Annotated in this window: 56 protein-coding genes, 1 tRNA gene and 1 pseudogene (1 of these 58 cut by a window edge); 13 read left to right on the forward strand and 45 right to left on the reverse strand. The window is 54.6% G+C overall.

What is annotated here, in order from left to right; translation table 11 throughout:
- The 12 genes and pseudogenes from KHU29_RS14110 to KHU29_RS14165 all read right to left on the reverse strand — a co-directional run.
- Positions 1 to 751 (reverse strand): annotated as a pseudogene (locus KHU29_RS14110) (phospholipase D-like domain-containing protein); the annotation flags it as partial.
- A 43-nt stretch (positions 752 to 794) separates the two neighbouring features.
- Positions 795 to 3,653: a type VI secretion system Vgr family protein gene (locus KHU29_RS14115; protein WP_211453424.1), complete on the reverse strand. Its 2,859-nt coding sequence runs from the start codon at positions 3,651 to 3,653 to the stop codon at positions 795 to 797.
- 149 nt (positions 3,654 to 3,802) lie between these two features.
- Entirely contained in the window at positions 3,803 to 4,741 is a 939-nt protein-coding gene (locus KHU29_RS14120; protein ID WP_211453425.1) for a hypothetical protein, read from the reverse strand.
- 9 nt (positions 4,742 to 4,750) lie between these two features.
- The gene (tssK, locus tag KHU29_RS14125; RefSeq protein WP_211453426.1) at positions 4,751 to 6,100 is read right to left on the reverse strand and encodes a type VI secretion system baseplate subunit TssK; all 1,350 of its coding nucleotides are present in this window, start codon (positions 6,098 to 6,100) and stop codon (positions 4,751 to 4,753) included.
- Positions 6,101 to 6,114: 14 nt separating this feature from the next.
- The gene (tssJ, locus tag KHU29_RS14130; protein WP_211453427.1) at positions 6,115 to 6,639 is read right to left on the reverse strand and encodes a type VI secretion system lipoprotein TssJ; all 525 of its coding nucleotides are present in this window, start codon (positions 6,637 to 6,639) and stop codon (positions 6,115 to 6,117) included.
- Positions 6,640 to 6,755: 116 nt separating this feature from the next.
- Positions 6,756 to 7,238, reverse strand: coding sequence for an Hcp family type VI secretion system effector (locus KHU29_RS14135; RefSeq protein ID WP_211453428.1), 483 nt, complete (start codon positions 7,236 to 7,238; stop codon positions 6,756 to 6,758).
- Positions 7,239 to 7,348: 110 nt separating this feature from the next.
- On the reverse strand, positions 7,349 to 7,822 hold the full coding sequence (locus tag KHU29_RS14140; protein ID WP_211453429.1) for a hypothetical protein: 474 nt from the start codon (positions 7,820 to 7,822) through the stop codon (positions 7,349 to 7,351).
- Positions 7,816 to 8,421, reverse strand: coding sequence for a peptidoglycan recognition protein family protein (locus KHU29_RS14145; RefSeq protein WP_211453430.1), 606 nt, complete (start codon positions 8,419 to 8,421; stop codon positions 7,816 to 7,818). The genes KHU29_RS14140 and KHU29_RS14145 overlap by 7 nt, the downstream gene beginning before the upstream one ends.
- 71 nt (positions 8,422 to 8,492) lie before the next feature.
- Entirely contained in the window at positions 8,493 to 10,004 is a 1,512-nt protein-coding gene (gene tssC / locus KHU29_RS14150; RefSeq protein WP_211453431.1) for a type VI secretion system contractile sheath large subunit, read from the reverse strand.
- Between the two features lie 15 nt (positions 10,005 to 10,019).
- A complete protein-coding gene (gene tssB, locus KHU29_RS14155) occupies positions 10,020 to 10,547 on the reverse strand; it encodes a type VI secretion system contractile sheath small subunit (RefSeq protein ID WP_211453432.1) in 528 nt (175 codons plus the stop codon).
- Between the two features lie 50 nt (positions 10,548 to 10,597).
- Positions 10,598 to 13,291, reverse strand: coding sequence for a type VI secretion system ATPase TssH (gene tssH, locus KHU29_RS14160; RefSeq protein WP_211453433.1), 2,694 nt, complete (start codon positions 13,289 to 13,291; stop codon positions 10,598 to 10,600).
- Between the two features lie 475 nt (positions 13,292 to 13,766).
- Entirely contained in the window at positions 13,767 to 15,032 is a 1,266-nt protein-coding gene (locus KHU29_RS14165; RefSeq protein ID WP_211453434.1) for a dicarboxylate/amino acid:cation symporter, read from the reverse strand.
- 722 nt (positions 15,033 to 15,754) lie between these two features.
- On the opposite strand from KHU29_RS14165, the gene KHU29_RS14170 reads away from it, so the two are divergent.
- Positions 15,755 to 15,970: an ABC transporter substrate-binding protein gene (locus tag KHU29_RS14170; RefSeq protein WP_246542049.1), complete on the forward strand. Its 216-nt coding sequence runs from the start codon at positions 15,755 to 15,757 to the stop codon at positions 15,968 to 15,970.
- A gap of 46 nt (positions 15,971 to 16,016) precedes the next feature.
- On the opposite strand, the gene KHU29_RS14175 is transcribed toward KHU29_RS14170, so the two are convergent.
- On the reverse strand, positions 16,017 to 16,370 hold the full coding sequence (locus tag KHU29_RS14175) for a DUF6404 family protein (protein WP_211453435.1): 354 nt from the start codon (positions 16,368 to 16,370) through the stop codon (positions 16,017 to 16,019).
- A 306-nt stretch (positions 16,371 to 16,676) separates the two neighbouring features.
- Between KHU29_RS14175 and KHU29_RS14180 the strand changes: the two genes are divergently transcribed.
- Positions 16,677 to 16,982, forward strand: coding sequence for an NIPSNAP family protein (locus KHU29_RS14180; protein ID WP_211453436.1), 306 nt, complete (start codon positions 16,677 to 16,679; stop codon positions 16,980 to 16,982).
- A 67-nt stretch (positions 16,983 to 17,049) separates the two neighbouring features.
- Positions 17,050 to 17,277 (forward strand): hypothetical protein, encoded by a 228-nt coding sequence (locus KHU29_RS14185; RefSeq protein ID WP_211453437.1) that lies wholly within the window; start codon positions 17,050 to 17,052, stop codon positions 17,275 to 17,277.
- Positions 17,278 to 17,349: 72 nt separating this feature from the next.
- Here the strand turns inward: KHU29_RS14185 and KHU29_RS14190 are convergent, their stop codons facing one another.
- Entirely contained in the window at positions 17,350 to 18,213 is an 864-nt protein-coding gene (locus KHU29_RS14190; RefSeq protein ID WP_246542051.1) for an alpha/beta hydrolase, read from the reverse strand.
- Between the two features lie 910 nt (positions 18,214 to 19,123).
- On the opposite strand from KHU29_RS14190, the gene KHU29_RS14195 reads away from it, so the two are divergent.
- Together KHU29_RS14195 and KHU29_RS14200 are read left to right on the forward strand one after the other, a co-directional pair.
- Positions 19,124 to 19,555, forward strand: a complete 432-nt coding sequence (locus tag KHU29_RS14195) for a hypothetical protein (protein WP_211453438.1) — start codon at positions 19,124 to 19,126, stop codon at positions 19,553 to 19,555.
- A 137-nt stretch (positions 19,556 to 19,692) separates the two neighbouring features.
- Positions 19,693 to 20,223, forward strand: coding sequence for a GNAT family N-acetyltransferase (locus KHU29_RS14200; RefSeq protein ID WP_211453439.1), 531 nt, complete (start codon positions 19,693 to 19,695; stop codon positions 20,221 to 20,223).
- Here KHU29_RS14200 and KHU29_RS14205 read toward each other — a convergent pair whose 3' ends face one another.
- Together KHU29_RS14205 and KHU29_RS14210 are read right to left on the reverse strand one after the other, a co-directional pair.
- A complete protein-coding gene (locus KHU29_RS14205) occupies positions 20,224 to 20,445 on the reverse strand; it encodes a hypothetical protein (RefSeq protein ID WP_211453440.1) in 222 nt (73 codons plus the stop codon).
- Between the two features lie 31 nt (positions 20,446 to 20,476).
- On the reverse strand, positions 20,477 to 21,247 hold the full coding sequence (locus KHU29_RS14210; protein WP_211453441.1) for a hypothetical protein: 771 nt from the start codon (positions 21,245 to 21,247) through the stop codon (positions 20,477 to 20,479).
- Between the two features lie 269 nt (positions 21,248 to 21,516).
- Here KHU29_RS14210 and KHU29_RS14215 point away from each other — a divergent pair, with 269 nt between their 5' ends.
- On the forward strand, positions 21,517 to 21,825 hold the full coding sequence (locus KHU29_RS14215; RefSeq protein WP_211453442.1) for a panthothenate synthetase: 309 nt from the start codon (positions 21,517 to 21,519) through the stop codon (positions 21,823 to 21,825).
- A 79-nt stretch (positions 21,826 to 21,904) separates the two neighbouring features.
- Here KHU29_RS14215 and KHU29_RS14220 read toward each other — a convergent pair.
- The 6 genes from KHU29_RS14220 to petA form a co-directional block, all read right to left on the reverse strand.
- Positions 21,905 to 21,980, reverse strand: a tRNA-Thr gene (locus KHU29_RS14220).
- A gap of 25 nt (positions 21,981 to 22,005) precedes the next feature.
- A complete protein-coding gene (locus KHU29_RS14225; RefSeq protein WP_211453443.1) occupies positions 22,006 to 22,515 on the reverse strand; it encodes a ClpXP protease specificity-enhancing factor in 510 nt (169 codons plus the stop codon).
- 93 nt (positions 22,516 to 22,608) lie between these two features.
- On the reverse strand, positions 22,609 to 23,220 hold the full coding sequence (locus tag KHU29_RS14230; RefSeq protein ID WP_092417069.1) for a glutathione S-transferase N-terminal domain-containing protein: 612 nt from the start codon (positions 23,218 to 23,220) through the stop codon (positions 22,609 to 22,611).
- 84 nt (positions 23,221 to 23,304) lie between these two features.
- Positions 23,305 to 24,072: a cytochrome c1 gene (locus KHU29_RS14235; protein WP_211453444.1), complete on the reverse strand. Its 768-nt coding sequence runs from the start codon at positions 24,070 to 24,072 to the stop codon at positions 23,305 to 23,307.
- Between the two features lie 30 nt (positions 24,073 to 24,102).
- Positions 24,103 to 25,509 (reverse strand): cytochrome b, encoded by a 1,407-nt coding sequence (locus tag KHU29_RS14240; protein ID WP_211453506.1) that lies wholly within the window; start codon positions 25,507 to 25,509, stop codon positions 24,103 to 24,105.
- Positions 25,509 to 26,129 (reverse strand): ubiquinol-cytochrome c reductase iron-sulfur subunit, encoded by a 621-nt coding sequence (gene petA, locus KHU29_RS14245; RefSeq protein WP_211453445.1) that lies wholly within the window; start codon positions 26,127 to 26,129, stop codon positions 25,509 to 25,511. Before petA ends, KHU29_RS14240 begins: the two co-directional genes overlap by 1 nt.
- 292 nt (positions 26,130 to 26,421) lie before the next feature.
- On the opposite strand from petA, the gene mscL reads away from it, so the two are divergent.
- The 3 genes from mscL to KHU29_RS14260 all read left to right on the forward strand — a co-directional run bounded on the left by mscL (position 26,422) and on the right by KHU29_RS14260 (position 28,361).
- Positions 26,422 to 26,832, forward strand: a complete 411-nt coding sequence (gene mscL / locus KHU29_RS14250) for a large conductance mechanosensitive channel protein MscL (RefSeq protein ID WP_211453446.1) — start codon at positions 26,422 to 26,424, stop codon at positions 26,830 to 26,832.
- A gap of 222 nt (positions 26,833 to 27,054) precedes the next feature.
- On the forward strand, positions 27,055 to 27,639 hold the full coding sequence (locus KHU29_RS14255) for an RNA polymerase sigma factor (RefSeq protein WP_211453447.1): 585 nt from the start codon (positions 27,055 to 27,057) through the stop codon (positions 27,637 to 27,639).
- Positions 27,639 to 28,361 (forward strand): anti-sigma factor, encoded by a 723-nt coding sequence (locus KHU29_RS14260; protein WP_211453448.1) that lies wholly within the window; start codon positions 27,639 to 27,641, stop codon positions 28,359 to 28,361. Before KHU29_RS14255 ends, KHU29_RS14260 begins: the two co-directional genes overlap by 1 nt.
- Before the next feature lie 59 nt (positions 28,362 to 28,420).
- Here KHU29_RS14260 and clsB read toward each other — a convergent pair whose 3' ends face one another.
- The 19 genes from clsB to KHU29_RS14355 all read right to left on the reverse strand — a co-directional run bounded on the left by clsB (position 28,421) and on the right by KHU29_RS14355 (position 47,064).
- The gene (clsB, locus tag KHU29_RS14265; RefSeq protein WP_211453449.1) at positions 28,421 to 29,587 is read right to left on the reverse strand and encodes a cardiolipin synthase ClsB; all 1,167 of its coding nucleotides are present in this window, start codon (positions 29,585 to 29,587) and stop codon (positions 28,421 to 28,423) included.
- A 90-nt stretch (positions 29,588 to 29,677) separates the two neighbouring features.
- Positions 29,678 to 30,484, reverse strand: coding sequence for an endonuclease/exonuclease/phosphatase family protein (locus tag KHU29_RS14270; RefSeq protein ID WP_211453450.1), 807 nt, complete (start codon positions 30,482 to 30,484; stop codon positions 29,678 to 29,680).
- A 21-nt stretch (positions 30,485 to 30,505) separates the two neighbouring features.
- Positions 30,506 to 30,970, reverse strand: a complete 465-nt coding sequence (gene nudB, locus KHU29_RS14275; RefSeq protein ID WP_211453451.1) for a dihydroneopterin triphosphate diphosphatase — start codon at positions 30,968 to 30,970, stop codon at positions 30,506 to 30,508.
- Between the two features lie 206 nt (positions 30,971 to 31,176).
- Positions 31,177 to 32,979: an aspartate--tRNA ligase gene (gene aspS / locus KHU29_RS14280; protein WP_211453452.1), complete on the reverse strand. Its 1,803-nt coding sequence runs from the start codon at positions 32,977 to 32,979 to the stop codon at positions 31,177 to 31,179.
- Positions 32,980 to 33,070: 91 nt separating this feature from the next.
- Positions 33,071 to 33,721, reverse strand: a complete 651-nt coding sequence (locus tag KHU29_RS14285) for a DUF502 domain-containing protein (protein ID WP_211453453.1) — start codon at positions 33,719 to 33,721, stop codon at positions 33,071 to 33,073.
- A gap of 114 nt (positions 33,722 to 33,835) precedes the next feature.
- Positions 33,836 to 34,174, reverse strand: a complete 339-nt coding sequence (locus KHU29_RS14290; RefSeq protein ID WP_211453454.1) for an FmdB family zinc ribbon protein — start codon at positions 34,172 to 34,174, stop codon at positions 33,836 to 33,838.
- A 160-nt stretch (positions 34,175 to 34,334) separates the two neighbouring features.
- Positions 34,335 to 35,396: an ABC transporter substrate-binding protein gene (locus tag KHU29_RS14295; RefSeq protein WP_211453455.1), complete on the reverse strand. Its 1,062-nt coding sequence runs from the start codon at positions 35,394 to 35,396 to the stop codon at positions 34,335 to 34,337.
- Between the two features lie 24 nt (positions 35,397 to 35,420).
- Positions 35,421 to 36,203, reverse strand: a complete 783-nt coding sequence (locus KHU29_RS14300) for an ABC transporter permease (protein WP_092417082.1) — start codon at positions 36,201 to 36,203, stop codon at positions 35,421 to 35,423.
- Positions 36,200 to 37,138 (reverse strand): ABC transporter permease, encoded by a 939-nt coding sequence (locus KHU29_RS14305; RefSeq protein ID WP_211453456.1) that lies wholly within the window; start codon positions 37,136 to 37,138, stop codon positions 36,200 to 36,202. The genes KHU29_RS14300 and KHU29_RS14305 overlap by 4 nt, the downstream gene beginning before the upstream one ends.
- A complete protein-coding gene (locus KHU29_RS14310) occupies positions 37,131 to 38,216 on the reverse strand; it encodes an ABC transporter ATP-binding protein (protein ID WP_211453457.1) in 1,086 nt (361 codons plus the stop codon). The genes KHU29_RS14305 and KHU29_RS14310 overlap by 8 nt, the downstream gene beginning before the upstream one ends.
- 97 nt (positions 38,217 to 38,313) lie before the next feature.
- Positions 38,314 to 38,952, reverse strand: a complete 639-nt coding sequence (locus KHU29_RS14315; RefSeq protein WP_211453458.1) for a methyltransferase — start codon at positions 38,950 to 38,952, stop codon at positions 38,314 to 38,316.
- 2 nt (positions 38,953 to 38,954) lie between these two features.
- Complete coding sequence (gene ubiB, locus KHU29_RS14320; protein WP_211453459.1) at positions 38,955 to 40,532, reverse strand: ubiquinone biosynthesis regulatory protein kinase UbiB; 1,578 nt, start codon at positions 40,530 to 40,532, stop codon at positions 38,955 to 38,957.
- Positions 40,529 to 41,113: a ubiquinone biosynthesis accessory factor UbiJ gene (locus tag KHU29_RS14325; RefSeq protein WP_211453460.1), complete on the reverse strand. Its 585-nt coding sequence runs from the start codon at positions 41,111 to 41,113 to the stop codon at positions 40,529 to 40,531. The genes ubiB and KHU29_RS14325 overlap by 4 nt, the downstream gene beginning before the upstream one ends.
- A 100-nt stretch (positions 41,114 to 41,213) precedes the next feature.
- Positions 41,214 to 42,176: a Tim44 domain-containing protein gene (locus tag KHU29_RS14330; protein ID WP_211453461.1), complete on the reverse strand. Its 963-nt coding sequence runs from the start codon at positions 42,174 to 42,176 to the stop codon at positions 41,214 to 41,216.
- A gap of 8 nt (positions 42,177 to 42,184) precedes the next feature.
- Positions 42,185 to 42,919 carry a bifunctional demethylmenaquinone methyltransferase/2-methoxy-6-polyprenyl-1,4-benzoquinol methylase UbiE gene (ubiE, locus tag KHU29_RS14335; protein ID WP_211453462.1) on the reverse strand — a complete coding sequence of 245 codons (735 nt, stop codon included), beginning with the start codon at positions 42,917 to 42,919 and terminating at the stop codon, positions 42,185 to 42,187.
- A 122-nt stretch (positions 42,920 to 43,041) separates the two neighbouring features.
- Complete coding sequence (locus KHU29_RS14340) at positions 43,042 to 44,430, reverse strand: FAD-dependent oxidoreductase (RefSeq protein WP_211453463.1); 1,389 nt, start codon at positions 44,428 to 44,430, stop codon at positions 43,042 to 43,044.
- Positions 44,431 to 44,479: 49 nt separating this feature from the next.
- Entirely contained in the window at positions 44,480 to 45,031 is a 552-nt protein-coding gene (locus tag KHU29_RS14345; protein WP_211453464.1) for a phosphonate degradation HD-domain oxygenase, read from the reverse strand.
- 49 nt (positions 45,032 to 45,080) lie between these two features.
- Complete coding sequence (gene phnA / locus KHU29_RS14350; RefSeq protein ID WP_211453465.1) at positions 45,081 to 46,313, reverse strand: phosphonoacetate hydrolase; 1,233 nt, start codon at positions 46,311 to 46,313, stop codon at positions 45,081 to 45,083.
- A 37-nt stretch (positions 46,314 to 46,350) separates the two neighbouring features.
- A complete protein-coding gene (locus KHU29_RS14355) occupies positions 46,351 to 47,064 on the reverse strand; it encodes a phosphonate utilization associated transcriptional regulator (protein WP_211453466.1) in 714 nt (237 codons plus the stop codon).
- A 217-nt stretch (positions 47,065 to 47,281) separates the two neighbouring features.
- Between KHU29_RS14355 and KHU29_RS14360 the strand changes: the two genes are divergently transcribed.
- The 4 genes from KHU29_RS14360 (at position 47,282) to KHU29_RS14375 (ending at position 52,448) form a co-directional block, all read left to right on the forward strand.
- The gene (locus KHU29_RS14360) at positions 47,282 to 48,346 is read left to right on the forward strand and encodes a putative 2-aminoethylphosphonate ABC transporter substrate-binding protein (RefSeq protein WP_211453467.1); all 1,065 of its coding nucleotides are present in this window, start codon (positions 47,282 to 47,284) and stop codon (positions 48,344 to 48,346) included.
- Between the two features lie 37 nt (positions 48,347 to 48,383).
- Entirely contained in the window at positions 48,384 to 49,523 is a 1,140-nt protein-coding gene (locus KHU29_RS14365) for a putative 2-aminoethylphosphonate ABC transporter ATP-binding protein (protein ID WP_211453468.1), read from the forward strand.
- Positions 49,520 to 51,253: a putative 2-aminoethylphosphonate ABC transporter permease subunit gene (locus tag KHU29_RS14370; protein WP_211453469.1), complete on the forward strand. Its 1,734-nt coding sequence runs from the start codon at positions 49,520 to 49,522 to the stop codon at positions 51,251 to 51,253. The genes KHU29_RS14365 and KHU29_RS14370 overlap by 4 nt, the downstream gene beginning before the upstream one ends.
- Before the next feature lie 64 nt (positions 51,254 to 51,317).
- Positions 51,318 to 52,448 (forward strand): 2-aminoethylphosphonate--pyruvate transaminase, encoded by a 1,131-nt coding sequence (locus tag KHU29_RS14375; protein ID WP_211453470.1) that lies wholly within the window; start codon positions 51,318 to 51,320, stop codon positions 52,446 to 52,448.
- Between the two features lie 104 nt (positions 52,449 to 52,552).
- Here KHU29_RS14375 and KHU29_RS14380 read toward each other — a convergent pair whose 3' ends face one another.
- The 4 genes from KHU29_RS14380 to KHU29_RS14395 all read right to left on the reverse strand — a co-directional run.
- Positions 52,553 to 53,833, reverse strand: a complete 1,281-nt coding sequence (locus tag KHU29_RS14380) for an MFS transporter (protein ID WP_211453507.1) — start codon at positions 53,831 to 53,833, stop codon at positions 52,553 to 52,555.
- A 115-nt stretch (positions 53,834 to 53,948) separates the two neighbouring features.
- Positions 53,949 to 54,194, reverse strand: a complete 246-nt coding sequence (locus KHU29_RS14385; RefSeq protein ID WP_211453471.1) for a DUF2783 domain-containing protein — start codon at positions 54,192 to 54,194, stop codon at positions 53,949 to 53,951.
- A gap of 48 nt (positions 54,195 to 54,242) precedes the next feature.
- Complete coding sequence (locus KHU29_RS14390) at positions 54,243 to 56,006, reverse strand: FAD-dependent oxidoreductase (protein WP_211453472.1); 1,764 nt, start codon at positions 56,004 to 56,006, stop codon at positions 54,243 to 54,245.
- A gap of 285 nt (positions 56,007 to 56,291) precedes the next feature.
- Positions 56,292 to 57,214: the 3' portion of an MBL fold metallo-hydrolase gene (locus tag KHU29_RS14395; RefSeq protein ID WP_211453473.1), read on the reverse strand. 46 nt of this gene lie beyond the right edge of the window; only the last 923 of its 969 coding nucleotides appear in the window; the start codon falls outside the window, past its right edge; it ends in the stop codon at positions 56,292 to 56,294.

Consider the following 57,214-nt stretch of genomic DNA (forward strand, 5'->3'; position numbering starts at 1 on the left):
TCAAGCCCATCACGTAACCAACCGATTGGGGACCGGGAAGATCGAAATCGATCAGGATCGGCTTTTGATGATGCGTAGCCACCTCCTTCAACCCGCCAATTTCCGTCGGCGTAAAACCAGCGGTCTCTCCTTGCAAATGGCGCCCAACGTCTTGCGCGCCTGGACAACGATGCCGTATGTGCAAATTGGGAAACTGTCCCGCCATGGCCTTTTTCCACCAATCCAGGCAGTATCTGGCGCGATCAGGTGTCTGATGGAACGCCGCGTAGTAATTGGCAAGATCCGGATTCTTTTTATCCGCGAAGGCCGTCACAACCCGCTGGAGCGCATCCCTGTTCGTATACCCCGGCAGGTTATTGGCCATCAACCCGAGACGCTTGCCTATGCCGGCCGGATACCAGACCAATAACCGGACAGTAATTCCTTTGGCCGCAACCCGGGACAACAGATCGCCGTAGGTCAATCCGCGCGGCCACTTGCCGCCCTGCCGCTCGCCAATCTCCATGCCAGGATCGAAACCCCAGCAAATCAGGTCAACGCTCTTTTGCGCAGCTTCAATGTCTTTGACGATCTTTGGAAATGCATTCGACCCACAGATGAAAAATTCCAGATGATTATCGGCCGAGATCGGGTGATCGCCAGCGACGTTGCTATTCTCCAGCAGCCATTGCTTGCTGACGTTGGCTTCGCGGGACAATTCATCAATATGAAAGGTCCCGGTACGTAATAATTTATTGATGTCTGGCGGCATAAGTCTGCTTTCCTCAAATGACTGACGGCAAATAGTGCTCTACTCAGGAGCTTGCTTTTTTCCGGACTTGCGATATCAACCCGCTCGTTTCGTCCCCCAAATCGCGGAGCCCTTGATTCGACAGTTGCTGTTGTTGTTCGCTGTTTTCTTCATTAACCGGCAAGGTGATTTGACTTCCCTCGCTCAGCTTCACATCGTAGTGGCTGCTCCGAATGTGATCTTTGACGACAACGCGTCCCCATACATCGGTTATCCCGCGCTCAATCAGCACCCCATCGCGATACAGTTCGTACGGTTCTGGCGTACTGTGCTGCAGTCCGGCCAGGGTATTCAGGTTAAACACCATTTGCTCCGGCCCTCGCACTGGATCCGGCAATGTCGGTGTGGACAAATTCGCCGGCCCGGTCAGGTTTTTGCTGGCCGAGTGGACCGCCCAGTTACCATTTGTTCCTGTCTCAACGCCCTTGGCCTGCCAACTGGTATAGCTACCGCCGCCATTAATCAACACCTCTTCCTTGGCGGTGATCGTGATGCGACTGGCAGTGTGCGTGATGTTCAGTTTCGCCAGCACGTTGATGCTGTCCTTCAGGGCCTTGATATCGATATCACCGGCGGCGGCGATCAATTTCATGCCTGCGTTGTAGCAAAACAACCGGATCCCGTTCTTGGCGCTGGCCATTAATCGCCGGCCGACCGAAAAACTCAAATGCTGACCGCTGGTCAGCGCAATATGTTCGCCGCTGGCCATGTGCGTCGATTGCGGCGTGCTTGTTTCGATGCCTGCCGGACTGGCAAGCACTAGATGTGGCTCTGCCAGCTCCGGGAAACCGGTTTCCCCGCTGCCGTCGCCCTTTCCTTTGATCGCATCGTTCTGCGCCTTGATTACCTTGACAACATCGTTCTGGTCGCCGTCCGGCTCCTGCGCCTGATTCTGTTGCGCCAGACTGGCGAGACTTTCATGCTGATCGCTCGCCTGCGTCAACCGTTGCACTGTCTCGTCCATGTCCAAGATAGGGTTCCGGGCCTTGTCGCGGGCTTCGGTGGAAATCAACATTCCTTTGCCCGAACGGATGCTACCGTGGCCATCTGAGCGCAATTCGAAGCCTTGACCGCGTTCGTCCTTGCGACCCTGGTTATCTTCGATACGGGTGATATATCCCAAACTCAATTGGCTATGCTGATGATCAGACTTAAGCTGGGCCTGAATCTTCGCTTCAGTATCGTCAAAGATCAGGTGATTACTGCGTCCACCCGCAGCATTACCTCCATCCGGCGTCGCCTCTCTGCTACGAATTCCTGACAAAGCCTGTTGACTGGGCAACTGCCACGGCGACAAATTATTCTGGTTATGCACGCTTGAGCTGCATACCGGCAAATCCGGATTACCGCTGACGAAGGCGATCAAAACCTCTTGACCCACGCGGGGTATGAAAACACTACCCAGCTGATTTCCCGCCCAAGGAGTGGCAACCCGCACCCAGCAAGAGCTGTTCTGGTTGCGTTTTCCGATGCGATCCCACGGGAACTGGATTTTGATGCGACCGTATTTATCGGTCCAAATATCGGGGTTGGCCTTGTCGCGGATACCGGTGTTGTCGTCGGTATTGTCCGGCCCCACCACCAAGGCATATTCCAGGCCAGCCATTTTAGGTACCGGTGTCACATATGCCGGGCGGTATTGCCCACCACGCAGCGGTTGAACCATGAAATCCACATCGACGCGGTAGTTTTGGCCAACGCCTGGAGTTTGCGTTTCCTGAGCAATTTCTTCTATCGCAAGAGTGGCCCCGAGAATCAAATAATCGACATTTGCCGCTTCTTGCGGGTACCCGATGAGAGTAAATATGTGACCGGTAACCATGCCACGCAACGCACCTTTGCCGTGGGCGCGATGGCCGTGACATCGTATTTCCTCCATTCTGATGCGCGCTAAAAACTGACCTTCTGTCTTGGCGTCGTTGCTATTGCCGGTGCCAGCGTTGGGTTGCGAGAAGTGGGCGGCAGCACTGCTGGCATGGTGCCATTCATAGATCTCGCCATCGTTTAAGGCTGTGGCTCTCGGGTCGCTAACGCTGCTGCGCAGATCTGCGCGTGGACTCGTATACTGATAATCGGTGGTGCTGTAGCTGCCGGAGGTCAGTTTCTGGACCGGTGAAAAAGTGTGGATGAACTCTTCATCGATCTTGCTCTGGGTGGAGTGAAAACGCACATTCTGATAGGCCGCGCTGGGATTGGCCCGGTACGCAGCCATGCTGTCGGAGATGACCATCCGATGTTTATTTTCGCTGTGTTCGAAGTGAAACGCTATGCCCCATGTCTGTAAAAGCCTGGAGATAAACGCATAATCCGTTTCGTTTATCTGCGTGATCGTATCTCTGGGTGGATAATCGTCTATGAGACGCTTTTCCAGCGGATAGCCGTAATCTTTCAACACCGTATCGATCACATCGATCACTGTCATGTTTTGAAATACCCGGCAATCGCTGATCCGGTTGGCCATATCGAGCCATGGCCGCAACGTCAGTTCAAAATAGACATGCCGGTTTTCCGAGCGCAACCGCTGGACGGCACTGACAATGCCGCTTATTTCCCTGTAACCGGCACCAATGTTACCCATCCCGGACAGGCCTGGTTGGCCGGCGACAAATCTGCCACTGCCTTCCAGTTGTATCGATACCGTGGCTTCTTTTCCAAGAAAATCTGCATCCGCCATCTCATTGGCCGGATGGAAAAACAATGCATCGGACTTGATCGTGACTTTGTATTCAAATAAGGAATCCAGACGCTCATGTCCGGCGATCCTGGTGGCGACAAAGGCTGGTGCGCCGCCCATTTCGGGTATTGCTGGCCCGTTGATTCCGAGAGTTCTGCTGTGGCTAAATTTGTCGGTTACTGTTGTCATTTTTTTCTCTCATACTTCAATGTTGAGCGTCTTTGCATCTAGTCTCATCCTTAGATGAGAATTGTCGTATTTACAACAAACCACATATTTCAAAACCTGGCACAGGGCATGCGCATCCGTTGCCTCATCAATACCGCACGTTTTGTCTGTTAACTGTCTGTTGCCATTGACTTCTCTTGTTTGGCAGACGACGCCATGTCGCACGAATGATGGAATGACGCCAGATATTTGCGCGCGCCCTTAAAACCACTTCTTTCAATAGTCGTGCATTGCCGACACCATGTCCCTTTTTTAACATTGGAGGCGGTAGCCTGCCATGAATGTCCGCGGTGACAGAGCCAGGTTAATTTATGAGCAACGCTGAGGAAATGCGTCGAGAGCAGTTCACCCCCGCGATCCTTTGCCAGTTGAGTAAGCCGAGCGAATTGCTCCTCTTTTGTGTATCGACCGACGCATGTCGGACACCAGGTCCCGTTGATTTTTATGCTACTGGGGTTCGCTTCCCAGAAATGCCCTTGCTCGCACGACCACAACAGCGGCGTCACAGCATTTACATAGATTGGCGATAAAAGTTGACCGCCACGTTCCTTTGCCAGCTTTGCGAGTAGCGCATGATGCTCCTCCGCCGGCATTAACCCGCGACATCTCGGACACCATTTCCCGTTCAGAATATTGCATGGCGTCGCTAACCAGGCCAGGCCTTCGGCGCACTGCCATTGCAGATGGGTCTGCACATTCACGTATGTTGACGACAGACACTGCCCACCGCGTTTCTCGGCCGCAGCTTGCATGTCTTCCATGGTATTACGCCTCGGTTGCGGGGCACAGATGAGACACCATGTGCCGCGTAACAAGTGCGAGATACCGCACTCCCACTCGTGACCGTGCTTGCAGCGCAGCCGACATTTCTGCAAGGTGCCGTCAAAGGTGGTGGCCATGCATACCCCACCGCGTAGCTTGGCGATAGCTCGAATCAAGCGCACCCCGTTTTTTTGCCGTTGCTCAACCGACGCTGTTCGAATCGGATACCTGGCACGCAAATCCGCGATGTTTTTGGCCAGTTCGGCTGGCAATTTTCGCGTTGACATGGTTTCCCCCTATTTTTCCCGTACACCCCAAAGCTCCAGCCGCAACCCGGGAAAATCCTCTGCGAGATGCATAGCTAACCCGCCGTGTTTAAGAATGTGTTCCCACATAGGTCCGATATTGCCAAGTTCGTAGTACACGAAGCCAGCATTGAACGGAATCTGCCGCGGCGGCACCGGCAATGCCGACAAGTTAATGCCAGGCAAGTGCGCACGAATCATTTCAGGTAAATGATCGGATGGTCCGATCTTGCTTTGTGCTGCGAATTGATTGACCAGCAGATCCGGCGGCATTTGCGCAGCGACCGCGAGCACGACGTTGCCGAAGCTTTGCAGCGTGGCAGGGTCGATCGACGCCTGATACATGCCGTGCGGACGTACTTCGAAATCGATTCGTTGTGCGCTGCGTACCAGCACCTCGTTCAACATCGCGTGCACATCGTCGGTCAGCTCCTTGAAGGTGACATATGGATTGATGTGCTGGTAAACCGGCCACTTCTTGGGACGGCGCGTGGCCGTACGAACGAAGGTGGATAATTCGCCACCGAAGCTACATAACAATGTGTAGAGGGTTTCCGGCGATGTTTCCTGCACCGTGAGCAAATGATTGAGCAAAGGCTCATAGCGATTCAGAATTTGCAGCAACAGATAGTCGGAGACTTCCGCAGCGTCTGACGCCTTGCCGTCGGCGCCGGTCAAACGCGATGCCAGGGTATTGCCACGCAGATATGTGAGGCCGCTGATTTTGGTGACCCAACTCGCCAGCAAAGGATTGGCGCCGATGCCGGTGACTGGCGGAATCAGATTGAAATCCAGTTCGGCGCTGCCGTCCGAATGCAAGGCGGTTACCTTGGAGATCGGCAGGCCTATCCAGGCATCGGTCAATTCTTTAGCCGGTAGCAAGCGCAGGCGCAGTTGCGCCAGTTGTACCACCTTGGGACCTTGTCCGATGGAGTTGGCATCGCGCAGCTCTGCGTCTATCGCGGCATAACGGGCCAGCGATCCCGCGCCGCCATCGTCGAAGGTGGTTTCCTCCGCATTCGGTGTACGAATCGGAACGGCCAGATAAATCAGCTGATCGATATGCTCGGGCAAAATCGTCAAAGGCGGTGGCGGCGGCGTCTGCGCCGGCATTTGAAACGGCGTGCCGTCAGTAAATACACCTGCGGCGCTGGCGACGACAAGCTTGCCAAGCGACAGCGAACCGATATCGATCGCATAACGATGAAACCCCCAATAAAACGGGGTCGACGACGCGGCACGCTGGTGCGCGTAATTTTCCAGATAGCGCTCCTGCTGTTGGAATAGTTGGGGCCTTAGAAATAAACCTTCGGTCCAGATGACTTTGTTGTGCCAGCTCATGGAATACGCGCTTTCTACTTGGTATCGGTGATATTGATGTCTTTGGTCCGCAGCTCTATGTCCAGCGTGGTCTTGAGCGAAGGCAGTAAGCTGCGATACCAGGCTGCCTCCGGTGCCTCAGGCAACTTGTATATCTCGCGCCAGGTTGCGTTGGGCAGGTCTCTATAGCCTGCCAGCACGCCAATCGCTGTGGTGTCGGCGTATGATTTTCGGCGGATAGCTTTGCTCTCTCCCGGCCTCAGGATGAATTCGTCCTTGAATAGCATGTCCGCCCCCAAGGTGGCTTTATCGGCATTTTGCAGAGAAAGAAAATCTGCTTGCCTGAAAATTTCATCCGATTTCAATTCATAAATACGGACCATGATGGGCGCGGCTTGACCGTGATCGTTTGGATTGACGGTCTCGGCGGCGTGAATCGTGATGCCGAGCTTGGTCGGTTCTTTGACGATTTGCGCGTGAGCGGTTGTTATCGCCGCGAATATCGCACACAACGATGCGGCAAGACGCCAGCGGCTGAAATGTGTTCGGAGAAATTTCATGGAGTTATCTGGTCATTGTCAAAACACGGCGAAACGGAAGCCTTCAAACAAATGTTTGAGGTTGAGCACGCATACATGCCTGCTCAACCCCGAACGAGGTACTACACGATTAACAATTACGCTTCTTTGTTAGCTTTGATGTCGTAACCGGCAGTTACTGCGCCGCCGCTGCCACCTTGCGCGTTTTGCACCATGTACTCTTGCTTTACTTTGGCGAATGACAGGGCCACCTGCTCGGTAACTCGTTCGTCGCCACTGCTGCCGGAAGGCTGCACCATCGTCACAATGACATCGCTCATGGTCAGCTTCAGATACTCCAACGGATTACCGCCAGCCTTGCGCACCACGAGAATCGCCGTGTCGATGTGCTTGCCGCTCAGGCAATATTTCATCAGGTTAGGGCTGGAACGATCAACGAAGTGTTCGAATTCAAGATCTTCCACCGTTGCTTTACCGGCGCCGCCGCCACTGCCGGAATGCATGTTGGCGTCTTGCCTTATTTTCCAACTCCAATTGTTTACTTCAATTTCGTTCTTGTGTTTGTCGTCACCTGATTCACCATCGATGCCTGCGATTTTTATAAAGATATCTTGTGCCATGAAAATTCCTTTTTATGATTAAAAGTACTGCCAGAAATGACATTGAAACCTGATGACTTCATGTTTCGATTGCCGGTTAAAAATCTTGGATTATTGAGCTTGCTTCTGTTTCATTTTTCCTGGTATGGCCAAGTGACGCCGTCCCACATGAACGGCTTGAATTTGCAGCGCGGGCAAAACAGAATGATTGACTCATCCTTGTCATCAAATCCAAGCGAGCCAGCTTGATATTGATCTACACTCCAATAGGCAAGACGCCCATCGCTAAACACGATTTCGCCGCCAGCAAAACAAGGTGACCAATTTAATTTGTAATGCGCGTCGTTGGCAGTAGTTGTTTTCGCCAGCTGAAAAAACCGCAGCACTTGTTTTTCGTTCACGCGGAAATTTTCACAACTGACCGTTGGATCAGTTTCTGCCAGCGCCTTTACTGCGTTTCTAGTGATCGTTATTTTTTCAATCTTTGGCAATTTGAATGGGCACAGCGACGGCTCATACTCCCCTCCTGTGGTACAACGCTCAGCGCTGAAGGCAGCACCTGCAACGCCCAGCAGAATAATGCCCATTAATAAACGTCTTACCATTTCGCTGTCCTTGCCTCTGTTTCGTGCTTTCTAGACACATCTGGATGTCTAAATATTTCGCGCATAGAAATTTTTAACGTCAATGTCAATTCAGATACGAGCCATGCTAAGGACGAATTTTGCTCATTAGAGATCGCTTCATAAACTTTCATTTTGTCGGGAATATTATTTCCCCGAGGAAGAGCTTCTCCAACTATCTCGATACCAACGCTATCTCGATTCGATGGAAATCTTTCCGGGACTTTTTTCTTAATTTCGCGCCTTCCCTCCGCTGTTGGATTGTGCGTCTGCAATAATTTTATTTCTGTAGGAGTGCAACGCTTCTCCAAAACACAACGCGCTTTTAACGGGCCAACATGGTATGTTTGTTTTTTTAACGATGCAGTCTGATAAATTGTTCCGTCTTTATCAATCAGAAAATGTGCGCCATTGGCAGCCGGATTTTTATAGCTATTGAAAGTTGATTGTGCGGTAGGTCCTCCTGTCTGGTGAACAATAATCCCGTGAATAGCGTGCATATCTCTTTGCTCAATGCCCCGACTCCGCGCACGTTTAATCCGCGGATTCAGCACCATACCTTCGCCATCAATCGACAACATGAATTGCCTCTTTCGAAATATTTTTGAAATCGGAGAGAAGCCATTTCGACTTCTCTCCGGGCATCTCTCTGTTATGCCGCTTGCTTGATCGACGGCAGTTTCGCGACCAACCGCAACGAAACAGTCAAACCTTCAAGCTGGAAGTGAGGGCGCAGGAAGAACTTCGCACTGTAGAAACCAGGATTTCCTTCGATCTCATCAACCACCACTTCAGCCGCCGCCAACGGGCGCTTGGCCTTGGTTTCCTGCGAAGAATTCGCCGGATCGGCATCGACGTAATGCATGATCCATTCGTTCAGCCAGCGCTGCATGTCTTCACGCTCTTTGAAGGCGCCGATCTTGTCCCGCACAATGCACTTCAGGTAGTGCGCAAAGCGTGAACTGGCGAACAGGTATGGCAGGCGCGCCGACAGGTTGGCGTTGGCTGTCGCATCGGCATCGTGGTATTCCTGCGGCTTTTGCATGGATTGCGCACCGATAAAAGTCGCGTGGTCGGTGTTCTTGCGGTGTACCAGCGGGATGTAGCCGGCGCGTGCGAGTTCGGCTTCACGACGATCCGAGATGGCGATTTCTGTCGGACATTTCATGTCGATTCCACCGTCGTCGGTAGGAAAGGTATGGCATGGCAAGCTTTCCACCGTGCCACCGGATTCGACTCCGCGAATCATCGTGCACCAGCCATAGTTCTTGAAACTGCGGTTGATGTTGACGGCCATCGCATATGCCGCATTGCTCCAGATGTACTTCTTGTGATCGGCGCCGTCGGTTTGCTCTTCAAAATTGAACTCGTCAACCGGATTGGTCTTTGCGCCATATGGCAGACGCGACAAAAACCGCGGCATGGCCAGGCCAATGTAGCGAGCGTCATCGGTATCGCGCAGCGAATTCCAGGCGGCATGTTCCAGATTCGACGTGATCTTGGCCAGATCGCGCGGGTTGGCCAATTCTTGCCATGATTCCATTTGCAGGCCGGATGGCGAGCCGCCAGCGATGAACGGCGCATGAGCGGCTGCTGAAATCTTGGCTATCGCGCTCAACAACTCTACATCCGGAGGCGTGTGGTCGAAATAGTAGTCGGCTACCAGGCAGCCATATGGTTCGCCACCGAGCTGACCGAATTCTTCTTCGTATACGCGCTTGAATACCGGGCTTTGATCCCATGCAATGCCTTTGTGGCGGCGCATGGTGCGACGCAATTCATCTTTGGAGATATCCATGACGCGGATTTTTAGTTGCTCATCCGTTTCAGTGTTGGTGACCAGATGGCTCAGCCCACGCCAGGCCGATTCCAATTGTTGGAATTCTTCCTTGTGCAGAATCAAATTGATTTGTTCTGACAGCTTGCGATCGATCTCGGCAATCACCGATTCAATCGCGGAATAGGCGTCGTCGCTGATAGTTTGGGTGTTGGACAGCGCTTGCTGCGCCAGGGTACGCACAGCGGATTCGACTGCGTCGCGTGCCTGATCGGTTTTTGGCTTGAACTCGCGGTCAAGCAATGCGGCGAATTCATCGGGAGTGGCGAATTGCGTAGCAGCTTGGCTGGAAGCCGAACCGGCAGCAGCCGTTTTTTGGAGGCTCATGATTTTCCTTCTCTATCAATTCGATTTTGTTGCAGTGTCGGCGCCATTCGGCTTGGGAGTTGCGGCCAATGCTTGCATCAAGGCGGGATCTTGCAACAACTGATTGACCAGGTTTTCCGCACCGGATTTGCCATCCATATAGGTTTGCAGATTCGACAGTTGCGTGCGCGCTTGCAGAAGCTGGTTCAGTGCATCGACCTTGCTGGCTACTGCCGCCGGCGAAAAATCATCCATGCTGTCGAAGGTGATATCGACCAGTAGATGCCCCTCTCCGGACAAGGTATTCGGAACCGAGAAGGCAGCGCGCGGAGCGATCGCTTTCATGCGTTCGTCGAAATTGTCGATATCGATCTCAAGGAATTTGCGGTCTGAGACAGGCGGCAGCGGCGCCACCGGATTGCCGGACAAATCGGCTAATACGCCCATGACAAATGGCAGCTCGATTTTCTTTTCGGCGCCGTAGATCTCAACATCGTATTCAATCTGTACGCGGGGCGCACGATTGCGGGCGATGAATTTTTGCGAATTATTGCTGCTGCTCATAAAAACTCCCTTTAAGTAAGGTGGACGGTGATGCGGAGGCGTGGAGATGTTTAGCCATAGCTGACGTGGTAGCTGAGTCCTTCCTTTGCGTGGCGAGGATTAAAGTCGAGATGGATCTGGGTAATGCTGCGGTTTTTGCTGCGGTTCTCTTCCAACGAAATTAGCCAGAGCCGTGACAGCTTTGGCAAAATGCGTTGTTCGATAAAGCCAACCAGCTGCCTTGCACCAGATTCTGAGGTACCGCATTGCGCGACAACATGCTCGACTACAGCGTCGCTGATCTGCAGCACGATGCCGTGTTGTATACGCATACGGTCAATCACTTTATCCAAATGCAGACGAGCGATGCGAACAAGAGATGTGTCATCCAGCGGCAGATACGGCACGACTGCCAGACGGCCAAGGAAGGCGGCAGGAAACACCTTGCGCAATTCCGGTTGCAGGACTTGTGCGAGCGTCTCGACAACGGGTACCGTTGCGGCGTCTTCGAACCATGTGGACATCAAATCCGAGCCAGTATTGCTGGTCAATAAAATAATGGTGTTCTTGAAATCTATATGGCGGCCCTCGCCGTCCTCCATCCAGCCTTTATCGAAGACCTGGTAGAACAGTTCGTGGACATCGGGATGGGCTTTTTCGATTTCGTCGAGTAGCACGACGCTATACGGGCGCCGGCGCACGGCCTCGGTCAGCACTCCCCCTTCGCCATAACCCACGTATCCGGGCGGCGCGCCTTTCAAGGTGGAGACGGTATGCGCTTCCTGGTATTCGCTCATGTTGACAGTGATCAGATTCTGTTCGCCGCCATATAACGTTTCGGCCAACGCCAGCGCCGTTTCGGTTTTACCTACGCCTGACGGGCCGACCAGCAGGAAAACGCCGACCGGCTTGTTGGGATCGATGAGGCGCGCCTTGGCGGTCAGAATGCGCTCACCCAATACCTCAAGCGCGTGCTGCTGACCGATTACCCGCTGTTCGAGCACGTGCGGCAAGTCCATTACCGCGCTGATCTCATCCTTCACCATGCGGCCGACTGGAATTCCGGTCCAGTCGGAGACGATGGCAGCGACCACGGCTTCACCGACTTGCGCTGTGATCAGCGGAGTTTCCTGCTGGATGGTTGTGAGTTTCTGTTCCAATTCACCTAGTTCGGCAAATTTGGCGAACAATGCGTTGCATTCCCGGTTGGCAGGCTCAACTTGCGCGGCAAGTAATGCGCTGCGCTTGTCGATGATCTGTCGCGCAAGTTGCAGTTCCTGCTTCCACTGCATTTCCTGCATCGCCAGCTCCTGTTCCAGGTTGATCATGCGCGCGTCAATCTCGGACAGGCGCTGCACATTGGCGTAACCAACGCTGGCCTCACGGGTAATCAATTGATGCTCGAGCTGCGCGGCCGCCAGGCTTTGGCGGAGAAACTCGACGCGCGCCGGCGGTGCATGCAATGACATCGCGACCCGCGCACAGGCGGTATCCAGCAGGCTGATCGCTTTATCCGGTAACTGGCGAGCTGGTATGTAGCGGTGAGACAAGGTGACGGCGGCACGTACTGCCTCATCCATGATCCAGACCTTGTGATGTTCCGTAAAAGTACCGACTAATCCACGCACCATGTCGATCGCGGCGACTTCCTCCGGCTCCATCACTTGCAATACCTGGAATCGACGCGTCAGCGCCGGGTCTTTTTCAATATGGCGCTTGTATTCGCTCCAGGTAGTGGCGCCAACGGTCCGTAGTGTGCCGCGCGCCAGTGCAGGTTTCAGCAGATTGGCGGCGTCGCCAGTGCCGGCCTGCCCGCCAGCGCCGATCAGGGTGTGGATCTCATCGATGAACAGAATGATCGGCGCCGGAGAGCGCGTAGCTTCTTCAAGCAAGCCCTTCAAGCGCGACTCGAATTCACCCTTCATGCTGGCTCCCGCCAACAGCGCGCCGACATCCAGGCTCAACAGACGTGCCTCACGCAATGCGGGTGGCACTTCCTGTCTGGCGATTGCCAGCGCCAACCCTTCGACGACTGCGGTCTTACCGACACCGGCCTCGCCTGTGAGCAAAGGATTGTTTTGTCGTCTGCGTAACAGGATATCGACCATGGTGCGAATTTCATGTTCGCGGCCGATCACAGGATCGATACCTCCGGCGCGGGCGTTTTCCGTCAGGTCCGTGCAGTATTGCGACAGCCGAGACTTATCCGATCCGAGGTTCGCCTTTGCGCTGCTAGCTTCACCTGGCATGGCCGCAGGCAGGCCAGAATCGGCGTACGACGACTCATGGCTTTCCGGAGACTCAAGCACAACCGCAGGTAAAAGCTCGGCAAGACCTTCTAATGGAATTTTGGCAAACGCGGGAGAAACGCTCAGCAGCACACGCCGCAAGTCGGGCGTTTCCAGTAGGGCCAGCAGCAGCCATGCGACGCGAATCCGATTGTCGCCGGCAACCAGGGTTGCCATCACCCAGGCGCGCTCGATGGCCGTCTCTATGTGATGGGAGAAATCATTAATGGAAGTCGCCCCTGCCGGAAGCGTTGCTAACGCTGTCGCTAAATCACGATCCAATGCAGCCGCATCAATTTGGAAGTAACGCAAGATGCGTTGCCAGTCACCATCGGGCAGTTGATGCAACTGGTTCAGCCAATGTACCAACTCGACGTGGGGATTGCCACGCAGCTTGCAAAATGCGGTCGCCGATTCGATTGCTTTAAACAGCGTGGTATCGAGTTTGCCAAAAAGGATTTGACGGGAAAAACTCATCGTGGGACTCCTGCTGTGGCGTTTTTTTTCTCATCACACTTGAATTGCCTTATTTGCAACAAGCCGATGGATAATTTCACAGTCAGAAAAAATTGTATGTAAGACAATTCCGAAACTGGGGGATCTGTATGCCAAACCTGTCACTATTGACAGGTCATGACGCGAGCGCCCTCGATTGCTCCCCAGCATTTGGAAAGCAAAATTCGAGTTTGTACTACGTGCCTGGATCTGGCTGAGATGTTGGAATAGCTGCGGCTTGGTCGATTATTGCAATCGACTCACAGCAATCACAGCTCTATGAGGAGGAAGAGAAAAGATGGATGAGACGGTTGTCGTCCCTACTACCGAACCAGGCATTAAATTGAAAAAGACACTTTGCCGACGAGCGGCAAAGTGTCTTGATGGTACTGCCTGCCTGGCGAATCAGGCCCTGCTATTGATATTCTCGTTTACGAAAGAAACCGTTACGCAAGTATCAGGTCGTGCTCTCGAGCGCTGACCGGGCAACCTCTTCATCCAACTCACCCTCCCACTTTGCAATCACCGATGTCGCAATACCGTTACCAATCACGTTAGTGGCGGTACGTCCCATGTCGAGGAACTGATCGATGCCGATGATCAGCAGGATGCCGGCTTCCGGCAGGTGGAACATCGGCAGGATGGCAGCAACCACCACCAGCGAGCCGCGCGGCACGCCAGCCATGCCCTTGCTGCTGACCATCAATACCAGCAACATGGTGAGTTGCTGCGCAAACGACATTTCGATGTTGTAAGCCTGCGCCACGAACAACGCGGCAAATGCCTGGTACATCATCGAGCCATCAAGATTGAATGAATAGCCGAGCGGCAGCACGAAGCCGGTGATCTTGTCATTCACGCCGAATTTTTCCAGCTGCTCCATCGTCTTCGGATAAGCCGCTTCGCTGCTGGCGGTGGAAAATGCCAGCATGATGGGCTCTTTCAACAAGCGCAACAAGGTGAAGATCGAGCCGCGCAAGAATATGTAGCCGATCGCAATCAGCAGCGCCCACAGCGTGGCCAGCCCGGCATAGAAACCACCCAGGAACTTGGCATAGGTTGTCAGCACGCCAAAACCCTGCACCGTAATGACAGCGGCGATGGAGGCAAACACGCCAAGCGGTGCAAAACGCATCACATAATCCGTGACCTTCAACATGACGTGCACCAGGCCGTCCATGGCCGCGGTAATTACTTTTGCCGACTCGCCTTTGACGGCAGCCAGGCCGAACCCGAAAAACAACGAGAACACCAGGATCTGCAAGATTTCATTTTTCGCCATGGCGTCGACGAAGCTGCTCGGGAAGACGTGGGAGACGAAGTCTTTCAGATTGAAGCCGCTGGTATTGAGCTTGGTGTCAGCACCTATGGCCGGCAACGGCAAGTTGAGCGCATGGCCAACCTGGAGCACGTTGACAAACAACATGCCCAGCGCCAAAGACAGCAAGGAAGCGATGACAAACCAGCCCAGGGCCCGGATGCCGATGCGGCCGACCGAACTGCTGTCCTTCATGCCGGCGATACCGGATACCAGCGTGCCGAACACCAATGGCGCGATGATCATCTTGATCAACCGCAAAAATACATCGGTGATGATGGAGAAGTAAGCGGCGATTTCCTTTGCCGCCGCTTCATCCGGTGCGAGATTGTGGCAAATGTATCCGACCACTATCCCCAGAACCATGCCGACCAGAATCCAAGTCGTTGCCTTAATTTTTCTCATTTGCGTATCCTGCCGTTATTAACCATACAACCATACAAAAATACAAAACCGTCGATCTAAAAATATTCTTAAGCCTGAGCACCTTGTGCAGTCCATGTTGCGCATTCCATGTTGTTTCATATCGACATGCGCCCATCAAAGTCAGCGGCACATACAGAAAGAAGAGTTTGCGAGCTACAACGTGAATTTTGCGGAAATGGCAATATTTGCGAGGCAAAATAAAAAGGCCCTCATGGTGGAGGGCCTTATGAAACCTGATGCCGGCTGCGATTCGAACTCGCCGTTCTCTGACCGCAAGTCCGCATCACAGCTCAAACTGGTGCGCATGTTACCTTACAAAACACCCCCCAATCAACATAAAAAGGGTTGCAAGCGCAGGCTCGCACGATGCCAGGGCATTCGCCGTTCATGCCATTTTCGCAATCCGATCTCGCACCCTTTGTTCCTCGCCAGGCTATCCCTGTCAATTTCGCACTACCACGTTGCATTTTGATTTTCGAGCATCAAAATCCCATACGAATCATTACCCTGATGTATATTTCCTGACGGAAATTCATAACAACGATTCACCAAGGAGATAGCGATGCGAAAACGTAGCACGTGTAGCGCCATTTTTTTGTCTTACCGCACTAGGCGCACCAGGATTCAGCGCAAGTGCATCAGCTGAATTACCGCCTATTAAAATCGGCGTCGTCGACCCCATTACCGGCCCGTCGGAAGACATGGGATTGAGCATGATCGGCGGCGCCCGGGTCTTCCTGGCCGACATCAACCAGGTCGGCGGCGTTCTCGGCCGCAAGATCGAACTGGTCGAGCGCGATGATCGTGCCAAACCGGACGTCGGCGCGGCCATGGCCAAGGAAATGATCGAGAAGGAACATGCCGTCGCCGTGGTTGGTTTCGGCAATACCGGCGTCGATCTATGGCGTCTTAACTGAACGGCATTACCACGTTGCCGTGGGATTTTTTTCATGGCTTTCTGGCTCACGATGCGGCTTTAATTTGTGACCACGAAGGCAGATTATATTTACTTGCCCTGACACGATAGTAGAGCGCCACGATCAGTCCGAAAAATACGCCGCCCAGGACCGATGCGAAAACGGCCTCAGCGCCAGACATTCCCTGATGCGACCAAACGAGAAGCCACATCCCCCAAACAACACCGAACGATGCTCCCATGAACGCGAAATTAAATCCAAAGCTCGCGAAATGCGGCGGTGGAATTGAAACGCCTGCCCGCCAGAGCATGCGATGAAAAAACGGTGCATAGCTGCTGCGCCAGATACCCGTAGTTTTCAAAATCCCCAGCGCGGCATTGACTTCAAGTGGGTAGGACAAGGAAGCACCTATCGAGTGAGTATGTAGATCATCCTGCAAAACAACCAGAGAAATACGCTGAAAATTTCGGCTGTGAATCCAATCCTGTCTATGGAAGACTATACACAAGCACGCGCCAATTATTTCAAGCCTTGTGAAAAATAATTGGCGATGACAGCGGCCCCGCTAGCGGCTGAGTTACCACGACGTATTCAACGCTACCGAATGACGTCGCCGTACTGTTGGCCTGTTATGGCATCATGTGACAATCGCTTTTTCCCGCGTCATCATAGTCATTAATGTCAACGTCTGTCAGGAAGGATTTCCATGGTCACCTGCTATTTGCGCTACATCATCGATCCATACAAACTCAGCGAATTTGAGCACTACGGCAAGATCTGGATTCCGCTGGTGGAGAAGTTCGGCGGACAGCACCATGGATACTTTCTCCCCTCAGAAGGAATCAATAACGTAGCACTCGCGATGTTCACGTTTCCATCGCTCGCGTCGTATGAAGAGTACAGGATAAAATCAATGCAGGACCCGGCTTGCCAGGCTGCATTCAAGTATGCCGAGGAAACGCGTTGCATCATCAGCTACGAGCGCAGCTTCTTCCGTCCCGTGTTCAAGTAAAACGCTCTCCATATAAAGCCTACAATTAACTTGCGTGGTTCCCGACGCGTTAAAAAGGGGCAATATGATGAACACAATCAATCTGACCTGCACAGTAGTCAGCGATCCCGATTCTTTCGTAGCGTTTCAATATTACGTAAAGGCCGGAGAGCTGTTTGACGCCCATGACTACGCAATGACCTATAGGCTGAATCGCGCCGACCTCGATGCCGACGACGTGCGCGCCACGCAGGATGCCGCTGCAAAGCTCAACGCCGGAGAATGCCTGATGGTTTCCCATTCGATTGCAACATGACCGTTAAATGCGACAGTTAAATGCAACAGTTGAATGCGCCAGACTTGGCTTGCATCGATTTCCTGCCGCTCCCTACCGTTTATTGACGGTAAGACTCTCGACGACTCTGTTGAATTTCTCTGTCAGGAAGTCGGCAATGCGGCTCTGCGTTGCTTCGAGATAGGGGATGTTGTGGTGGTCCGAGTCAGGGATGGTTTCGTCCTGCGGCGTATTGGCCAATTTCGCCACCAGCATGTCGGTATGCGAGGCTGGCACTACGTCATCGGACGCAGCACGAATGATAAACGTCGGCGCGGACAACAAAGGCGCATGCTTGACTGAATCGAAACGATGTTTGAGGACAAAGGCTGGCACGGACGGAAAGCGGCGTTTTGCCAGAGCCAACAGCGAGTCGTAGGGCGTAATCAACACCACCGCCGCGACCGGCCGGCGCGCCGCTACTTGCACCGCCACGCCTGAGCCAAGACTGCGCCCGACCACGGCGATTTGTCCAGTGTTGATATGGCGATGCTCGGCAAACCAGTCGAACAGCATCTCGGCGTCTTCTATCATTTTCAACTCACCGGGAATACCCTCGGAATCCCCATAGCCGCGATAGTTAATGGCAAGCACGGTCATATTGGGGAACATGCGCCACGCATCGCGCGCCACCCAGGAGACTTCCTCGGAGCGGCCGCCGAAATACACCACGGCTGGATGAGGACCGGGCACCCGCGGTGTCAATAACCATCCCGAGAGCCGGGTGCCGTCAGTGCTGCGCAACACGACAAGCCGAGACCTGTGCCCGATGCTTTGGGGATGCTCGACTTCCTTGGTGCGGACCGGTTTGAAAATCAGCTTGCGCTGGCTAACCGCGACTGCGGTGGTAAAAATCAACCACCCGAGGGCGACGATGCCGCCCATTCCGGTCATTTTTTTGTATTTGATGCGTTTCATAACGCTCGTGCGACTGCTCGGGCACCACCCTATGCGGCGCACAACCCCCTCGTTATTTATTCTAGTCCTTCAATTTGTTGTCGTCTCCATAATTTCATTGCTATGGATGCGATGAGTGAAATTAGCCACAATTTGTGTGGTTAATTTGTGCCATTCCCGTGAAATGCCAATGAGCAAGCTGGCAAATCGGTGATCATTCACTAGTGTCTGCCGTGTCTCGCATCGGGGCATACTGCCAACGCGATGTTACCACTGTGAAATTCCCATAGCGGCATATTGCCGCATCAATGCGTCGCAGAAATAGACGGACGCTTGCGATTATTCGCACATCATATTGCTGGATTTAAACTCGCCGACAACAGGAAGTTCGGCTTGAATATGGCGCAAACATATCCTATTGTGGCTTGGCGGTACAACGATTAAACATCGCAAATCTGCGAGAAAAACCAAAGTGACGTAATGACGTATGCCAACGGATGTATCGATGGTCCTTCACTTTTATTTTCGCTCATCACTCCGATAACTGGCTGGCACGGATCCGATGATGAACGGTGAATAATTCAGGCAGATCAGCATTCTTCCAGCCTCCAAAAAAATCTCTTTAACTGTCACGCAGTCGGCCAGTGGGCCAGCATGAATTGGCTTCCGGAAAATCACTTCCCTGCGCATTGAGGTATTGCGCTTCCTACTTGCAAGGAAGAATGCACTAACCTCTTCTCGCTGTCTGGCAGACGCCGTCTGAATGGCAATTCCAAAACGACTTCGGCCGATACCAGGCCATCATTCTTGAGGAACAAATGATCTTGATGAAGAAGGTATTCAATTCTCTCTTGATCCGGCGCCAAGAGAAACAAGCTCATGACGCACGTGATGAATTTTATATTTAACGAAAACGGAAAGGATGTTCATCATGAAAAACCTTGTTTTAATTTCGATTGCAAGCCTGTTCGCGCTGGCAGCATCGGCACAAACGGCGCCAGACAACCAGACTGTGAATGTCACCGGCCCGACGCTCCGGATTGACCTCCCCAGCCAGTACCATCGGATGCATCCGGATGAATTCTATGACTATATGCGGTCATACAGCCTTTCAAATGGCGCGACACTTTCCGTATTCAATAGAGGGAGGCAGATGTATGCGGAAGTGGGCGATCTGGGGAGGCATGAGATTGTCGCCACTGCACCAAATGTTTTCGTAGCCTTGGATCAGCAATTGAAAATGACAATCAATCTCCGTGGGGATACCGATGCGAGCGGTGAACTGATCATGATCGTTCCGCGCAGGCAACTTACAGACGGTAGCGTGGTCGGCGGGCAGCGATTGGTCGCATCGTTCCGCTAGGAATAATTACAGACAAGGGATTCACTGTAGACTGCGGCTGGATCGGATTCTAAAAAATTGTCTGGTTGACGTAACAGTGAATCCCGAATATTTCCTGCACCACAGATTGTAATTAAACCCATAAGGACAAATTATTTATGACTCCTGTGCTCCCCCGCTCCACAGCGCGTATCGCGCTGCGGCGTTTAACAATGTCGGATTTGGCAGATTTTCAAGCATATCGGCAATGCGAGGAGTTATCGCGATATCAGGGGTGGGTTCCCCAATCCGATTCGGAAGCCCGTGCATTTTTAAATGAAATGGGTTCTGCCGAACTATTTCAGCCGGGAATTTGGAGGCAGATCTTGATTGCCGATAGCAGTACCGAAAAATTGATTGGCGACATAGGAGTCTGCATATCTGTCGATGGACAATATGCTGATATTGGTTTCACGCTGTCCAATACCTATCATGGCAAAGGCTTGGCTAGCGAAGCCGTACGCGAAACAATTTCCAAGCTGTTTGAAGTAACTGACATTCAGCGCGTAATCGGCATCACTGATAGCAGAAATATCTCCTCCATTCAATTGCTTGAGCGAGTCGGAATGCAATTGACATCAACCGATAAAGCCATGTTTCGAGATCAGGAGTGCGACGAGCATACTTACATTATCGAGCGGCCGCTTTGATTAGTGAATCCGTGACGCCTCATTCGAACTGGATACGCTGGCAATAACCGGCACGGAAGGTATTTCCTTCCTGCCGTATTTTGCCAGATGGAGGCGACGGATGGCGACATTGACGGACTCGGAAATATAGCGCGACACCAGCGATGACACCAGCGCCGTCAATCCGAGGAACAGCAGCAACCAAGGCAATCTGGCGCCATAACTCAACTGCTCTTTGGTCAAGATTTAGCTACAGCATTAAGCCGTCATGGGACTACTGGCTTGCGCCCTTCGGCAATTCAAGTTGTTCTAGCGATATGCGCTTGTTTTCGTCCGATTGCCACACGACGTTACCATCCACGGCATATAGCCAGCATCGCGCCTTGGCCTGTGAGTGACACTCGGTGAGCGCCTTCTGCATAGCCATTGGATCATTGCTTAACCAACTCCAGCCACCATTTGGACTAATGGCGAATGCCTTGGGCGGCAGTGCCGACAAATAGACCATATATCTTGCGCGCGCTCGTGGGCCAACAAATGGAATAGCATCGGAGTCGTAAATATCTGCAAACGATGACGGTACAGGAACAAAGTTCGATTGCGGTGTAGAGCCTGATGAGCCAGAGGTGCTTATTCCCTTTTGAGGAGCCGGGGATGTTCCGGAATTCCCCGACGAAAACATTGCCCCCAACCTGTCAAGAATCACGGTCTCCCAATTGGGGGCGAACACATTCGTTACCATTGCCCTTTTTGATACCACTTCCACTTTCGTCTTGTCGCCGGTCCCTGTTGGCTCAATAAACATGGCAACGTTTTCGCCGTAGCTGAATGCCGTAATTCCCCGTCGCGCGAGGGCGTAACCTTCATTTCTGTTATCCCCGGCATAAGCAAGACCGACACTCTTGACTACCATTGGCAGGGAGCTCCAAATTGCATCCGGCTTCGCGTCGTACACCCGCGCAGTGCCGGTCCCTTTTGCAGATCTGGCATCTGACAAAGTAGTACATCCTGTCACAGCCAGCGATCCTAGAATGACGAACAGCAATGCAATTTTCCTCAAAGTTACTCCCCCTTTTTTATGAAATCACGTCAAGTCGGGAGAATTCTAATGCCTGGCGGCAAATCTTGGGGCGAAAAAGGTCGCTAGCAGTAATCATTGACGTCCCCCTCAATCAGGCAGCTCCAGAAAACAATTAGATGAGTGCCAAATGACAGGTAGCTAAATTGACCAGAAAACCTACAATGGAAATTGCCTTTATGGCAGCTGATCAAAATCTTTGGTGGAGATGTTATTAAAATTTCTAAGGAGAAATCATGCGGATGCTATTGAATATCAAACTCCCTAACGCCGAGTTCAACGCTGCTGTCATGGACGGCTCTGTCGGCAAGAAAATGGCCCAGATCATGGAGGAGATAAAACCGGAAGCGGCTTACTTCACCGAACAGAATGGACAGCGATCAGGCCTCTTGATCGTCGACATCGATGACCCGGCGAAAGTCCCTATGCTTGCCGAACCATGGTTTCTGACCTTTAATGCCAGCGTGGAATTAAGAATAGTCATGACGCCGGAGGATTTGAAAAGAGCCGGGCTGGAAGAGCTGGGCAGGAAATGGTCGACGTAGCGTTTGGAGGCAACCTTGATGCGGAATAGCGAATCGCGGAAAAGAAAAAGGCCCACATAAATGTGGGCCTTTTAAATATTGGTGCTGGCTGCAGGACTTGAACCCGCCACCCCCTGATTACAAGTCAGGTGCTCTACCAGATGAGCTAAGCCAGCTAAACTGCGAAGTCCGCAATTATACCTATTTAATTCGAGTTAGGGTAGGTCTTCCACCTTTTTTTGGTGGTTCCGGATCTTTTTCTGGATCCGTATCGGACAAGCCCTGTTTAGCATCGGCGGTTGACGATGGCACTGAGGTCAGAATCGGCGTAATCGTGGCAGTTTGCTCAGTGTCAGGCTCTTGCTCGGCGGTTACTTCGATATCCGATTCAGCAGCCGGAGCCGATGCTTCGAATGCCATGCCCTGGCCGTTTTCACGCGCATAAATCGCGATGACGTTTTCTACCGGCACAGAAATTTCACGCGACACACCGCCAAAACGTGCATTGAAATTAACGAAATCGTTGTCCATTTTCAAACCGCTGGTGGCTTCGAAACTGACGTTCAATACGATTTCGCCATTCTTCACGAATTGCATCGGCACCCGCGTGTGCGCATCTACCCTGGCCGCCAGATACGGGGTGTAGCCATTGTCGGTGCACCATTCATAAATGGCGCGCAACAAATACGGTTTGGTAGAGGTTTCTGACATGGGAAGCAATGGTGCAAAAGGTACAAAATTTAAGCATGGGCCGGTGCACACCGCCTAAGCTAAAGCGGAAGCACACCGGTTATCTACACGATCTTAACGACGCATGACCTTTTCGGACGGCGTCAGCGCTTCGATGTAAGCCGGGCGCGAGAATATACGCTCAGCATACTTCATCAGCGGCGCAGCCGTCTTCGACAGCTCGATACCGTAGTGATCCAGGCGCCACAGCAATGGCGCGATGGCTACGTCCAGCATCGAGAACTCGTCGCCCAGCATGTATTTGTTCTTGAGGAACAAAGGCGCCAGGGTAGTCAGGCGATCGCGGATTTCATTGCGTGCCTTTTCGTGGCTCTTTTCTGCTGCTTTGGCTTTCTCGTTCTCCAGTGTGTGCACGTGGATGAACAATTCTTTCTCAAAGTTGAACAGCATCAGCCGGGCACGGGCGCGCATCAGCGGATCGGCCGGCATCAGTTGCGGATGCGGGAAACGTTCGTCGATGTATTCGTTGATGATATTGGATTCGTACAGAATCAGGTCGCGCTCGACCAGGATCGGCACTTGACCATAAGGATTCATGGTCGAGATGTCTTCCGGCTTGTTGAACAAGTCGACATCGCGAATTTCGAAGTCCATGCCCTTCTCGAACAGAACGAGACGGCAGCGTTGTGAAAATGGGCAGGTTGTACCCGAATAGAGAACCATCATTTTTATAGTTCCTTAGAAACAAAAGGGTGAGACCCGATACGGCTCACCCCAAAACGCATACCCGCAAAATCGCGGGTATGAAAACTACTTGACGTCTTTCCAGTATGACGCGTTGAGACGCCATGCCAGAACGAAGAACATGCCGAGGAACAGCAGGACCCAGACGCCGAGGCGCTTGCGGGTATTCTGAGCAGGCTCGCCCATCCATGCAAGATAGGACACCAGATCGGCAACGGCAACATCGTATTCGACCTTGTTCATCTTGCCCGGCTTGACTTGCTCGAAACCGACAAACTTGTGTTCGGCCTTGCCCTCTTCGTGCGGATCTTTCACGTCTTCGTATTTGGCAGTACGAATCCCTTCAAGTTCCCACAATACGTGCGGCATGCCGACGTTAGGGAAGACCATGTTATTCCAGCCGCTTGGACGGCTGTCATCTTTGTAGAAAGTACGCAGATAAGTGTACAGCCAGTCCGGGCCGCTGCCGGCGCCGGATGCCTTGGCGCGGGCAATCACGGACAGGTCCGGAGGCGTTGCGCCGAACCATTCCTTGCCGTCTTTCGGCGCCATGGCGATGGTCATCAGGCCACCCACTTTATCAGTGGTGAACAGCAGGTTGCTCTTGATCTGCTCTTCGGTCAGGCCGATATCGCGCAAACGGTTGTAGCGCATGGCCGAAGCCGAGTGGCAGTTCAGGCAGTAGTTCACAAACAGCTTGGCGCCGCTTTGCAGCGCCGACAGGTTGTTGCCCTGCTCCGGCGCGGTATCCAGCGGGTAGCCGCCCTCTTCACTGGCAAAAGCAAGCGCAGGAAGCAGCACCAGTGTCGCCATCAATCTTTTTAGCAATGTCATGTCTCTTATCCTCTGGCTTAGTGCGAGTGCTTAGTGCGGATGATAAACAACACGGTCCGGCACCGGCTTGAATGTACCTGCGGCGCTCCACCATGGCATCAACAGGAAGAAGCCGAAGTAGATAAAGGTGCAGACCTTCGACACGTAGCCGCCGATTGCCGATGGCGGTTGCACGCCAAGGTAGCCGAGCACCACGAAGGTGATCGCAAACAGGATGTAGATATATTTGTGCCAGCTCGGACGATAGCGGATCGACTTGACCTTGGAGTGATCCAGCCAAGGCAAACCAGCCAGGATCATGACCGAGACGCCCATCAGCACGACGCCGAAGAACTTGGCGTCGAACACGAACATGGCGCCGATGATGGCCAGGCCGATGACAGTGGCAGCGACCTTGATCATGCCCCTCAGGCTGGACTTGAGCCACAGCAGCGCAACGAAGGCAGCGACGCCTGCTTGCAGGTAGACGATGAAGTCCGAAGTGACCGCGCGCAAGATCGAATAGTAAGGCGTGAAATACCAGACCGGTGCGATGTGCGGTGGCGTCTTCAGCGAATCAGCCGGGACGAAGTTGTTGTACTCGAGGAAGTAGCCGCCCATTTCAGGGCCGAAGAACACCACGGCGCTGAACACGATCAGGAACACGGCAACCGCCATCACGTCGTGCACCGAGTAGTAAGGGTGGAACGGCACGCCATCCAGCGGCACGCCTTTGGCATCCAGGTTGTCCTTGATTTCAATACCGTCAGGATTGTTGGAGCCGACTTCGTGCAGCGCGATGATGTGCGCGACCACCAGGCCGATCAGGACCAGCGGAATCGCGATCACGTGGAACGAGAAGAAGCGGTTCAGGGTAGCGTCGGAGACCACGTAGTCGCCGCGAATCCACAACGACAGGTCAGGGCCGATGAAAGGAATCGCACCGAACAGGTTGACGATAACCTGCGCGCCCCAATACGACATCTGGCCCCATGGCAGCAGATAGCCCATGAAAGCTTCGCCCATCAGGCACAGGAAAATGCCGACGCCGAACAGCCATACCAGTTCACGCGGTTTGCGGTACGAGCCATACAGCAGGCCGCGCACCATGTGCAGATAAACCACGATGAAGAAGGCCGAAGCGCCGGTCGAGTGCATGTAGCGCACCAGCCAGCCCCACGGCACATCGCGCATGATGTATTCGACCGAGGCAAACGCCAGGGCGGCATCAGGCTTGTAATGCATGACCAGGAAAATCCCGGTGACAATCTGTATCACCAGCACCAACAGCGCCAGCGAACCGAAGGCGTACCAGAAGTTGAAATTCTTCGGTGCGTAGTACTCGGACAGGTGGGCTTTCCAGGTGGATGTCAGCGGGAAACGCGCATCAACCCAGTTCAAGGCCTTGTCGGCGATAGGAGCATCGGCCGGCAGCTGTTTTTCGTGGAATGCCATGATTAAGCCTCACCTTTCTCGTCTTTACCAATGACGATCTTGGTATCGGACAGGTACATATAGCGGGGCACGTCGAGATTGTTTGGCGCCGGCTTGTTTTTGAAAACACGGCCTGCCAGGTCGAATGTCGAACCGTGGCAAGGGCAGAGGAAACCGCCTTGCCAGTCGTCCGGCAACGAAGCCTGCGCGCCCGGGGTGAATTTTGACGATGGCGAACAACCCAGGTGCGGGCAGATACCCACCAGCACCAAGGTTTCTTCGTGGCCTGCGCGGCCGCGGTTGTTCGCCTTGTTCTTGCAATAGTCAGGCAAGTCCATGGTGTAGGGCTTGAGTGACTCGGGGTCGGCAACTTCAGAGGCGGTATGTTCCAGCCCCTTCATTTGTTCCGGAGTGCGCTTCATGATCCAGACTGGCTTACCGCGCCATTCGAAGACTTGCATTTCGCCCGGCTTGATGCCGGAAATATCCACTTCTACTGGTGCTCCTGCGGCTTTTGCACGCTCGGACGGCTGGAAGGTGGACACAAAGGCCCCTGCCGTGGCTAAACCAGCCACGCCCCCCGCCGCACATGTAGCCACGAGCAAACCACGTCGACCGGAATCGACCTGCTTTTCGATACTCATACCAACCCCAATCAGTCAAAATACGAAACTTGCACGGAACTTCTAGCAACCCTAGATTATATCGAAGCTAATGCCTGTTTTAAAGGAAATACATGCAGTGATGCATAAAATCAACTAAATCCGTTGAAACTGCTGTTAAATCTGGCACAATTCCCTTAAGAGACGCGTTCTTGCACCGCAGCAAGTTTCAACAAGGACGAAAAATGACAAGATTTGACAAATTTGTCCTTTTAAACGGCTCGTGTTCGCAGTATCTTCCCATCTATCAACATTAATCTGGAGAATTAACACTATGAGCATGATGGAAGAATTCAAGACCTTTGCACTCAAAGGCAATGTAATGGACCTGGCGGTCGGTGTGATTATCGGCGGCGCATTCGGCAAAATTGTCGACTCTTTGGTGCAGGACATCATCATGCCGATAGTCGGCAAGATTTTTGGCGGCCTTGATTTTGCCAATTACTACTTCCCATTGAATAGCCAAGCCGCAGGACTGACGCTGGTAGAAGCGAAAAAGGCCGGCGCCGTGTTGGCATACGGTAATTTCATCACGATCGCGCTGAATTTTGTCATCCTGGCTTTCATCATTTTCCAGATGGTCCGCATGATCAACAAGTTGCGAGGCGCAGTACCACCGGCGCCGGCTGCCGATCCGGAAAACATCGTGCTGCTGCGCGAAATTCGCGACTCACTGAAGAAATAACATCAGCCTGTTGATTCCCCGAAAGCCCGCTCGCCATAGCGGGCTTTTTTGTAGGGTGGACATATCGTGCCCACCCTGCTGTTCTTGGGCGATACCCAGTTGAGAGTTGCACCACCAGTTCCCATGCGATAATCTGCGAAATAATCGGCTTGGTTCCACAACAACAAAATCCGCGCACGATGGAATATTGGCAGCGTCCAAGGTGCGCATAAAGGAAGTCAATTGCCCTCTACAGACTTGCAACCGGAACAACTGAAAATCTGGCTTGCTGCAGTCGTGCGTAAGGACGCCGTTGCCTTTCGCGCGCTCTACGACGCCACATCATCGAAACTGTTTGGCTTCGCCCTGCGTATACTAGTTAAGCGTGAATGGGCGGAAGAAGTCCTGCAGGAAAGTTTCGTCAATATCTGGAACAACGCCGACAGCTACCAGGCCAGCCTGGCGGCACCGATGACCTGGATGACCACTATCGTACGCAACAAGGCATTCGACTTTTTACGGCGCACGGACCGCACCGTCGAGATCGACGCAGACACATTTGACAAGGAAGTCATGAACGCAATGGAAAGCGCTGGTCCGACACCGTTGGAGGCGCTGCAACTTACCGATGATGCAAAGGCGCTGGCGACCTGCCTGGCCCGCCTGGAAGCCATGCATCGGCAAGCCATCGCCTTATCGTTTTATCACGATCTCTCCCATAGCGAAGTCGCGGCGCAGATGCAATTGCCGATCGGCACCGTGAAGACCTGGATCCGGCGCGGGCTGGAGCGCCTGAAAATTTGCCTCGGCAAGCTCGGGAGCGCCTGATGGATATCGAGCGCAACCCCGTTCTGGTAGATAAACTGGCGTCTGAATATGTGCTCGGTACGCTACGTGGCGGCGCGCGCCGTCGCTTTGAAAGCTTGCTGCGCCGTCACGCCGAGCTACGCCAAGCTGTGGCCGAATGGCAGGATCGCCTGCATCCGATGGCGCAACTGGCGCCGGCCGCACAACCGTCAGCTGCGGTCTGGCCGGCCATCGAAGCACAGCTCGGCTTGCATGCTAAACCGCAGCGCAAGCGCTCAATCTGGTTCGAGTTGCGCGAAGACCTGAGCTTCTGGCGCGGGCTAGGCCTGGTTTCGACTACCGCGGCCATCATATTGACCTCGCTGCTATTATCCAAACAAGAATTGTCGGTACCGGCAGCACCGGCTACCTCGTACATCGCCATGCTGAGCAACGATCAGGCGCAGCCGATTGCCGTGGTCACCGGCAATGCACCAGGCGGCCAGATGGTGGTCAAACTGGTGACGCCACAGGTGATTGCCGCAGACAAGAGCCTGGAGTTGTGGGCTGTGCCGAAAGACGGGCCACCACGCTCGTTAGGCTTGCTGGCGGCAGATGGCAGCGTCACCCTGGCGTTGCCGGCCAACGCTACGCCGCAAACGATACCGTTGCTGGCGGTGACACTGGAGCCGAAAGGCGGGTCGCCTAATCCTAACGGACCTACCGGCCCTATCGTATTCAAGGGCGCCTGGGTTCAGATATAGCGGTTTGTTTCGATAGAGAGAGGACGATGCGGCAGTCGCCCATCGTCTTCAGTGATCTTTCATCGCTCGCGGTTGCCGATGGTGATAATCCGCATCAGGAAGCGATACAGGAAAAAAGCCATGCCGTGCCAGGCACGTGCACGCCAGGACTGATTGTCGAATGCACTGGCCGCCATCGATGTGCCATCTGCGATCCCGCTTTCGATTTGTTGCCGCAGCGCGCGCGAAAAATCGGCGTCCCTGATCACCACATTTGCCTCCTGGTTCACCAACAGGCTCAAGCCGTCAAAATTGCTGGAGCCGACAGTGGCCCAGTCGTCATCGATCACCGCCACTTTTGCATGCAAGGCGGTTTTGCGGTATTCGACAATCTTGACACCGGCCTTCAGCAGCTTGGGATAATAAGAATGGCTGACCGCATCCTGCAAGCGGAATTGGCCAACCCCCAGCAGCAAGGTGACATCGACACCGCGCCGCGCAGCTTCTTCCAGCCCGCGCCGCAATTTCCGGCCCGGGGCAAAATACGGGCTGGTCAGCAAGGCGCTTTGCCGGGCATGGCCCAAGGCCTGCAAATAGGCGCGCTGAATAGTGCGGCGATTGCGCAGATTATCGCGCAGCACCAGCCCTGCCGCCGCCGGCCCATGCGCTGCGCCACCAGCGATGGCGCGGGTACGCTTGAATTGCTTGAGGCGCGCCAGCAGTTTCATCTCCCCCAGACGCATCCACTGAGCCTCCAGTTCGACATGAATCACGTTCACCAGCGGGCCGCTGATACTCACTGCAAAATCCCAGCGCGGCGCCGGCAAAGGCAAACGCTGGTCATCATCTGAAACCATATCGTCGATGATATTCAAGCCGCCGATAAAACTGATCTGCCGGTCCACCACGCACTGCTTGCGATGCATCCTGGCCACGCCACGCTGGAACCAGGGATTGAAGGCGCGATACATCACACCGCTTGCCAGGAACTCCTGATGCAGCGCCATGGAACGCTGGCGGCCGGTGCCCAGCCAATCCGTAATCACTCTCACCGCAACACCACGCCGTGCCGCGCGGGTTAGCGCTTGCTGCACCAGCAGCGCTGTCTCATCGGCAGCGAAGATATAAGTTTCGAGGTAGATTTCGACGCTGGCAGCCTCAATGGCGGCAATCAGCGCAGGAAAAAAGGCGGCGCCGTTGTGCAACAGCGTGATGTGGTTATCTGCGCTAAAGACTACCGCGCGCATGCAATATACAAAGGATGGAAAGGGAGAAAAGGGAGTGACGACATCCGGCCTGTCTTTCTGAAGTCATGGTTGAAGCTGGCAACGTCACAATTATCGCAGCTTGAGCGTCGCCACGATAGGCGCATGATCCGACAATTTTGCCCATTCCGCGCCATGCAGGACTTCAGCTGATTCTACCGTAAAGCCACGCAAATAAATCCGATCCAGGCGCAACCAGGGAAAGGCCGCCGGAAAAGTACGCGCCGGCTTCAATTTCGGCGTGCGCCCCACCAGTTGCTGTAAATAGGAACCGACACCTTGCATCAGGCTACCGGTGGCAATCCGCTCATCGAATATTTCGGCGACATCGAGCCGCGCTCTCAGCAATTCACTCAGGCGATTGCCCCAGTCATTGAAATCGCCGGCAATAATCAGCGGCGCGCCCGGTGGCGACGAGCTGCGCACCGCCTCGATCAAGGCTGCGGTCTGACGACGCCTGCCGCCGCCGAACAAACCCAGATGCACCACATAGCAATGGATATCCTGGACTTCGGTTTTCAGCACGCAATGCAAAATACCGCGCGCTTCATAAGCATGATCCGATACATCCTGGTTGCTTTGCGAGCCGATTTCAAAACGGCTCAACAAGGCATTTCCGTGATGACCATGATCGTACACGGCGTTCATGCCGTAGGCGGCGTGATGCGAATCGCCGGCGAGGAAATCATGCTGGGCCTGATCCGGCCAGTGCGCCGCATGGCGTGCCGCCATCAGATCATGCCGGCCCTGCACCTCCTGCAGGAAAAACACATCGGCCTCCATCTGCGCCAGTGCCTGCTTCAATGCATGCACGCGCGGCCGGCTGCCCAGCGAAGACACGCCTTTGTGGATGTTGTAGGTTGCGATGCGCAGTTTCATGGATCTCTTCGGTGATGCGAGCTACTTGCTGATCTGGCGCGGCAGTTGCAGGATCGCCTCAGCATTCGACGGTGAAAAACACGCGTCAGCCGCTGCGCGATACGGTAGCCATTTGTACTGCAAATGTTCGCGCGGCGCGAGGGTAACCGGGATGCCGTTCGGCACCAGTAAACCAAACACATGCTCAGTGTTTTTTGTCACTCCTGGCGCATAGCGATGGCGCCAGACCGGATAAATCTCGTACACGTTGGCAACACCCCAGTCGTGCAGATTCGACACTGGCACCGCGCTTGGTTCGGCCGCCACCACGATGCCGGTTTCTTCCTGCACTTCGCGCATTGCCGTCACGTCCAGAGCTTCCTCCGGAAAATCCTTGGAGCCGGTTACCGATTGCCAGTAATCCAGCTTATCGGCCCGCTCCATCAACAAGACCTGAAGATCTTCTGTATAAATAACAACCAAAACCGATTCGGGAATTTTATACATGCGCTTCTTTTAATATTGCGTGTAGGGTGGGCAAGATTTTTTGCCCACGCGTTACCGATGGCCGGTGCGAATGGGCGAATTCCGCGTGGGCAAAACAACTTGCCCACCCTACTCAATTCAGAAAGCTCCACTATAAACCGGTTTTGGCTATCCATAAAAAAAGCGCGGAAATCCGCGCTTTTCTTCATGCTTCTTTTACCTGAAAATTAAACCACCTTCGTTTCCGGCGCGCGCAAACGGATATGCAATTCTTTCAATTGCTTTTCGTCCACAGCCGATGGCGCATGCGTCAACAGACATTGCGCGCGCTGTGTTTTCGGGAAGGCGATGACGTCGCGAATCGATTCGGCGCCGCACATCATGGTCACGATACGATCCAAACCGAACGCCAGGCCGCCATGCGGTGGCGCGCCGTATTGCAAAGCGTCAAGCAGGAAGCCGAACTTGAGTTGCGCTTCTTCGGCATCGATCTTCAGGGCGCGGAACACCTTGCTCTGGACGTCGGCACGGTGGATACGGATTGAACCGCCGCCCAGTTCCCAGCCGTTCAAGACCATGTCGTAGGCCTTGGCGATGGCCTTGCCCGGATCGGTTTCGATGAAGTCTTCGTGGCCGTCTTTCGGCGAGGTGAACGGATGGTGCAAGGCGTTCCAGCGATCGCCGTCTTCATCGTATTCGAACATCGGGAAGTCGACCACCCACAATGGACGCCAGGTATCGTCGAACAAACCGACCTTCTTGCCGAATTCGCTGTGACCGATTTTCACGCGCAATGCACCGATGGCGTCGTTGACTACCTTGGCCTTGTCGGCGCCGAAGAAAATCAGGTCGCCATCTTCAGCACCGGTTTGTTCAAGAATTTGCGCCAGCGCTGCGTCATGCAGGTTCTTGACGATAGGCGATTGCAAACCGTCGCGGCCCTTGGCTTTTTCATTGACCTTGATGTACGCCAGGCCTTTGGCGCCGTAGATCGCCACGAACTGGGTGTAAGCATCGATCTCGGAACGCGGCATGGCGGCGCCGCCTGGCACACGCAGGCCAACCACACGACCGTTTTCCATATTCGCCGCACCGGCGAACACCTTGAAATCGACATCTTTCATCACCGCGGTCAGATCGGTGAAGGCAAGCTTGACGCGCATGTCCGGCTTGTCCGAACCATACAGTGCCATCGCTGTCGCGAAATCCATCACCGGGAACGGGTTAGGCAGGTCGATATCCAGCGCGTTCTTGAACACCAGGCGGATCATGCCTTCGAACATGTCGCGGATTTCCTGTTCCGACATGAAGGAAGTTTCGCAATCGATCTGGGTGAATTCAGGTTGACGGTCAGCGCGCAGATCTTCGTCGCGGAAGCATTTGACGATCTGGTAGTAACGGTCGAAGTTGGCCACCATCAGCAATTGCTTGAACAGTTGCGGCGACTGCGGCAGCGCAAAGAACTGGCCGGCGTTGACACGCGAAGGCACGAGGTAATCGCGGGCGCCTTCCGGGGTCGACTTGGTCAGCATCGGTGTTTCGATATCGATGAAGCCGTTAGCATCGAGGAACTTGCGCACTTCCATCGTCACCTTGTAACGCAGGCGCAGGTTGTTTTGCATTTGCGGACGGCGCAGATCCAGCACGCGGTGAGTCAGGCGAGTGGTTTCGGACAGGTTTTCGTCGTCCAGCTGGAACGGCGGCGTGACCGACGGGTTCAACACTTCCAGTTCATGCGCCAGCACTTCGATCTTGCCGGATTTCAGGTTGCTGTTGCCGGTGCCGTCAGGGCGCAAGCGCACCACGCCGGTGATACGCAGACAGAACTCGTTGCGCACTGCTTCCGCGTTCTTGAATACTTCGGCGCGGTCCGGATCGCACACCACCTGCACCAGGCCTTCGCGGTCGCGCAGGTCGATGAAGATGACGCCGCCATGATCGCGACGACGATGCACCCAGCCGCACAGGCTGACGGTTTGGCCGAGAAGTACCTCAGTGGTGAGGCCGCAGTATTGGGTTCGCATGGACATATTCAGTTTTTCGCAGTTCAGATGTTGTAGATATTAATTAAGTAATTATAAGTGCGTATAAGTGCGTATAAGCGCGGCTTAAAAACGCGGCTTAATTGCCAGCTGCCGGGCCACTGCGTGGCGGCGAGTCGATGACCAGCTTCCTGTCAGGCTGTTGCTCAGGCGCGACCACACCCATTGAAACAATGTACTTCAACGCTTCGTCCACGCTCATGTCGAGTTCGACGGTGTCTGCGCGCGGCAGCATCAGGAAGAATCCGGAAGTCGGATTCGGCGTAGTCGGCACGTACACACTGACATAATCGCCGACCAGATGGTTTTTTACATCGCCGCCCGGAATCCCGGTCAGGAACGCAATCGTCCACGATCCCTCGCGCGGGTATTGCACCAGCAAGGCTTTGCGGAAGGCATTGCCGGATGATGAAAACAAGGTATCCGACACTTGCTTGACGCTGGAATAGATCGAGCTGACCACCGGAATGCGCGTCAGCACCGCTTCCCACACCGACACGATCTGGCGGCCGATGAAATTGCGTGTCGCCAGGCCGGTCAGGAAAATCACCAGCAAGGTCAGGATCGTGCCGAGTCCGGGAATGTCATGCCCCAGCAATGCTTTCGGCCGCCATTGCGCCGGCAGCAGCAACAGCGACTGATCCATCGTGCCAATGATCAGATTCAGCACCCATAGCGTGATAGCCAGGGGGACTAAAACCAGTAGACCGGTGATGAAATATTTACGCATGGCTTTCTTTGTGGGACAACACGTACCAAATACGCGCGCCTGGTTTTCAACTTGCTGAAATGACTTGGGTGACCTTAAGTGACCTTAAGTGACCGTGAGTGATCTTATGTGACCTTACGCCGCGGCAGCTGGCGTGCTGCTTGCCGCTGCTGCTGCTGGCGTTGCGGCCGGTGCAGGCGCTACTGCAGCGGCCGGAGCGGCTGTTGCGGCAGGCGTACTGCCGGCCGCTGCCGGCTCGGCCGCGCTTACCGGCGGCACTGTCGCACCTGCGCCGCCACGGAAATCGGTCACGTACCAGCCGGTGCCCTTTAGCTGGAAACCAGCTGCAGTCACCTGCTTCTTGAACTCGGCTTTGCTACAGGTCGGGCAGACCGTCAGCGGCTCATCGGACATCTTTTGCAGTACATCTTTGGCAAAACCACAGGCTTCGCAGCGATACGCATAAATCGGCATGGTGAAACTCCGCAAATATCTTACAAAACCCTGAATTATAAAGGTTTTTTCCGATATATACGGGCTTAGTGCGGCCTGAGCCAATGGCTTGTGGCGTCGACGCCATGAATTGGCGTCGGCGTTGTTAATTCAACATTACATAAAACCGTGCGCCGGCGAACTAGCGCGCGCGGATCTCAGTCCAGATACGGTTGATGGCACGCCGTTGCTTGCTGTTCAGGTCCTTCAGCATCTCCAGCTTGGCGAAACCCGCCTTGTCCGGGAAAATCGCCGGATTGTTGGCGATTTCAGGCTTGATGTACTTGGCGGCATCGGCATTCGGATTGCCGGAACCGATCAGATTACTGAGCTCGGCGGCATTCTTGCCATCCAGCATGAAATTGATGAACTTGAGTGCCAGGTCTGGCCGCGGCGCCGCTTTGTGAATCACCATGCTATCCAGCGCCAGCACTGCGCCTTCTTTGGGCATGGCGTGACGGATATGGAATTTGCGGCCGGCTTTTTGGGCATCGACATCGGCCTGGAAGATGTCATTCGAATAACCGTGCGCCAGCCAGATATTACCAACTGTTAATTCTTTGATATAACTGCTGCCGTTGAACGCTGCCCAGTAAGGTTTAGCCTTGAGGATCACATCCTTGGCTTGTTGCCAGTGTTGCTCGTCGGTATCGTTGGCGGAATAACCGAGGTATTTGAGCGCGGCCGCCATCAGTTCATTGGCGGAATCCAGCACCGTTACCTTGCCTTTGATCTTGACCAGGATCTTGGGATCGAAAATCGCCGCCCAGCTATCGACCGGAATCCCCAGTTCCTTCATCTTTTGATCGTTGTAACCCATCAGGGTTACCGTATAGGCATAGGGTACCGAGTACTTGTTGCCCTTGTCGAAATCGGTGTTCAGATAGGATGGATTGACGTTTTTCAGATTCGGCAGCTGGCTCTTGTCGAGTGGCAGCAAAGCTTGTTGCTTGATCAATGCATCCAGCGCATTGCCGGTCGGCACGATGATGTCGTAGCCCTTGGCACCGGCGGCCAGCTTGGCCAGCATCTCTTCGTTGTCGCCATAATAAGTCTGCACCACCTTGCATTTGCAGAAGGCCTCGAAACGCTGCACGGTTTCCGGCGCAATGTAATTGTTCCAGTTATACAAGCGTAATTCATCGGCAGCCTGGGCCGAGATGCTGGCAAACAAGAGAGTCGCGACGGTGAGCAGTTTTTTCATGGCAATCCTGATAGGCGGACGAAATTACGAGGAACGGATGGCGTTTGGCGCCAGCTTGGAAGCGATGATTATAAGCAGCAGGGTCAGCCCCATCAATAAGGTAGAGACTGCATTTACTTCCGGCGTGACGGCAATCTTGATCATCGAATAGATCTGCAGCGGCAAGGTGGAAGCGTTGGCGCCGGCGGTAAAGAAGGTAATCACGAAATCGTCGATCGACAAAGTGAACGCCATCAAGGCCCCCGCCACAACGCCCGGCATGATCAACGGCAACGTAACCAGGCGGAACGCCTGCATCGGAGTGGCACCGCAATCGCGCGCCGCTTCGGTCAGGCTTTCATCCATGCCAGACAGGCGCGAGCGCACCACAATCGCCACAAAGCCTATGCAAAATGCGATATGCGCCAGGGCGATCGAGACCAGTCCCAAGGTGATATTAAGCATCACGAAGAAAATCAGCAGCGACACGCCGACCAGGATTTCCGGAATCGCGATCGGCGTCAGCACCAGCAAGGGCAGCAATTTCAGCTTGTAGCGATGCATCGCAAAACCGGCCATGGTGCCCAGCAATGTAGATGCGGCGCTGGCGACCAGCGCGATCATCAGGGAATTGCCGGCGGCTTTCAGCATCTCGTCGTTGTGAAACAGCTTGCGATACCAATCCAGCGTGAAGCCGACCCACTCGGCATTGAGTTGCGAGTCGTTGAAGGAGTACACCACCACGATGATCAACGGCACGTACAGGAAAGCGTACACAGCCAGCGCTACCAGCCACAAGCCCAGCGGACGTCGGATTACTTTAGTCATGCAGTTCTCCTCGGCTTTGCCACCAGCACCGCAACGCCGGCGGCGATCAGGGCCGCCACCGTGAGGACGATGGACAGCACGCTGCCGAACGGCCAGTCGCGGGTTTCCAGGAATTGCTGTTTGATTACATTACCGATCATGTCGCTGCCGGTACCGCCCAGGATGTCAGACACCGCAAAAATCCCCAGCGCGGGAATGAAGACCAGCGCCGCACCGGCGTAAACGCCTGGCAAGGATAACGGAAAAGTGATGCGCCAGAAACGCTGCCAGGCCGATGCACCGAGATCCTGCGCGGCGTCGACCAGGGCCGGATCGTGCTTTTCCAGGTTGGCGTACAGGGGCAAGACCATGAATGGCAGATGCACATAGACCAGGCCGACGATCACCGCAAACCCGGTAAACAACAAGCGCACCGGTTCGATTCCGACTAGCCCCAGCACATAGTTGACGGACTGGGTCAGGCCGGACTGCGGGCCGAGGATGATCATCCAGGCATAGACGCGGATCAGGAAGTTGCTCCAGAACGGCAGGATCACCAGCAGGATCAGCAAGTCGCGGTATTTCTTGGGACTGCGCGCAATCAGCAACGCCAGCGGATAGGCCATCAGCAGGCAGCAGAAGGTGGTGATCATTGCGTACATGAGCGACTTCAGGAAGATCGCCGTGTAGATGAAATCGGAAGTGAAGCGTTGGAAATTTTCCAGTGTCAGGTTCAGCTTGCCGGCCTCGTCGAAGACCGGCGCCAGGCCGCCGTAGTCGCCGGCATAACGGATCGAGGCGAACACCATGATCAGGCTCGGGATCGCGAAGAACAGCAACAGGTAGAACAGCGGCGGCCCGCTAATCAGCCAGCGCCCCATGCGGCCGCGTTTCGCTGCTGCGTTGGACAGCTTCTTTGCCGCCTCGTTGGCAGCCGTATTGGCAACCTTACTCATACAAGAAATGCCCTGCGTCGAATTGCCAGGCGATATCCACCGTATCGCCGACTTCAAAGAATTTGGCGCGGCCAGCCGCCGAATTCGCCAGCAAGGCCTCGATGGTGGCGCCGCCCTCGGTCTGTACGATGTAGACCGTGACGTCGCCCAGATACAACAACTCTTTAACGAAACCCTTGAAGTGGTTTTCGGCGTTGCCGGTGCTGATCTCGGCGCTGATGTGGACTTTCTCCGGACGCAAAGCCAAGGTGCCTTTACGGCCGACTGCGGCATCCGGCGGTACCGCGCTCTTGACCAGGCCGAGGCCGGGTACGTCCAGCTTCATGGAAGCGCCATCAATGCTGGCGATCGCGCCGTCCAGCAAATTGCAGGTGCCGATGAAGTCGGCCACAAAACGGGTGCGCGGATAACTGTAGATGCGCGAAGGCTCATCCAGCTGCTCGACATTACCACGGTTCATGACCGCGATCCGGTGCGACAGCGCCAGCGCTTCGCCTTGATCGTGAGTGACGTAGACGAAAGTGATGTCGACTTCTTTTTGCAAATTGATCAACTCGATCTGCATCTGCTCACGCAATTTGGCGTCCAGCGCTGACAGCGGCTCATCCAGCAGCAGCAGCTTGGGGCGCGACACCAGGGCGCGGGCGACCGCAACCCGTTGCCGTTGACCGCCTGACAATTCGTGCGGGAAGCGCGCGGCGAAACCGGTCAGACGCACGTCTTCCAGCGCCTCTTCGACACGGGTGCGGATCTGGTCGGCCGGCACTTTGGCCATTTTCAGAGGGAATGCGATATTGGCCGCGACCGTCATGTGCGGAAACAGCGCATAGTTCTGGAATACGGTACACACTGGCCGATGCTCCGGCGGGCTGCCCACCAGATCGACGCCATCCAGCAGGATCTGGCCGGAATCCGGCAGGTCGAAACCGGCAATCATGCGTAGCAAGGTGGTTTTACCGCAGCCGGAAGGGCCTAGCAAAGTAAAGAATTCGCCGGCTTCAATCGACAGGCTGATATTGTCGACTGCGGCAAAGTCGCCAAAACGACGACTGACATTACGGATTTCGAGCAGCGCCATATGTCTTCAGGTCCAGAGGGGGCAAAAAACCGCCAATTGTAGCAAGGCGTCCGTCATTTATGTGAAAAAAGCCAGCTGACTCTGGCTTGTGCCCGCCCTACGTACGTCGCCGCCACTCCATCCAGCGTTCTTTCCCGACAAACACGGCGATGGAATCGGTCACTTCGCGCTCATCGACCAGTTCGAAATCAACATGCAATAAACGTTCCAGTTCGGTACGGCTGATGCCGAACGGCGGGCCTTTTGGGTTGTCGTCGAAAAAGAAGAAACCGGCCAGGGTGCCGCCTGCAGGCAACAACTCGGCCCAACGGCTGACGATGGCGGCGCGTTTAGCCGGTGGCAAGGCGCACAGGAAAGCACGTTCGTAGATCAGTCCCAGCAGCTGGGGCGGTTGATAGGTAAAGAAGTCGGCCTGCAACACACGTTCAGACCATTTGCCTAGCACCGTACGCGCTGCGCTTACGGCAGCGTCGGAAAAATCAATGGCGATCACCTCCCAACCAGCCTCCGACAGCAACGCGACTTCATAGCCGCTGCCGCAACCGGGGATCAGGGTGGCTACAGGTTTGCTGCGGGTCAGGTATTGCTGCAGCGCCTGCGGCACCCCGCCGTTATCCCAGGGAGTGAAATCCTGCTCGAAACGCTCGCTCCAGAAATCCGGATGGGAGGGATCGCGATGGGCAAACTTGGGAATAGCACCCGGCTTAGAGTCGGGCGCTGAGTCGGATTTTGTCATGCTTACCACCACATCATGTGTCCGAAGCGGAAATACAACAGCGTCAACAGCACGCCGGCCGCCAGGCCACCGCCGGCATACACCAGCACGCCAAGCAGGTGATTAGTCTGTCGCTGTTCTGCAATCAGCCGCCACATCAATTCATTATTTTGCTCAGTCTTTGGCTCCACCACCTGCGTCAGCGCCTGATGCGCCAGGCGCGGCAGTTGCGGCAACAGCTTGCTGTAGCGCGGCATTTCGATCTTCAGCTGCTGGATCAGGCCACGCCAGCCCATTTGCTCGCTCATCCAGCGCTCCAGATGCGGCTTGGCGGTTTTCCACAGATCGAGCTCGGGATCAAGCTGGCGACCCAACCCCTCGACGTTGAGCAAGGTTTTTTGCAGCAGCACGAGCTGCGGCTGCACTTCGACATTAAAACGGCGTGAAGTCTGGAACAGGCGCAACAGCACCTGGCCGAAGGAGATGTCTTTCAGCGGCCGGTCGAAAATCGGTTCGCAACAAGCGCGTACCGCCGATTCCAGTTCGTCGACCCGGGTTTCCTTGGGCGCCCAGCCTGATTCGATATGGGCTTCCGCCACGCGTTTGTAATCGCGTTGGAAAAACGCCAGGAAATTCTGCGACAGATAATCTTTATCGAAATCGTTGAGCGTGCCGACGATGCCGAAATCAAGTGCGATGTAACGGCCAAAGGTAGCCGGTGCGACCGACACCAGGATATTCCCGGGATGCATGTCGGCATGGAAAAAACCGTCGCGAAATACTTGTGTAAAGAAAATCTCGACGCCATCGCGCGACAACTGGCCGAGGTCGACGCCGGCATCGCGCAGGCGATCCAGTTGCGAAATCGGGATGCCGTGCATGCGCTCCATCACGATCACCGACGATGAGCAATAGTCCCAATACATTTCCGGCACCACCAATAAATGGGAGTCGGCAAAGTTGCGGCGCAGCTGGCTGCCGTTGGCGGCCTCGCGCATCAGGTCCAGCTCGTCATGCAGGTATTTATCGAATTCGCCGACTACCTCGCGCGCCTTCAGGCGGCGGCCGTCGGCCCACAATTTCTCGACCAGGCCGGCGGCGATATGCATCAGCGCCACGTCTTCATCGATCGACTTCTTCATGCCGGGCCGCAGCACCTTGACTGCTACTTCCTTGCCGTTTTTCAGTGTCGCAAAGTGCACCTGCGCGATCGAAGCCGAGGCCACCGGCTCACGTTCGAAGCTCGCGAACAAATCGTCCGGATGCGCCTTCAATGATTTTTCGATCTGCGCAATCGCCAGATCCGAGCTGAACGGCGGCACCCGGTCTTGCAGACGCGACAGCTCGTCGACCATATCGCCGGGCAGCAGGTCGCGCCGGGTCGACAGCACTTGTCCGAATTTAACGAAAATCGGCCCCAGCTCTTCCAGGGCCTTGCGCAAACGTTCACCGCGCGGCGCCGAAATGTCGCGCCAGAAAATCAATGTATCGATCAGCTTGGAGATACGCGGCGTATCGAAGCCCGACATCGCGATATCGTCCAGGCCATAACGCACGGCAACACGGGCAATTTTTAACAGTCGCAGAAATTTCAGAATCATGGGGCCTTCAATTTATTGATGCGTTTGGCGAGCCGTTCCAGATCGTCGCGCAACCTGGTGACATCATTCGTAAAATCGGATACCGCCTGTGGCCGCACCAGCATCGGTTGTTCTTCCAGCAAATATTCGGCGACGTTTTCCGCTAGCTTCTTGTGGGTCGCCAAGGCGCCGGCAATCAGCGCATTGCCGCCCGCCACGATACGCACGGCAGCGATATCGCCGACCAGTTTGCTCAGATCGTGTTCGGCATCCCAGCGTAAACCCTGGCTGACTTGCGAAATGGCGTTGGCAAAATCGGCATCGCCATCGATCTTCACGTAGGAAAAAGCGCGCTCGCGGTTCTGCGCAATCAGCGGCAGATCGGCCAGGTTGACGCGAATCGTGACGTTCACGGCCGCGTCCGGCGGCGGCGCTTGCAGCAGTCCGTCGGCGCTGACCTGCCAACTCAGTTTGACCGCGCCGCCGTCGAAACAGGCGACTTTATCCGCGTGCGACGCCAGGATGCGCTGCGCCCATGGTTCTTGCGCCAGTAAATGATTGATGGCGGCGGTGATCGGCGTGAAATTGATTGGAGGAGTCATGGTCAGAAAGCAAAACCGCCCGTGACTATTCACGGGCGGTCCCAAGTTTATCAGTTTGTCAGGCCTAAAGCCCGCTTACAACCTTAGCATTTATGCACTCTTAGGCATTGATCTGCTGAATCCCTGCCAAAACCCAGCCGCCCTGTCCCGATTGCGGCTTGGACAGGTTCCAGACCTCGGTGAACGGTTCCGCCGATGCTTCCGGCACTTCCTTGATCAGGCCGGTGAATTTGACACTGGCCAGATAGTCGCTGCCGACGGTTTCTATGCCCATCAACTCGCCATCCAGCTGCACCACATCGGTATTGTTAGGCGATGCGCCGCGCTCTTGCAATTGCAGACGCAGTTCGCCGAACATTTCCGGCGTGGTGAATTCGCGGATATCGTTGATATCCGCCTTATCCCAGGCGGCTTGCAGACGAATGAAATAAGTCTTGGCGCTACGTACGAAGCCCGGCACATCGAAATCCGCAGGGATGCCCCAAGGCGCACTGTGACCGGCCGCAACTGAATCCGCCTGCAGTGCAGAAGGCTGGAACGAAGGGCCGGAATTGATGCGCGAGCCGATTTCAGGCGTAAAGCCGGAAGAGTTGCTGTCGAAACTGGCGGCAGGCGAATTGGTGCCGGGAATTGAGCTGGAATTCGCGCCAGAATAAGCGGCAGGCGCCGGCGTATTGCCAGCCTTTCGCATTACCAGTCGCACAACAAAAATTACCGCGACTGCGAGCAAAGCTATCATCAGGAAAGAACCGAATGCGCCGCCCATGCCGAAGTGCGACATCAACGCTCCCAGGCCAAGGCCCAGCAAAGCGCCACCCAGGATACCTTTCCAAGGGCTGGCCGGTTTAGGCGGGATCGATTGCGGGGTAGCAGCAGGTGCTGCCGGCTTGGCCTGGTTGGCGTTGCCGAAATTCTGCGTCGGCTGGCTTGGCGCCTGGCGGGAAATCCCGGACGACTGTTTGCCGAACGAACCGCCGCCACCCAGGCGACGCGCATCGGCATTCGATATTGTCAACGACAAGGTGCTTGCGACCATCAGCAGCACCAGCAAAAATCTCTTCATGCGAGCTCCTACAGTTTTATGCCGGTATGCAAGGCCGCCACGCCGGCAGTTAAATTGAAATACTCAACCCGCGCCAGACCGGCATCCGTCATCATCTGCTTCAGGGTGTCCTGATCGGGATGCATTCGGATCGACTCAGCCAGGTAACGGTAGCTTTCAGAATCATTGGCAATTTTCTTGCCCAGCCACGGTAATACGGAAAACGAGTAAACGTCGTAAGGTTTTTTCAGCGGTTCCCAGACTTTCGAAAACTCCAACACCAGCAACTTGCCGCCCGGCTTCAATACGCGCCGCATTTCTGCCAGCGCCGCATCCTTGTGCGTCATGTTGCGCAAACCGAATGCCACCGATACCCGGTCGAAATAATTGTCCGGAAACGGCAATTTCTCCGCATCACAGAGTAAGGTGGGGGTGGAAAGGCCAGTATTCAAGAGGCGGTCGCGACCCACGCGTAGCATGGACTCGTTGATATCTGTCAGCCAGACTTCGCCGGCAGGTCCCGCGCGCTTGGCGAAAGCCTTGGCCAGATCGCCGGTGCCGCCGGCAATATCCAGCACTTTGAAGCCCGGGCGGATCGCCGCCTGGGCAATGGTGAAAATTTTCCAGACACGATGCAGACCAGCCGACATCAAATCGTTCATGACATCGTATTTGGGAGCGACCGAGTGGAAAACTTCGGCAACTTTGTGGACTTTATCGTCCTCGGAGACGGTTTTATAACCGAAATGCGTGGTGTTGGTCATGGTGGCAAGCTTATTTGGCAGACTTACATTATACAAGTCCCGCCAAGGGTTGCCTGGCTTGCCGAATAATCTATAGGAAGTTTGTCACCGGCATGAACCGGTGATGCATGACATAAAAACAATCAAGCCTTGTCAGCCTTACCCGCAGCGTTGGCCAGCTTGCTCAACATCTGGTCCAGCAACCATGGCTTGCGGTCCTGGTCTTCTGCCAGTTCCTTGCGCCGGATAGCGTCGCGCACTACCAGCGAACCGATGTAACGCAACGGCTCCGGCGGGAACTGACCGCGCGGGCCGGCTGCCAGCGGGCTGCGGCTCCACGCATTATCAACACCCAGCACCAGCGACGACAATAATTGCCCGCCCATGTAGCTGGGGCCGACGCCGTTGCCGGAATAACCAAAGCCATAAAACACATTCGGCATGTCATTCAACCGTCCGAAGAACGGGAAGCCGGTTACCGAGCGATCTGACGGGCCGTTCCAGCTGGCGGTGATCGGCACGCCGGCCAGTGCCGGGAAGAAATCATGCAAGCTGCGTTTGAGCAGCTGCTCATAAGGCGAGCGCTGATCGAATACCGGCAGGATGCGGCCACGCCAGGCGAAGGTGTTGCCGCCTTTGCCCAGCATCAGGCGGCCGTCTTCGGTAGTACGGTAATAAAACACGAATGTGCGCGAATCCAATACCGATACGCCGTCCGTCAGACCGATGCTCTGTAATAGCTCAGGACATTTTTCAGTAATCACCATATCGCTGGAGACCACTGCCAGGGTGCGTTCGAATTGCGGGAAGCGGCTGGCCATCCAGGCGTTGATGGCCAATACCATCTTGCCGACCTGCAGGCTGCCGGCCGGCGTTTGCAGCGTGACCGTGGCGCCAGGCGTGAACGACAGCATCGGCGTTCTTTCGTAAATCCGTATCCCCATTTCCAACGCAACCCGGCGCAAGCCACGCACCAGTTTGCCAGGATGCACCGTCGCAGCCATCGGCGAGAACACGCCGGCAAGATTGCGTGTCGAACCGGAACGACGCTGTACTTCGGCGTCTGGCAGCGAATGGTAGGAACTGATGCCTTGCCGCTGCAACTCTTCCAGCACCGGGTCCAGCACGCCCAGTTGCGCCTTGGTGGTGGAGGTATACAAAGTGCCGTCCTGACGGAATTCAGCGTCGATCTTGTGTTCACGGCAAAAATTGCCGATGTGATCGACTACCGCTTCCGAGGCTTTGACCAGGCGCACGGCCTCGGCTTCGCCGAACAAACGGCGCAGAGTAAAAAATTTTGTGGCCCAGGTCAGCAGGCAGCCTCCGTTGCGGCCACTGGCGCCGGCGCCGCACAGATCGCTTTCGATGATGGCAATGTCCAGCGCCGGGTTTTGCTGCTTGAGCTGGATCGCAGTCCACAAACCGGTAAAGCCGCCGCCGACAATGCCGACGTCCGCCTTTTGTTGACCTTGCAGCGCCGGGGCCAACTCACCGTCGGCGAATAGTGCATCTTCCAACCAGAATGGGCGCATGGGTTTTCGATCCTAGGTGAGTAATGATTGGACGGTAACTAAGCGGTAACTAAGCAGTGACTAAAGCACAGGTAGACATCAATTTTGAGAAATGCCGCAAATCGGGAGTCGCCATTCCTTCCACCTTGGCCTGGTCGTCCCACAACCTCAGGCTGACTGCATCCGCGGCATAAGGCCGGGCGATGAATTTCGCGGCATCGATGGCGGAAAAAACGCCGCCCTGCAATTCCAGGCTACGCTTCGAATCCTCGGACAGACGCCCCCAATAAGCGCTGTCCGTGGCGCACAGATAACGCTTGGCGTCGACGTGCAAACGAATCGGCTCGAGTACCGCAGGGCTGAACAAACCACGCAGATACGGTATCGCGAAATATTGATGGGTATCGTCGACGCCACGCGCGGATGGCGTCTCGCCTTGCGGATTCAGCAGGTGTCCGAGATCGTGCAGCAACGCAGCGCAGACCAGCTCCGGCTCAGCGCCGGCCTGCTCTGCCAGGGTGGCCGATTGCAGCGCGTGCTGCAACTGGTTGACCGGCTCACCGCTATATATCTCGTGGCCGCCACGGTCGAACAGTTCGCAAATTTGCGGGATAGTCAGCATCGCATCCTCGAATCCGGTTTTCAGAGTACTGGAAATCTATTGCGCGTACTTATTGTGCGTGATTCATCGCCAGGAAAAACACATCAAAATTGCGCAACCTGTGATCAGCCGGAATGGCGCTCAATTTGCGGTTGAACATCAGCGGTACCTTTTGTTCGGAAATGCCGCCATGCGAACGCAAGGGCAGTTTCAATTCGGACAGATCGTGGCGGCTGGCAGAAGTGCCGATCACCGTCAGCCGTTCGCTGACAATCACCAGGTCGCCGATGCGATCCTCCGGCAACTCAAAGCGGGCAGCCGCTTCAGCGCGCGTCAACACGACTTCGACGCCGGGAATCGCACTGATCTGCCGTGAAACGCTGGCCAGATCCGCGCCCTCATTCAGATACACGGTGGCGTAAGAACCCAATGCGCCGTGATGCACGACATACGGATCGGTAATCGGCAAAATGACACGGGTTTTGCCATTGCCGGCCTTGGCGTCCAGCACGTCCTGCAGATAAATCACGTTGGGTGTGCCGGCGCTGTCGGTCTTGGCGTTCATGCCATGATCGGCGGTCAGGCCGATGACCGCGCCGAGTGCGTCGAGCTGGGTCAGATAATGATCCATCATGGCGTAAAAGGCATTGGCGCCCGGTGTGCCGGGGGCGAATTTATGCTGGATGTAATCGGTGGTCGAGAGATACATGATGTCCGGGCGCTGTGTTTCCAGCAGCTTGACGCCGGCCGCAAACACGAACTCCGACAATTCGGCGCTATACACCGACGGCAGCGGCATGCCGACCAGTTCCAGCAAATTCGCTACGCCGTTCTGCTCCAGCGTTGCCTGATCGGCCTTCTCTGCCGAGAAGCAAATACCACCGCGCATCTTGTGGCCGAGCAAACCGCGCAATTTATCCTTGGCAGTGATCACGGCGACCTTGGCTCCCGCATTGGAGAATGCCTCGAATATGGTGCCGGCGCGCAGGTATTTGGCGTCATTCATCATGACTTCCTGATTCGCTTCGCGATCCAGGAAATAATTGCCGCAGATGCCGTGCACTGAAGGTGGCGCCCCGGTGACGATCGACAAATTGTTCGGATTGGTAAAGCTGGGCACTACGCAATCACCGGTAAGCACGGTTCCTTGCGCCACCATTTTTTTAAGAAACGGTGTGACGCCAGCCTGAATCGCCTGATTGATATATTCCTGTTCACAGCCGTCGACGCAAACCACTACCAGTGGCCGCTGCATCGATTGATAGCTACGACCGTTAACGTTAAGCGTCTTGGTATCGGACATGGTTCACTTTCGCTGCGAGTCGATGAGTTACGGCCAGTTAGCTGGCTGCTGGTACAGCGCTGTCAATGCCGACGGCTTGCGCTTGTGCCTTATGCATGCGGTTACGGCCGGCGACTGCGTGTTCGCGCATGATGTCGCCTGCAGCTTGCGAGTCGCCGCTGGCGATGGCGTCGACGATCTTGTGATGCTCAGTGGTTGAAGTCGGCAGGCTGCCCTTTTGCGCCAGCGCCGAGCGGCGGAACAAATTGAGTTCGTTGACCAGGCGCCGATAGGTATGCAACAGCTTCTTGTTGACGGTGAACTGCACCAGCGAATCATGAAAGCTCAGATTCAACTTCAGGTAACCATCGACGTCGCCCAGCGCCACCATGCCATCCATGCGATCAAGCAGCGTGCGCAACTCCTGCACCTGGCCCGGCTTGATGGTCGCTGCCAGCTTGCGGCCGATCAACTCATCCAATGCGGCCCGCACTTCATAGATTTCATCGGCTTCTTCGACCGAGATCTGGCGCACGAAGACGCCGCAGTTCTTTTCCTGCTGGACCAGCCCCGCCTCTTCCAGCGCCCGGAACGCCTCGCGCACCGGACCACGTGAAACCCCCAGCATTTCCGCCAGCGAGACTTCATTGAGCTTGTCGCCGGCAACCAGATCGCCCGCCAGGATCATGCGCTCCAGCTCTTTCTGCACTAGCGAAGGCAGCGAGTTTTTCTGGACCAGGGCGATGGTGTTCATGGTGCGGTTAGTGGTCATGGCGGATCTTTTTTCGAGTTGGTGATTGCACTTTAATTTAACAGCGTGTAGATTGTCAACAAAATACATGAAACATCATGTAATAAAAAACAACCTGAAAAAAAACAAAAACCAAGAAAAACAAGGCGCAAAAAAGCAGTCCCCGCAACAGAATGACCAGGTTTCAATATTGGCAGCATCACGGTAGACGATTTGCTCAACATCTGAGGAGATGGCAATGAAACAGCATTTTGCACGAATCCTGCGCGCAAGCGCAGCAGCCGGAGTTGTAACAGTCCTGCTAGGCGCCGGCCTTGCCCTGACGGCAGCCAGCAGCCATGCCCAGTCTAAAACCTCGCTGCTGGTATATACCGCGCTGGAAACCGACGCCATGAAGCAATACAAGGACGGTTTCGAAAAGGCCAATCCGAATGTCGAAATCCGCTGGGTGCGCGACTCGACTGGCGTCGTCACTGCCAAATTGCTGGCCGAAAAGAACAATCCGCAAGCCGATGTAGTGGTCGGCCTGGCCGCCACCAGCCTGGCGCTGCTGGGCCAGGAAGGCATGCTGCTGCCGTATGAACCAAGCGGCATGAAACAGCTCAATCCGGCCTACGTAGATAGCGCCCGGCCGCCAAACTGGGTCGGCATGGACGTATGGGGCGCGACCATTTGCTTCAATACGGTCGAAGCCAAGAAACTGAACCTGCCCAAACCAACCAGCTGGCAAGATTTGACCAAGCCGATCTACAAAGGCCAGATCGTCATGCCGCATCCGGCTTCCAGCGGCACCGGTTACCTGGATGTCACCGCCTGGCTGCAAATGTTCGGCGAAGCCAACGGCTGGAAGTACATGGATGCGCTGCATCAGAACATCGCCCAATATACTCACTCAGGCTCCAAACCCTGCACCATGGCCGGCACCGGCGAATTTCCTATCGGCATTTCATTTGAGTTCCGCGGCCATCAGGTAAAACGCAGCGGTGCTCCGATCGATTTGATTTTCCCGAAAGAAGGCCTAGGCTGGGATGTAGAAGCCAGCGGCATCATGAAGGGCACCAAAAACCTGGACGCAGCGAAGAAACTGGTCGACTGGATGAGCAGCAAGGACGCCAACCAGGTCAGCGCCAACTGGTGGGCCATTGTCGCCTATCCTGGCATTGCCAAAAAAGTCGAAGGCATCCCGGATAATTACGAAAAACTGCTGATCGCGCCGAACGATTTCAACTGGTCGGCCAAGAATCGCGAGCGTATCCTGGCTGAATGGGGCACGCGTTACAACTCCAAGGCGGAAAAGAAGTAACGCCTCGCCATTCGTGACTACCCAGGAGCGCAGCATCATGTCTCAGCAAAATCCTTGTCTGGCGTCCAAACCGTATTTGGCGCTGGAAAACATCTCGAAATCGTTCGGCAGCTTTCATGCGTTGCGCGATATCAACCTGACTGTTGCGGAAGGCGAGTTCGTCTGTTTCCTGGGGCCGTCCGGTTGTGGCAAAACCACCTTGCTGCGCATCATTGCCGGCCTCGAAAGCCAAGACCAGGGACGCATCGTCCAGGGCGGCAAAGACATATCCTGGCTAGCACCTATCAAGCGCGACTACGGCATCGTGTTCCAATCCTATGCGCTATTTCCCAACCTGACCATCGCCGACAACGTCGCCTACGGCCTGGTCAACCGGCGCCAAAGCCGCAGCGCCACCGCGGAACGGGTGCAGGAATTGCTGACGCTAGCGGGCTTGCCCACCAGCGGCAAGAAATTCCCCGGGCAATTGTCTGGTGGCCAGCAACAGCGGATTGCGCTGGTGCGGGCGTTGGCGACCTCTCCAGGTTTGCTGTTGCTGGACGAGCCGCTATCGGCACTGGACGCGCTGGAGCGAGTCCGGCTGCGCAGTGAAATCCGCCAGCTGCAGCAACGCCTGGGCGTTACCACCATCATGGTGACCCACGATCAGGAAGAAGCCTTGACCATGGCCGACCGCATCGTGGTCATGAATCACGGTGCCATCGAACAATGCGGCAGCCCGCAGGACATCTACCTGCAACCGGGCTCACCCTTCGTTGCTTCTTTCGTCGGCAAGGTGAATATCCTGCGTGGCATTTCGCTTGGCGATGGCCATTTCCGCATCGGCAAGCTGGATTTCAACTGCGAATCGCGCGTCGATCACATTCCAGCGGGCCAGCCGGTCAAAGTGTATTTGCGGCCGGAAGATTTTGTCGCCCGCAGCGTCGAACAGCGTACCCACAATCACGCCATGGCGGAAGTGAAGAAAATAGAGTTCCTGGGTGCATTCAGCTATCTGACGGTGGTGCTGGACGGCATGGAACAGCAACCGGTGGTGGCGTCGATGTCGCTCAATCTGCTGAAGGAACTGGATCTGGTCATCGGTAGCAAACTGCGGTATGGGCTGCTGCCGGAGCGCATCCGCGTATACCCGGATCACCAGCCAACGCAAACGCTAGCTCAAACGGCGGCAGCATGAACAGGCCGGCCAGCGCGCTCAAACTGACACCGCTTACTGCCAGCGGTGGCAAAACCGTTGGCGGCCGCCAGCAAAGCCACTGGCATGAACGGATTGCACATGGTCTGCTATTACTGGTATGCGCGGGATTGGCGATATTCCTGCTGATGCCGGTGCTGATGATCCTGATCCAAAGCGTGCAAGACAAGGACGGTGCTTTTGTCGGGCTGCGCCAGTTCAGCGATTACATGTCGACTCCGGCATTGCGGCAATCGGTATTGAATACATTGTTCATTGCGATATCGGTGACGCTGCTGGTGATCCCGGCAGCCTTCACTTTCGCCTATGCGCTGACGCGCAGCATGATGCCGTTCAAACGTCTTTTCCGCACCTTGTCGCTGATCCCGATCCTGGCGCCGTCGCTGCTGGCCGCCATTTCGTTTGTGCAGTGGTTCGGCACCCAGGGTGCGCTCAAGGGGTTACTGGGCGGCGCTTCGATCTACGGCCCGATCGGTATCATCATCAGCGAGTGCTACGCCGTGTTTCCGCATGCCTTGATGATCTTGATTACCGCGCTCTCGCTGGCTGACGGCCGCTTGTATGAAGTGGCGGAATCGCTCGGCACCAGCCGCCTGCGCAAGTTCTGGACCATCACCCTGCCGGGGGCCAAGTACGGCCTGATTAGTGCAATGCTGGTGGTATTCACTTTCACCGTCAACGATTTCGGCGTACCGAAAGTCATCGGCGGCGATTTCAATGTATTGGCCATCGATGTGTATCAACTGGTCATCGGCCAGCAGAATTTCAACAAAGGCGCGGTAGTCAGCTTGCTGCTGCTATTGCCGGCGCTGATGGCGTTTGCTATCGACTTCACCATCCGGCGCAAGCTGCAGTCCCAGCTGTCGGCGCGCGCCGTACCGTTTGTGGCCAAGCGCCACCGTCTGTTCGATGCCTTGATGTTTGGCTACTGCGGTCTGGTCTGCTTCCTGTTGCTGTCGGTATTGGGCATGGCGGTGTACACCTCTTTCATCAAGCTGTGGCCCTACAACCTGACGTTGGTGTGGGACCACTATTATTTCGGCCTGATCCAGGATGGCATCCTGGAATCGTATTTCAATAGCTTGCGGCTGGCTGGCTATGTGGTTGTCAGCGGCATAGTGTTGATTTTCGGCAGCGCCTACCTGGTCGAAAAGACGCGCGGCATGAATGCGGCGCGGCCGGTGTTCCGCCTGTTGGCCATGCTGCCTATGGGTGTGCCGGGGCTGGTGCTGGGACTGGGTTACATCATGTTCTTCAATCATCCCGACAATCCTTTGAACTTCCTGTATCGCAGCATGGCGATCCTGGTGTTGTCGACGGTGGTGCATTACTTTACGTCCAGCTACCTGACTGCTGTCACTGCCTTGAAGGCGATCGACAACGAGTTTGAAGCGGTATCGGCGTCGCTCAAGGTACCTTTCTATAAAACTTTTCTACGGGTGACGGTACCGGTTTGCCTGCCGGCGATCCTGGATATCGGCCGCTACCTGTTCATCAATGCCATGACCACTATTTCGGCAGTGGTGTTTCTGTACTCTCCCGACACCACGCTGGCGTCGGTGGCGCTGCTGAATCTGGAAGCCGAGGGCAAGATCGGCCCGGCGGCGGCGATGGGAACGCTGATCGTGCTGACTTCCGCCATCGTCTGCCTGTTGTACGCATTGACCACACGCGTGCTGCTAAGGAAAGCGCAAAGCTGGCGCCAGGTCTGATCACGCGACCTCTTACATCTGTTCAATATTTGACTAACACTCGCACCAAACCAAAGGAAATATCATGAGCCTGCAAAGCCGCGACCCGATTCTTCTGACCCCAGGACCATTGACCACATCGCTCGCCACCAAGAGCGCGATGCTGCAGGATTGGGGTTCATGGGATGCTTCATTCAACGCCATCACCGGCAAGGTGCGCCAGCAATTGCTGGACATCGCCAACGCGCATGAAACGCACGTGTGCGTGCCGATGCAGGGCAGCGGCACGTTTTCTATCGAAGCCGCGATCAATACGCTGCTGCCGCGCAACGGCCACATGCTGGTGCTGATCAACGGCGCCTACGGCAAGCGCATGGCAAAAATCGTCGAGATGATGGGGCGCCAGGTGACGGTATTCGAAACCGCCGAGGACGTGCCGACCACCGCCGCCGATGTCGAGCGCGTGCTGGGTAACGACCGCAGCATCACGCATGTCGGCGTGATTCACTGCGAAACCAGCACCGGCATCCTGAATCCCTTGCAGGAAATCGCCGAGGTGGTGGCGCAGCACAAGAAGAGCCTGATCATTGATGCCATGAGTTCCTTTGGCGCGCTGGAAATCGACGCGGCGAAAATCAGTTTCGATGCGTTGATCGCGGCTAGCGGCAAGTGCATCGAAGGTCCGCCAGGCATGGGTTTCGTGATTGCGCGCAAGAGCGTATTGGAAAAATGCGCCGGCAATTCCCGGTCGCTATCACTGGATCTGTACGATCAATGGGTCTACATGGAAAAAACGACGCAATGGCGCTTCACGCCGCCGACGCATATCGTGGTTGCATTTCATCAGGCATTGAATCAGTTTTTTGCTGAAGGCGGCCGGCCGGCAAGGCTGGCGCGCTATACCAAGAACTACGACACCTTGATGGCAGGCATGCGCGAGTTGGGATTGATCCAGTTTTTACCGGCAAAAATCCAGGCGCCGATCATCGTCACCATGCATGCGCCGAATAGCGCTAATTACGATTTCAAGAATTTTTATAACCGGGTGCGCGATAAAGGCTTCATTCTCTATCCGGGCAAGCTGACCCAGGCTGAGACTTTTCGCGTGGGTTGTATCGGCGCGATTGGCGCGGATGAAATGCGGCAGGCAGTGCATGCGATCGGCGATGCACTGAGCGAGATGGGAATTAAAACGAGGAACGCAAGTAACTCTTAGGTGGAGTGAATTCCGCGTGGGCATACATGCCCACCCTACGACTCCGCGTCGTTCAGGTGGTCGCGCATTCTTGCACAGGTAACATCGGATGAGCCTAAGTATGCTTATTTACGCACACCGATGATTAAAGTAGCGGCACTTAGCAATAATAGCGCTGCCAATAAATATAAGGCCCCGTCCATACTGCCAGTGTGCGTCTTGATTTGCCCGATGACCCATGGGCTGATAATGCCACTGGTAATCCCAATACTGCTGATTAAGCCAATACCACCGGCAGCAGAAGCACCTGATAAATAGCTGGCAGGAATAGTCCAGAAAATCGGCAAGGCGGCAAAAATCAACACAGAGGTGAGCGATAACAACGCCAGCATAATGAACAAACTTGGCAGGTGCAAAGTTAGCAACAGCAGTGCAAATGCGCCACCGATGGTGCAAACAGCAAAATGCCGACGACGTTCATTTTTGCGATCGGAATGACGCGCAATCAAAATCACACCCACCGCACCAATGGCGTTGGGGATGACGGAATACAAACTCACATGCAAAATGTCCTGCACACCGAATTCTCGTATCATCAAGGGCAACCAAAAATTGAGTGTGAGTGTGGCGCACGTCAGCGCAAAATAAATAAACGCAAACATATACACGCGAGGATTGCGTAAAGCATCGCCAAAAGAGTGACTAGCCTGTGATGCCTGTCCTTTTTGTTCCGCTTGCAGGTCGCTTGATAATTGCTGTTTTTCTTCCCTGGACAACCATTTGGCATCGTTAGGTTTGTCATCTAAATAGAAATACGCGATCACGGCCAAGATGGGAGCCGGGATACCCTCTAATACAAACATCCATTGCCAACCATGGATACCCCATACGCCTTCCATATCGCGAATGATCCAGCCAGATACCATGCCACCCAATACACCAGCGATAGCGACACCGGCAAAGAAAACGGACAGAATCGCCGCCCGGCGTGATACGGGATACCAGTAAGTAAGGTAAAGCACGATCCCAGGAAAAAATCCAGCTTCAAAAACACCGAGTAAAAAGCGTAAAGTATAGAAATGCGCAGGTGTGGAAACGAACATCATGGCAATCGAGACGACACCCCAGAGCAGCATGATGCGTGTAAAGGTTTTGCGCGCACCATATTTTGCCAACAGCAGATTACTTGGCACTTCGCAGAGCACGTAACCAATATAAAACACTGCAATTCCCAGACCGTACATCGCATCGCTAAAACCAAGATCGGCTTTCATTTGCAATTGCGCAAAGCCGATGTTGATACGATCAAGAAAAGAAACCACGTAGCAAATAAAGAGAAACGGGATGATACGCCACGTTACTTTGGAATACAGATTGTCGCGTTGCCGAGCGTCGCTGGCAGTCATGGTAGTTAGCACGGTTGTCTCCTGATGCTGTGTAAAGCCGACGCCGATGCTTGCACTCTGATGGCGCTTATGGACAAGGACGTTGCAAAATAAATGGTGATGTCGCTGCCCTCACTTAAGCAGCGAGCGTCTCCATCTTCTGATCTTGATTTGCGATTGGCATGGGTAGTTCGATATCCGTGCGCGCCAATGCCATCGCTTCGCGCAAGACATTGATATCGCCAATGTGATTTGCCAATAGCAGGATTAGCTCTGCATTGAGCATCTGGCTCTGTGCATTGCTTAAGTCACGATGAGTATCGATCAGCATTTCATAAAAATCATCTGGACGCCCCAGATTTGGTTGGATATTGAGGTGCACTTTATCTCCCGGACACTTGGCTTTATATGATGAAAATACATATACGGTTTAATGCATTACGTGCTGTTTATCAGCCAATCCCAGTGCCTTTTGCAACGCTGTTTTGATTGCTGCCACATTCAATTCGCGCCAGCGTCCGCATACATGTTGATCTGGGCGTACCAGGTAAAAACTACCTGGACGTGCGGCGTAACGTTGTTTGGCTAAACCTTCGTAATCTTCAATTATGATGAGCTGATCCGACTGCGTTAACAAGGCGTGTGCAGCTTGTCCCACGGCAGCTAGATTTTCTCTGTTGACGATCACGATCAATTTGAGTGCTTGGATGCTGGCAGTGTTGAGTCGCAGATTGCTTATTTGTTGCACCAGGTGTTGGGCATCGTCGCAAAAGAATAGGCCGGTAAATTTCTGACCGATGGCCGACAACAGCCAGCTGTCTTTTCCCGCGATTTTGATTGGGACATCAGCGCAGACCGCACCGGGCACCATATTGCCTGACCACGTCGCATCCACATCAGGGCTATTTAAGTGCGATGTTTTTAATACGGCCGGTACAGACAGGCGGCCGCTATTGACCAATTGTCGTGCAAAGGGGTGATGTTGCGCCAATTTTAAAACTGCGTCGCGAAACAGATGGCTGACATCTGATTTCGGGGTAATGAAATCGGTCGAGCGAGTGGAATTGAGAATGTTTTCATCCGCAGCGTACTCACGTTCGCTAGCATAGCTATCGAGTAGGCTATCCGGCGCGTTTCCTTGTAATACCAACGCTAATTTCCAGGCCAGGTTCTCTGCATCTTGCACGCCGCTATTTGCGCCGCGTGCACCAAACGGGGAAACGCCATGTGCCGCATCGCCGATGAACAATACCGCGCCATGGCGAAAACTGTCCATGCGCAGACAGGAAAAGGTGTACACGCTGACCCATTCCAACGTAAATTCTGCTTCTTTGCCGAGTAACGCCCGTACCCGTGGGATGACGCGTTCTGGTTGCTTTTCCAACTCAGGATCGGCGTCCCATCCTAATTGAAAATCAATGCGCCAGACATTATCTGGTTGGCTGTGCAGTAAAACCGACTGATTTCGATGAAATGGCGGATCAAACCAAAACCAGCGTTCCGCCGGAAAATCGGCTTTCATTTTGACGTCAGCAATTAAAAAGCGATCTTTGAATGTGCGGCCTTTGCTGTCCAGGCACATCAACTTACGCACCGCACTGCGCGACCCATCGGCCGCGACGATATAGCGGCCATGCAGATCATAGGCGCCATCCGGAGTTTCTATGGTCAACGTGACACCTTGATCAGTGCCATGTCGGGTCAATCCTGTAACGCGATTTTTCCAGCGAATTTCCAGATTCGGTAATTGCTGGGCACGCTCTAACAACATGCCCTCAACATAATATTGTTGCAGGTTGATGAAGGCGGGGCGCCGATGCCCGGTTTCCGGCAGAAGATCAAATTGATAAACTTGTTGATCCTGTAAAAATACTCGGCCGACATTCCATCGTACGCCTTTTTCTACCATCGGTTCGGCGCAGCCAAGACGATCGAAAATATCCAAAGTCCGTTTGGCAAAGCAAATAGCCCGCGAGCCGTTAGAGAGACGATTGTCATCATCCACCACCACCACAGGTATGCCGCGTTGGGCGATGTCAATCGCGGCGCTCAGACCAGATGGCCCCGCGCCGACGATGATGACGGGATGTCGTGTTTTCTTATCAGCGGCTTGCTCTTGTTCCGTGCAAGGTTGATAGGCGAAGGTGCGTTGTTGATAGTCCGCGTGGTGTGACTGATCAATGGATTTGCTCATATTTGTCTCCCCTATAGAGGTTTATTTATTTTTTTCTTAGAGCCTGCTTGAGTAGTAAGTAAGAAAGCGAAATCAATTTTATAAAATGCCACCACGCAGAATTTGTGTCGTCTAGGCGGGAGAGAGAATCCATCTTTCGCGCAACATGGATTCCCGCGTTCGCGGGAATGACAGGAATCTTTACAAATTAATTAAGCTGCATTACTTAACAGGAAGGCTTCTGCGTGGGCACAAAGGCGTGGCTACCCCACTTTGAGTACGTGAAACGTGATTGTTGGCGATGCATTAGTTCTGTAAAGCGGCCCACATTTCTTTATCGCGCTCAGCCGTCCAGATGCGTGGGTGTTTAATACCGCTGGCTTCGTCATAGGCGCGCGATACATCAAATGGCAAACAATGTTCGTAAATGAAGACCTGGCCAAATTTTGGATCCATCGCTTTACGGGTATGTGCCATGGCTTCTTTTAAGCCGAATTTTTGCGCGACCGCTTCTTTTCCTTGTTGTAGCAAGGTGGTGACGAAGTCACGAGTGTAATTCAGACCTTCTTCCACTTGCTGTGGCGTGACTAAAGCAGGGCCGCGACCTGGCACTAATTTCTCTGCCTTGAGTGCACGCAATGCTTCCAATGTCAGCGGCCATTCCGTCAATTGCGCGTCACCGCAATAGCAAGCAGCATCGTATTCGACCAGATCACCGGAGAAGAGGATTTTTTGCGAAGGAATCCAGGCAACCGTATCGCCTTTGGTATGGCCTGCGCCCAGATGCATGATATTGACTTCCAGCTTGCCCAAAAACAGGGTGATTTCTTTGTCAAAAACCAGTGTTGGCCACGTTAATCCTGGTACGGATTCAACGCCGGCAAACAAGCGGGGGAAGCGCTCGATTTCCGATTTCATGTCAGCTTCGCCACGCTCGACAATCATCTCGTAAGTACCGCGGCTGGCGATGACTTGTTCTGCGCCTTCTTTGGCATAGGCCGATGCGCCCAATACACGCACGGCGTGATAGTGAGACAGCACGACATATTTGATCGGCTTGTCGGTGATCTTACGAATTTCTTTAATTAAATCGTCAGCCATCAAAGGGGTGGCTGTGGTGTCAATAATCATCACAGCATCGTCGCCAATAATGACACCAGAATTGGGATCACCTTCGGCCGTGTAGGCATAGGCGTTATCGCTCAGCTTTGTGAAGCTGATTTTTTTCA

It is taken from the genome of Collimonas antrihumi (assembly GCF_018304965.1).
Classification (GTDB): domain Bacteria; phylum Pseudomonadota; class Gammaproteobacteria; order Burkholderiales; family Burkholderiaceae_D; genus Collimonas; species Collimonas antrihumi.

Coding starts and splice junctions, on each gene's coding strand:
- KHU29_RS14390 (WP_211453472.1), bottom strand. CDS start 56,006: ATGAGCAAATCCATTGATCAGTCACACCACGCGGACTATCAACAACGC.
- KHU29_RS14215 (WP_211453442.1), top strand. CDS start 21,517: ATGCGGATGCTATTGAATATCAAACTCCCTAACGCCGAGTTCAACGCT.
- KHU29_RS14295 (WP_211453455.1), bottom strand. CDS start 35,396: ATGAAAAAACTGCTCACCGTCGCGACTCTCTTGTTTGCCAGCATCTCG.
- tssB (WP_211453432.1), bottom strand. CDS start 10,547: ATGAGCAGCAGCAATAATTCGCAAAAATTCATCGCCCGCAATCGTGCG.
- KHU29_RS14340 (WP_211453463.1), bottom strand. CDS start 44,430: ATGCGCCCATTCTGGTTGGAAGATGCACTATTCGCCGACGGTGAGTTG.
- tssC (WP_211453431.1), bottom strand. CDS start 10,004: ATGAGCCTCCAAAAAACGGCTGCTGCCGGTTCGGCTTCCAGCCAAGCT.
- nudB (WP_211453451.1), bottom strand. CDS start 30,970: ATGTATAAAATTCCCGAATCGGTTTTGGTTGTTATTTATACAGAAGAT.
- KHU29_RS14380 (WP_211453507.1), bottom strand. CDS start 53,833: ATGACTGCCAGCGACGCTCGGCAACGCGACAATCTGTATTCCAAAGTA.
- KHU29_RS14185 (WP_211453437.1), top strand. CDS start 17,050: ATGAACACAATCAATCTGACCTGCACAGTAGTCAGCGATCCCGATTCT.
- KHU29_RS14180 (WP_211453436.1), top strand. CDS start 16,677: ATGGTCACCTGCTATTTGCGCTACATCATCGATCCATACAAACTCAGC.
- KHU29_RS14310 (WP_211453457.1), bottom strand. CDS start 38,216: ATGGCGCTGCTCGAAATCCGTAATGTCAGTCGTCGTTTTGGCGACTTT.
- KHU29_RS14230 (WP_092417069.1), bottom strand. CDS start 23,220: ATGATGGTTCTCTATTCGGGTACAACCTGCCCATTTTCACAACGCTGC.
- KHU29_RS14325 (WP_211453460.1), bottom strand. CDS start 41,113: ATGACTCCTCCAATCAATTTCACGCCGATCACCGCCGCCATCAATCAT.
- aspS (WP_211453452.1), bottom strand. CDS start 32,979: ATGTCCATGCGAACCCAATACTGCGGCCTCACCACTGAGGTACTTCTC.
- KHU29_RS14290 (WP_211453454.1), bottom strand. CDS start 34,174: ATGCCGATTTATGCGTATCGCTGCGAAGCCTGTGGTTTTGCCAAAGAT.
- KHU29_RS14300 (WP_092417082.1), bottom strand. CDS start 36,203: ATGACTAAAGTAATCCGACGTCCGCTGGGCTTGTGGCTGGTAGCGCTG.
- phnA (WP_211453465.1), bottom strand. CDS start 46,313: ATGTCCGATACCAAGACGCTTAACGTTAACGGTCGTAGCTATCAATCG.
- KHU29_RS14360 (WP_211453467.1), top strand. CDS start 47,282: ATGAAACAGCATTTTGCACGAATCCTGCGCGCAAGCGCAGCAGCCGGA.
- KHU29_RS14235 (WP_211453444.1), bottom strand. CDS start 24,072: ATGACATTGCTAAAAAGATTGATGGCGACACTGGTGCTGCTTCCTGCG.
- tssK (WP_211453426.1), bottom strand. CDS start 6,100: ATGAGCTGGCACAACAAAGTCATCTGGACCGAAGGTTTATTTCTAAGG.
- ubiE (WP_211453462.1), bottom strand. CDS start 42,919: ATGACCAACACCACGCATTTCGGTTATAAAACCGTCTCCGAGGACGAT.
- petA (WP_211453445.1), bottom strand. CDS start 26,129: ATGAGTATCGAAAAGCAGGTCGATTCCGGTCGACGTGGTTTGCTCGTG.
- KHU29_RS14145 (WP_211453430.1), bottom strand. CDS start 8,421: ATGTTGTCGATTGATGGCGAAGGTATGGTGCTGAATCCGCGGATTAAA.
- KHU29_RS14120 (WP_211453425.1), bottom strand. CDS start 4,741: ATGTCAACGCGAAAATTGCCAGCCGAACTGGCCAAAAACATCGCGGAT.
- KHU29_RS14200 (WP_211453439.1), top strand. CDS start 19,693: ATGACTCCTGTGCTCCCCCGCTCCACAGCGCGTATCGCGCTGCGGCGT.
- mscL (WP_211453446.1), top strand. CDS start 26,422: ATGAGCATGATGGAAGAATTCAAGACCTTTGCACTCAAAGGCAATGTA.
- KHU29_RS14170 (WP_246542049.1), top strand. CDS start 15,755: ATGGGATTGAGCATGATCGGCGGCGCCCGGGTCTTCCTGGCCGACATC.
- KHU29_RS14115 (WP_211453424.1), bottom strand. CDS start 3,653: ATGACAACAGTAACCGACAAATTTAGCCACAGCAGAACTCTCGGAATC.
- ubiB (WP_211453459.1), bottom strand. CDS start 40,532: ATGATTCTGAAATTTCTGCGACTGTTAAAAATTGCCCGTGTTGCCGTG.
- KHU29_RS14370 (WP_211453469.1), top strand. CDS start 49,520: ATGAACAGGCCGGCCAGCGCGCTCAAACTGACACCGCTTACTGCCAGC.
- KHU29_RS14375 (WP_211453470.1), top strand. CDS start 51,318: ATGAGCCTGCAAAGCCGCGACCCGATTCTTCTGACCCCAGGACCATTG.
- KHU29_RS14190 (WP_246542051.1), bottom strand. CDS start 18,213: ATGAAACGCATCAAATACAAAAAAATGACCGGAATGGGCGGCATCGTC.
- KHU29_RS14365 (WP_211453468.1), top strand. CDS start 48,384: ATGTCTCAGCAAAATCCTTGTCTGGCGTCCAAACCGTATTTGGCGCTG.
- clsB (WP_211453449.1), bottom strand. CDS start 29,587: ATGCGCGCGGTAGTCTTTAGCGCAGATAACCACATCACGCTGTTGCAC.
- KHU29_RS14285 (WP_211453453.1), bottom strand. CDS start 33,721: ATGCGTAAATATTTCATCACCGGTCTACTGGTTTTAGTCCCCCTGGCT.
- KHU29_RS14225 (WP_211453443.1), bottom strand. CDS start 22,515: ATGTCAGAAACCTCTACCAAACCGTATTTGTTGCGCGCCATTTATGAA.
- tssJ (WP_211453427.1), bottom strand. CDS start 6,639: ATGAAATTTCTCCGAACACATTTCAGCCGCTGGCGTCTTGCCGCATCG.
- KHU29_RS14195 (WP_211453438.1), top strand. CDS start 19,124: ATGAAAAACCTTGTTTTAATTTCGATTGCAAGCCTGTTCGCGCTGGCA.
- tssH (WP_211453433.1), bottom strand. CDS start 13,291: ATGAGTTTTTCCCGTCAAATCCTTTTTGGCAAACTCGATACCACGCTG.
- KHU29_RS14270 (WP_211453450.1), bottom strand. CDS start 30,484: ATGAAACTGCGCATCGCAACCTACAACATCCACAAAGGCGTGTCTTCG.
- KHU29_RS14305 (WP_211453456.1), bottom strand. CDS start 37,138: ATGAGTAAGGTTGCCAATACGGCTGCCAACGAGGCGGCAAAGAAGCTG.
- KHU29_RS14165 (WP_211453434.1), bottom strand. CDS start 15,032: ATGAGAAAAATTAAGGCAACGACTTGGATTCTGGTCGGCATGGTTCTG.
- KHU29_RS14345 (WP_211453464.1), bottom strand. CDS start 45,031: ATGCTGACTATCCCGCAAATTTGCGAACTGTTCGACCGTGGCGGCCAC.
- KHU29_RS14355 (WP_211453466.1), bottom strand. CDS start 47,064: ATGACCACTAACCGCACCATGAACACCATCGCCCTGGTCCAGAAAAAC.
- KHU29_RS14140 (WP_211453429.1), bottom strand. CDS start 7,822: ATGGTAAGACGTTTATTAATGGGCATTATTCTGCTGGGCGTTGCAGGT.
- KHU29_RS14330 (WP_211453461.1), bottom strand. CDS start 42,176: ATGAAGAGATTTTTGCTGGTGCTGCTGATGGTCGCAAGCACCTTGTCG.
- KHU29_RS14135 (WP_211453428.1), bottom strand. CDS start 7,238: ATGGCACAAGATATCTTTATAAAAATCGCAGGCATCGATGGTGAATCA.
- KHU29_RS14315 (WP_211453458.1), bottom strand. CDS start 38,952: ATGACAAAATCCGACTCAGCGCCCGACTCTAAGCCGGGTGCTATTCCC.
- KHU29_RS14260 (WP_211453448.1), top strand. CDS start 27,639: ATGGATATCGAGCGCAACCCCGTTCTGGTAGATAAACTGGCGTCTGAA.